This window comes from Mycobacterium sp. KBS0706 (assembly GCF_005938675.2).
Taxonomy (GTDB): domain Bacteria; phylum Pseudomonadota; class Alphaproteobacteria; order DSM-16000; family Inquilinaceae; genus Inquilinus.
The window spans coordinates 1-41565 of sequence record NZ_VCCH02000076.1 but is presented as its reverse complement, the minus strand read 5'-3'; the positions used below and the strand labels follow the sequence as shown (position 1 = coordinate 41565).

At 69.9% G+C, this 41565-nt stretch carries 42 protein-coding genes; 17 read left to right on the top strand and 25 right to left on the bottom strand.

Translation table 11 applies throughout. The annotated features are described in order from the left end of the window. The 3 genes from FFK22_RS30800 to FFK22_RS30790 all read right to left on the bottom strand — a co-directional run. A partial coding sequence (locus FFK22_RS30800) for an ABC transporter ATP-binding protein (protein WP_143956893.1) occupies positions 1-700 on the bottom strand: 700 nt, incomplete at its 3' end. Between the two features lie 2 nt (positions 701-702). Further along, the gene (locus FFK22_RS30795; RefSeq protein WP_138890262.1) at positions 703-1530 is read right to left on the bottom strand and encodes an ABC transporter permease; all 828 of its coding nucleotides are present in this window, start codon (positions 1528-1530) and stop codon (positions 703-705) included. A 2-nt stretch (positions 1531-1532) separates the two neighbouring features. Then, positions 1533-2510: an aliphatic sulfonate ABC transporter substrate-binding protein gene (locus FFK22_RS30790; protein ID WP_138890263.1), complete on the bottom strand. Its 978-nt coding sequence runs from the start codon at positions 2508-2510 to the stop codon at positions 1533-1535. Between the two features lie 180 nt (positions 2511-2690). On the opposite strand from FFK22_RS30790, the gene FFK22_RS30785 reads away from it, so the two are divergent. Next, a complete protein-coding gene (locus FFK22_RS30785) occupies positions 2691-3077 on the top strand; it encodes a nuclear transport factor 2 family protein (protein WP_138890264.1) in 387 nt (128 codons plus the stop codon). Between the two features lie 52 nt (positions 3078-3129). Here FFK22_RS30785 and FFK22_RS30780 read toward each other — a convergent pair whose 3' ends face one another. The 12 genes from FFK22_RS30780 to FFK22_RS30725 all read right to left on the bottom strand — a co-directional run bounded on the left by FFK22_RS30780 (position 3130) and on the right by FFK22_RS30725 (position 13272). Continuing rightward, positions 3130-3441, bottom strand: coding sequence for a hypothetical protein (locus tag FFK22_RS30780; RefSeq protein WP_138890265.1), 312 nt, complete (start codon positions 3439-3441; stop codon positions 3130-3132). Between the two features lie 41 nt (positions 3442-3482). Beyond that, positions 3483-4808 carry a chloride channel protein gene (locus FFK22_RS30775; RefSeq protein WP_138890266.1) on the bottom strand — a complete coding sequence of 442 codons (1326 nt, stop codon included), beginning with the start codon at positions 4806-4808 and terminating at the stop codon, positions 3483-3485. Positions 4809-4826: 18 nt separating this feature from the next. Continuing rightward, positions 4827-5207 carry an iron-sulfur cluster assembly accessory protein gene (locus FFK22_RS30770; protein WP_138890267.1) on the bottom strand — a complete coding sequence of 127 codons (381 nt, stop codon included), beginning with the start codon at positions 5205-5207 and terminating at the stop codon, positions 4827-4829. 105 nt (positions 5208-5312) lie between these two features. Beyond that, on the bottom strand, positions 5313-5591 hold the full coding sequence (locus FFK22_RS30765) for an iron-sulfur cluster assembly protein (RefSeq protein WP_373683766.1): 279 nt from the start codon (positions 5589-5591) through the stop codon (positions 5313-5315). A gap of 146 nt (positions 5592-5737) precedes the next feature. Further along, a complete protein-coding gene (locus FFK22_RS30760) occupies positions 5738-6181 on the bottom strand; it encodes a SufE family protein (RefSeq protein WP_221938975.1) in 444 nt (147 codons plus the stop codon). A 2-nt stretch (positions 6182-6183) separates the two neighbouring features. Then, complete coding sequence (locus FFK22_RS30755; RefSeq protein WP_138890269.1) at positions 6184-7437, bottom strand: cysteine desulfurase; 1254 nt, start codon at positions 7435-7437, stop codon at positions 6184-6186. Positions 7438-7442: 5 nt separating this feature from the next. Next, positions 7443-8774 carry a Fe-S cluster assembly protein SufD gene (gene sufD, locus FFK22_RS30750; RefSeq protein ID WP_138890270.1) on the bottom strand — a complete coding sequence of 444 codons (1332 nt, stop codon included), beginning with the start codon at positions 8772-8774 and terminating at the stop codon, positions 7443-7445. A gap of 7 nt (positions 8775-8781) precedes the next feature. Beyond that, positions 8782-9531 carry a Fe-S cluster assembly ATPase SufC gene (gene sufC, locus FFK22_RS30745; protein ID WP_138890271.1) on the bottom strand — a complete coding sequence of 250 codons (750 nt, stop codon included), beginning with the start codon at positions 9529-9531 and terminating at the stop codon, positions 8782-8784. Between the two features lie 66 nt (positions 9532-9597). Beyond that, positions 9598-11052, bottom strand: a complete 1455-nt coding sequence (gene sufB, locus FFK22_RS30740) for a Fe-S cluster assembly protein SufB (RefSeq protein ID WP_138890272.1) — start codon at positions 11050-11052, stop codon at positions 9598-9600. A gap of 234 nt (positions 11053-11286) precedes the next feature. After that, the gene (locus FFK22_RS30735) at positions 11287-11613 is read right to left on the bottom strand and encodes a ferredoxin family 2Fe-2S iron-sulfur cluster binding protein (RefSeq protein ID WP_138890273.1); all 327 of its coding nucleotides are present in this window, start codon (positions 11611-11613) and stop codon (positions 11287-11289) included. A gap of 83 nt (positions 11614-11696) precedes the next feature. Beyond that, a complete protein-coding gene (locus FFK22_RS30730; protein WP_138890274.1) occupies positions 11697-12794 on the bottom strand; it encodes a cysteine desulfurase family protein in 1098 nt (365 codons plus the stop codon). A 10-nt stretch (positions 12795-12804) separates the two neighbouring features. Beyond that, positions 12805-13272, bottom strand: a complete 468-nt coding sequence (locus FFK22_RS30725; RefSeq protein ID WP_138890275.1) for an Rrf2 family transcriptional regulator — start codon at positions 13270-13272, stop codon at positions 12805-12807. A gap of 346 nt (positions 13273-13618) precedes the next feature. Here FFK22_RS30725 and FFK22_RS30720 point away from each other — a divergent pair, with 346 nt between their 5' ends. The 3 genes from FFK22_RS30720 to tyrS all read left to right on the top strand — a co-directional run bounded on the left by FFK22_RS30720 (position 13619) and on the right by tyrS (position 16526). Then, the gene (locus FFK22_RS30720; RefSeq protein WP_138890276.1) at positions 13619-14281 is read left to right on the top strand and encodes an alpha/beta hydrolase; all 663 of its coding nucleotides are present in this window, start codon (positions 13619-13621) and stop codon (positions 14279-14281) included. Positions 14282-14320: 39 nt separating this feature from the next. Further along, positions 14321-15172: a class I SAM-dependent methyltransferase gene (locus FFK22_RS30715; protein WP_138890277.1), complete on the top strand. Its 852-nt coding sequence runs from the start codon at positions 14321-14323 to the stop codon at positions 15170-15172. Between the two features lie 109 nt (positions 15173-15281). Beyond that, positions 15282-16526, top strand: a complete 1245-nt coding sequence (gene tyrS, locus FFK22_RS30710) for a tyrosine--tRNA ligase (RefSeq protein ID WP_138890278.1) — start codon at positions 15282-15284, stop codon at positions 16524-16526. A 66-nt stretch (positions 16527-16592) separates the two neighbouring features. Here tyrS and FFK22_RS30705 read toward each other — a convergent pair whose 3' ends face one another. Next, positions 16593-16787 carry a hypothetical protein gene (locus FFK22_RS30705; RefSeq protein WP_138890279.1) on the bottom strand — a complete coding sequence of 65 codons (195 nt, stop codon included), beginning with the start codon at positions 16785-16787 and terminating at the stop codon, positions 16593-16595. 234 nt (positions 16788-17021) lie between these two features. Between FFK22_RS30705 and ggt the strand changes: the two genes are divergently transcribed. Beyond that, a complete protein-coding gene (gene ggt, locus FFK22_RS30700) occupies positions 17022-18791 on the top strand; it encodes a gamma-glutamyltransferase (RefSeq protein WP_138890280.1) in 1770 nt (589 codons plus the stop codon). Here ggt and FFK22_RS30695 read toward each other — a convergent pair whose 3' ends face one another. Next, on the bottom strand, positions 18792-21998 hold the full coding sequence (locus tag FFK22_RS30695; RefSeq protein WP_138890281.1) for an AsmA-like C-terminal domain-containing protein: 3207 nt from the start codon (positions 21996-21998) through the stop codon (positions 18792-18794). It lies immediately after the preceding gene. 44 nt (positions 21999-22042) lie between these two features. Here FFK22_RS30695 and FFK22_RS30690 point away from each other — a divergent pair, with 44 nt between their 5' ends. Further along, a complete protein-coding gene (locus FFK22_RS30690) occupies positions 22043-25075 on the top strand; it encodes a bifunctional [glutamine synthetase] adenylyltransferase/[glutamine synthetase]-adenylyl-L-tyrosine phosphorylase (protein WP_306770196.1) in 3033 nt (1010 codons plus the stop codon). A gap of 34 nt (positions 25076-25109) precedes the next feature. Further along, complete coding sequence (locus FFK22_RS30685) at positions 25110-25574, top strand: peroxiredoxin (RefSeq protein WP_138890283.1); 465 nt, start codon at positions 25110-25112, stop codon at positions 25572-25574. On the opposite strand, the gene FFK22_RS30680 is transcribed toward FFK22_RS30685, so the two are convergent. Continuing rightward, positions 25571-26449, bottom strand: coding sequence for a LysR substrate-binding domain-containing protein (locus tag FFK22_RS30680; protein ID WP_138890284.1), 879 nt, complete (start codon positions 26447-26449; stop codon positions 25571-25573). The genes FFK22_RS30685 and FFK22_RS30680 overlap by 4 nt on opposite strands. Positions 26450-26554: 105 nt before the next feature. Here FFK22_RS30680 and FFK22_RS30675 point away from each other — a divergent pair, with 105 nt between their 5' ends. Then, the gene (locus FFK22_RS30675) at positions 26555-27259 is read left to right on the top strand and encodes a glutathione S-transferase family protein (RefSeq protein WP_138890285.1); all 705 of its coding nucleotides are present in this window, start codon (positions 26555-26557) and stop codon (positions 27257-27259) included. A 21-nt stretch (positions 27260-27280) separates the two neighbouring features. On the opposite strand, the gene FFK22_RS30670 is transcribed toward FFK22_RS30675, so the two are convergent. Further along, the gene (locus FFK22_RS30670; protein WP_138890286.1) at positions 27281-28057 is read right to left on the bottom strand and encodes a dioxygenase; all 777 of its coding nucleotides are present in this window, start codon (positions 28055-28057) and stop codon (positions 27281-27283) included. Positions 28058-28187: 130 nt separating this feature from the next. On the opposite strand from FFK22_RS30670, the gene FFK22_RS30665 reads away from it, so the two are divergent. Then, positions 28188-29099: a LysR family transcriptional regulator gene (locus FFK22_RS30665; protein WP_138890287.1), complete on the top strand. Its 912-nt coding sequence runs from the start codon at positions 28188-28190 to the stop codon at positions 29097-29099. A 38-nt stretch (positions 29100-29137) separates the two neighbouring features. Then, positions 29138-29506 carry a cupin domain-containing protein gene (locus tag FFK22_RS30660; protein WP_138890288.1) on the top strand — a complete coding sequence of 123 codons (369 nt, stop codon included), beginning with the start codon at positions 29138-29140 and terminating at the stop codon, positions 29504-29506. 85 nt (positions 29507-29591) lie between these two features. Here the strand turns inward: FFK22_RS30660 and FFK22_RS30655 are convergent, their stop codons facing one another. Beyond that, positions 29592-30383, bottom strand: coding sequence for a ferritin-like domain-containing protein (locus FFK22_RS30655; RefSeq protein ID WP_138890289.1), 792 nt, complete (start codon positions 30381-30383; stop codon positions 29592-29594). Positions 30384-30443: 60 nt separating this feature from the next. On the opposite strand from FFK22_RS30655, the gene FFK22_RS30650 reads away from it, so the two are divergent. Both FFK22_RS30650 and FFK22_RS30645 read left to right on the top strand, forming a co-directional pair. Beyond that, complete coding sequence (locus FFK22_RS30650) at positions 30444-30743, top strand: hypothetical protein (protein ID WP_138890290.1); 300 nt, start codon at positions 30444-30446, stop codon at positions 30741-30743. A gap of 10 nt (positions 30744-30753) precedes the next feature. After that, complete coding sequence (locus FFK22_RS30645; RefSeq protein ID WP_138890291.1) at positions 30754-31155, top strand: hypothetical protein; 402 nt, start codon at positions 30754-30756, stop codon at positions 31153-31155. A gap of 18 nt (positions 31156-31173) precedes the next feature. Here the strand turns inward: FFK22_RS30645 and rocD are convergent, their stop codons facing one another. Together rocD and rocF are read right to left on the bottom strand one after the other, a co-directional pair. Further along, entirely contained in the window at positions 31174-32385 is a 1212-nt protein-coding gene (rocD, locus tag FFK22_RS30640) for an ornithine--oxo-acid transaminase (RefSeq protein WP_138890292.1), read from the bottom strand. Between the two features lie 21 nt (positions 32386-32406). Further along, complete coding sequence (rocF, locus tag FFK22_RS30635; protein ID WP_138890293.1) at positions 32407-33393, bottom strand: arginase; 987 nt, start codon at positions 33391-33393, stop codon at positions 32407-32409. 124 nt (positions 33394-33517) lie between these two features. Here rocF and FFK22_RS30630 point away from each other — a divergent pair, with 124 nt between their 5' ends. The 5 genes from FFK22_RS30630 (at position 33518) to FFK22_RS30610 (ending at position 36184) form a co-directional block, all read left to right on the top strand. Next, positions 33518-33958: an Lrp/AsnC family transcriptional regulator gene (locus FFK22_RS30630; RefSeq protein WP_138890294.1), complete on the top strand. Its 441-nt coding sequence runs from the start codon at positions 33518-33520 to the stop codon at positions 33956-33958. Positions 33959-34075: 117 nt separating this feature from the next. Further along, on the top strand, positions 34076-35005 hold the full coding sequence (locus FFK22_RS30625; RefSeq protein ID WP_138890295.1) for a class I fructose-bisphosphate aldolase: 930 nt from the start codon (positions 34076-34078) through the stop codon (positions 35003-35005). Positions 35006-35059: 54 nt separating this feature from the next. After that, on the top strand, positions 35060-35521 hold the full coding sequence (locus FFK22_RS30620; protein WP_138890296.1) for a thiamine phosphate synthase: 462 nt from the start codon (positions 35060-35062) through the stop codon (positions 35519-35521). Between the two features lie 73 nt (positions 35522-35594). Further along, complete coding sequence (locus FFK22_RS30615) at positions 35595-35897, top strand: antitoxin of toxin-antitoxin stability system (protein WP_306770195.1); 303 nt, start codon at positions 35595-35597, stop codon at positions 35895-35897. Next, entirely contained in the window at positions 35894-36184 is a 291-nt protein-coding gene (locus FFK22_RS30610) for a type II toxin-antitoxin system RelE/ParE family toxin (RefSeq protein ID WP_138890297.1), read from the top strand. Before FFK22_RS30615 ends, FFK22_RS30610 begins: the two co-directional genes overlap by 4 nt. Positions 36185-36455: 271 nt before the next feature. On the opposite strand, the gene FFK22_RS30605 is transcribed toward FFK22_RS30610, so the two are convergent. The 3 genes from FFK22_RS30605 to FFK22_RS30595 form a co-directional block, all read right to left on the bottom strand. Further along, entirely contained in the window at positions 36456-38681 is a 2226-nt protein-coding gene (locus FFK22_RS30605) for a DUF3141 domain-containing protein (protein ID WP_138890298.1), read from the bottom strand. A 126-nt stretch (positions 38682-38807) separates the two neighbouring features. After that, complete coding sequence (gene argS, locus FFK22_RS30600; protein ID WP_138890299.1) at positions 38808-40574, bottom strand: arginine--tRNA ligase; 1767 nt, start codon at positions 40572-40574, stop codon at positions 38808-38810. Between the two features lie 31 nt (positions 40575-40605). Next, a complete protein-coding gene (locus FFK22_RS30595) occupies positions 40606-41421 on the bottom strand; it encodes a mechanosensitive ion channel family protein (RefSeq protein WP_138890300.1) in 816 nt (271 codons plus the stop codon). Between the last annotated feature and the right edge of the window lie 144 nt (positions 41422-41565).

The window sequence follows — 41565 nt, the reverse complement described above, 5'->3', positions numbered from 1 at the left end:
CGGCCTCGCGCAGCCGCAGCAGCTCCGGCGCCCCGGCGCGTTCGGCCCGCGGCAGCAGCACGGCGATGTCGGCGGCGATCCGGCCCGGGCGGCCGGCCAGCACCACCACGCGGTCGGCCAGGGCCAGCGCCTCGTCGATGTCATGTGTCACCAGCACCAGCGTCGGCTGCAGCCAGTCGCGGATCTCCAGCAGGTGGCGATGCAGGTCGCGCCGGGTGAAGGTGTCGAGAGCGCTGAACGGCTCGTCCAGCAGCAGCACCTTGGGCCGGGCCACCAGGGCCCGGGCAATGGCGACGCGCTGGGCCATGCCGCCGGAGAGCTGGCGCGGCCAGGCACCGGCAAAGCCCGAGAGCCCGACGCGGGCGATCGCCTCCGCAGCCAGCCGTGCCGCCTCGGCCCTGGGCAGCCGGCCGAGGCCGAAGCGCACATTGGCCTCGACCGTCAGCCAGGGCATCAGCCGCGGCTCCTGGAACACCACGCCGACATCCTCGCCCGGCCCGTCCACCGGATGGCCGGCGACCGAGAGCGTGCCGGCCGTCGCCCGCTCCAGCCCGGCGATCAAGCGCAGCAGTGTGCTTTTGCCGCAGCCGCTGGCGCCGACCACGGCGACGATGGCGCCGGACTCGACGGCCAGATCGATGCCGGCCAGGGCGTCCAGCCCGGTCGGATAGCGCTTGGCGACGCCCTGCAGCGACAGCATGGTCACGCTCCCTCCGGCCTGAAGCCGTCCTGCCAGCGCACCAGCCGGGCGCCAAGCGACGCCAGGGCCATGTCGGTCAGCTTGCCCAGCACGGCGAACAGCAGGATCGCGGCCAGGATGGTGGCCGGGCGGCCGGTCATCTGGCCGTCGACCAGCAGATAGCCGAGCCCCTTGCTGGCGCCCATGAACTCCGCCGCCACCACGAACATCCAGCCGAGGCCGAGCCCACCGCGCAGGCCGGTGATGTAGGTCGGCAGCGCCGCCGGCAGCAGGATGCGGCGCACCAGGTCCCAGGTGCCGAAGCGGTAGATCCGCCCGACCTCGACCAGCTTGCGGTCGACCGAGGCGATGGCGCCGGCCAGGGTCAGGTAGACCGGGAAGAACACGCCGACCGCGATCAACAGCACCTTCGGCGTCTCGAAGATGCCGAACCACAGGATGAACAGCGGCACCCAGGCGATCGACGGGATGCTGCGCAGCGCCTGGATGGTGGGGTCCAGCAACCGGCGGGCCAGCGGCCAGACGCCGGTGGCGGCGCCCAGGGCGGTGCCGGCGGCGGCGCCGAGCAGGAAGCCCCACCACACCCGCCACAGCGTCGCCAGGACATGGTCGAGCAGCACGCCGCGGCTCGCCAGGTCGCCCAGCGTCTTCAGGATCTGCGACGGCGGCGGCAGCAGGCGGGTGGAGACCAGGCCGAGCGCGGCCAGCACCTCCCAGCCCAGGGCCAGCCCGACCGGCAGGATCAGCCCGACCACGACGGCGCCGAGCACGCCGGCGGCGCGCGGCTCGCGGATCTCGGCACCGGTCGCGGCGGGGTCCAGGCTGGCCATGGTCAGTTCGCCAGCGCCGTCTTGAAGCGGGCGTCGAGCAGCGCGTCGACCGTGGCCGCGACATCGACCCCGGAGTCGATCACGCCCGCCTTCTGCAGCGCCAGCCCGGCGTTCAGGATGGTGTCGTGCTTCGACGCGTCGATCGCCGGGCCCGACAGGTCGGTGCGCTCCAGCTGCCTGGCCGCCACCGCATCGGTCAGGCCGGCGGCCTGGACCAGGGCGGCGCGCAGCTCTTCCGGATGGGCCAGGGCGTAGGTCCGTGCCTGCTCATAGGCGCGGATCACAGTCTCGACGATCTCCGGGTGGTCGGCGGCGAACTGCTCGTTCACGTTCAGCACGCCATAGGTGTTCAGCTCGGGCTTGCGGTAGAACAGCCGTGCCCCCTGCTCCAGCTCCGCCTGCGCCATCATCGGGTCGAGCCCGGCCCAGGCGTCGACCTGGTGGCCGATCAGGGCGTTACGGCCGTCGGCATGCTGCAGCAGCACCACCTCGATGTCCTGCTCCGCCAGGCCGTGATCGGCCAGGGCGCGCAGCAAGAAGATATAGGGGTCGGTGCCGCGGGTGACGGCGACACGCTTGCCCTTGAGGTCCTCGACAGACTGGATCGGACTGTCGCCATTGGTCACCAGCGCCGTCCATTCCGGCCGGGAGTAGGAATAGACGGCCTTGATCGGGCTGCCGTTGATCCGCGCCAACAGGGCCGCGGCGCCGGCGGTGGAGCCGAACTGGACGCTGCCGGAGTTCAGGAACTCGATCGCCTTGTTGCTGCCGGCGCTCTGCACCCAGGTGACCGACACACCCTGCGGCTTCAGCGCCTCCTCCAGCCAGCCCTTGTCCTTCAGCACCAGGCTGACCGGGCTGTAATAGGCCCAGTCGAGAGTGATCGCGGACACCGGATCGGCGGCCCTGCCGGCCGCCGGAGCGAGGGCGGCAACGACGATCGAGCCTGCCAGCAGCAGGCGGCGCGACAGGGTGATCATGGTCGGTCCTCTCGGCCGGCTGGATCCACGATCCCGGCCCGTTGATTATCGAATAGCATACGATATTGTGGAAATAGATTTTATAAAATACAAAAATTAACCGTAACTCTATAGCGCTCTCGACAGACGGGCCTCTCTTCGGCATAATGAACAAATTGGGAACAAGTTGACCGAAATGCCATGGACGACCATGTCGTCACCGCTCTGTGGCGTGCTTTTGATGCGCGCGACTGGGCCAGAGCCCTCGGTTTGCTGTCCGACGACTTCGTGGCGGACTGGCCGCAGACCTGCGAGCGCGTCCGTGGTGCCGACGCCTTCATCGCCCTCAACGCCAACTTTCCCGGCCGCTGGCGCTGCCATCTGCGGGAGCTGATCGAGGCGGGCGAGCGGGCGGTCTCCTGGGTGCTGCTGACCGACGGCAACGACATCGTGCACACCGTCTCGCTGTACCGCCTGCGCGACGGCCAGATCACCGAGGCGGTGGAGGTCTTCGCCGATTCCGGCGAGCCGCCCTACGACCGCAGCCGCTGGACCGAGCGCTACGAGCTGAAGCTGCCGACCGGCTGAGGCCGTATTGGGTTCGCGGACGCGACCCCAAACCTGCTCGCAAGCGCTGCGTTCAGCAGGCGACCGTCAGCTCGACATACTCGGCCCGCATCGGATTGTCGCCCGGGGCGACGTTGGTGACCTTGCAGGCCGAGACCTGCTCGATCGCCTTGCGCTCGGCGGCGCGGACCTTGGCCGGGGACGGGCCGATCAGGCTCGGCCCCACCAGCCAGGCGCCCCAGACCGACTCCGACAGTCGGGTGACGCCGATATCGAGGCCGTCCACCGTCACCGTCCGCGACAGAACGGTTGAATGCTCACTCGGCGGTTCCTGTGCGCAGCCGAGGAGCACCAGCGCGGCCAGCGCCGGAAGACCGAATCTCACCTGAACCCCCGAAGGTGCTTTTTCCTTTGCGGCAGACGATATCAGGTTGTCGCCGAAGGATTCCAGCCGGCTCGTGCAAGAATTCGCTCGGCCAACAAATGATACAATCCATGCCGCAGCACCAGCCGCGACCCTGCCCAGGCCAGGCCGACGGCCGGGATCAGGATGGCAAGGCCGCGGGATTCGCCGGTCATCTCCGCCAGCAGCACCAGCGCGGTGACCGGCGAATGGGTGACGCCGGTCAGGTAGGCGGCCATACCCACCAGCATCAGCGACGGCACGAGGTCCGGGCCGACCAGCGGCGCGAAGATGGCGCCGAAGCCGGCGCCGACCGAGAGCGAAGGCGCGAACAGGCCGCCCGGGATGCCGGCCGAAGAGGCCAGGGCGGTGGCGGCGAACTTGGCCGGGAAGAACCACCAGGCGAGGCTGTGCCCGCCTTCCAGCGCCAGCCGCGTCGGCTCGTAGCCGGTGCCGAAGGTGACGCCGCCGGCGGCGAGCCCGATCAGCCCGGCGAGCAGGCCGCAGCTGGCGGCGGCGGCCAGCACCGACCAGCGGCCGAACCGGCGGAACAGCCGCGGCAGCAGCCGGGTCAGCGCCAGGACGCAGCGGCCGAACAGACCGCCGAGGATGCCGGCCAGCACCGCGACCAGCAGGAAGACCGGGATCGCCCCGGGCGTGAAATCCAGCGCATGCCGGCCGAAATAGGTGTAGTCGCCGAGCACGGCGATGGCGACGGCGGAGGACAGGAAGATCGCGGCCAGCACCGCCATGCGGTTGCGGATGTCGAAGCCGCCGACCAGCTCCTCCAGCGCGAAGACGATGCCGGCCAGCGGGGTGTTGAAGGCGCCGGCCAGCCCGGCCGCGCCGCCGGCGGTGATCACCCGGCGCAGCCGCGCCGGGGTGGCGTGCGGCGTGAGCCAGGCCAGGATCACCGCGCCGACCTGCACGGTCGGCCCCTCGCGCCCGATCGAGCCGCCGCAGGCCAGCCCGACCAGGCAGAGCAGAATCTTGCCGATGCCGGTGCGGGCATCCAGCTGGGTCGGCACCAGCTCCAGCGGCCGCCGCATCGCCGCGATGCATTGCGGGATGCCGCTGCCGGGCGCCGCCGGGAACCACCGCTGCGCTGCCAGGGCGGAAACGCCGAAGCCGACGGCGCCGAGGATCGGCGCCAGCCACAACCGGCCGTCGGTGATCCGGAAAAACAGGCTCTGCGCCTCGTCCGCGGCCCAGGCGAAGGCGACGGCCATGCAGCCGACCAGCAGGCCGCCGACGGCGAAACGCAGAAGCCGCCGCAAACGCGGCGGCGACAGCAGGCGGCGGAGGGTTCGCAGGGTCAGGTCCGGCGCGTCACCGGCTGGATGCGCCACGGCGACGGCCTGGCCGCGTTACGCGCCGACGGGGGCCGGTTCCTTGCCCTCGGGCTGGGCCACCCGGAAGCTCTCACCGCAGCCGCAGCGATCGACCTCGTTCGGGTTGTTGAACACGAAGCGGGCGCCGAACTCTTCCTGGACCCAGTCCATCTCGGTGCCGAGCAGGAACATGATCGCCGACGGGTCGATCAGGACGGTAACGCCCTTGCTCTCGACCACATCCTCGAACTTCTTCCGCTCCTCGGCATATTCCATGAAGTAGCTGAGGCCGGAGCAGCCGCGCGCCTTGACCCCGACCCGCAGGCCGAGAATCGGCTTCGGCGACTTCGCGATCAGCTCGCGCACGCGGTCGGCGGCGCGGTCGGTCAGGGAAATCGGCGGCGGTAGGGGGCGCATCAGGTCACCTCGTGTCCTCGACCCTCAAGATGGGCCGATTGCAGAAAGGATTCAACGGTCTGCGGCTGCAATGCAGGTCGTCACGGGCAAACCGGCCCGTCCCTCTCACATCCCCAGCGCCAGCCGGGCGTCCTCGCTGGCGCGCTCGATCGACCAGGGCGGATCCCAGGTCAGGGTCACCTTGGCCTCGGTCACGCCGGGAACCGACAGAGCCCCCCGCTCCACCATCACGGGCATCGAGCCGGCGACCGGGCAGTTCGGCGCGGTCAGCGTCATGTCGATCCCGACCTTGCCGTCCGGCGACACGTCGACGCGGTAGATCAGGCCGAGTTCGACGATGTTGACCGGCAGTTCCGGGTCGAACACCAGGGTCAGGTTGTCCATCACTGCCGAGCGGGTGGCCTCGACGTCGAGCGGGTATGAGACCTTCGACAGCGGCGTACGGACATGGATCCAGTCCGGCTCCGGCAGGTCGAGCGTGCCGGCGCGCATGAAGTCGTGCAGGCCAAGGCCGTCGTCGGGGAAACTGCTCATGATGTCGCCTCCCGCGCGGCCAGGTGGCGCCGCGCGATCTCCTTGATCCGTTCGACCATCGAGGCCAGCCCGTTGCGGCGGCCGCTGGTCAGATGGGTGTCGAGGCCGAGCCGGGTGAACAGGCCGCGCAAATCCATCGCCGCCACCTCCTCCGGCCGGCGGCCGGAGAACACGCCGGTGACGATGGCGATCAGCCCCTTGACGATGCGGGCGTCGCTGTCGCCCTGGAACACGATGTGGTCCGGCGCCTGGTCCTCGGGCCGGGCGATCAGCCAGACCTGGCTCTGGCAGCCATGCACCTTGTTGGCCTCGACCCGCTCGGCCTCCGGGAACGGCGACAGCGCGTCGCCCAGGCTGATGATGTAGGCGTAGCGCTCCTCCCAATCGTCGAGGAGGGCGAAGTTCTCCTCCAGCTCTTCCTGGGACAGCCTGGCCTGCATGGTCATTTCCCGAACAGCTTGACCACCTTGCCCAGCGCCTCGGCCATGACGTCGATCTCGGCCTTGGTGTTGTACAGGGCGAAGGAGGCGCGCGCCGTCGCCGGCAGCTGCAGCCGCTCCATCAGCGGCTGGGCGCAGTGGTGGCCGGCCCGGACCGCGACGCCGGCCTGGTCGACGATGGTGCCGATGTCGTGCGGATGGGCGCAGTCCATGGCGAAGGAGATGATCGAGGCGCGCTCCCGCGCCCGGCCGACGATGGTCAGGCCCGGCACATGCGACAGCCGCTCGACACCGTAGTCCAGCAGCTCGCGCTCATGCGCCGCGATGGTGTCGAGGCCGAGCGCGGTGACGTAGTCGATCGCCGCCTTCAGCGCGATGGTCTGGGCGATGGCCGGGGTGCCGGCCTCGAACTTGGCCGGCAGCTCGGCGAAGGTGGTGCCGGAGAAGCTGACGGTGCGTATCATCTCGCCGCCGCCCTGCCAGGGCGGCATCGCCTCCAGCAGCGCCTCGCGGCCGTACAGGATGCCGATGCCGGTTGGCCCGTACAGCTTGTGGCCGGAGAAGGCCAGGAAGTCGCAGCCCAGCGCCTGGACGTCGACCGGCATGTGGGTGATCGCCTGGGCGGCATCCAGCAGCACCTTGGCGCCGACCGCATGCGCCCGCTCGATCACCGCCTTGACCGGGACGATGGTGCCCAGCGCGTTCGACATGTAGGTGATCGAGACCAGCTTCGTGCGCGGCGACAGCAGCTTCTCGAACTCGTCGAGCAGGAAGTTGCCGTCGTCGTCGATCGGGGCGACCTTGAGGACCAGCCCCTTCTCCTGCGCCAGCAGCTGCCAGGGCACGATGTTGGAATGGTGCTCCAGCACCGAGACGATGATCTCGTCGCCTTCCTTCAGGAAGGCGCGGCCATAGCTCTGGGCCACCAGGTTGATCGCCTCGGTGGTGCCGCGGGTGTAGACGATCTCCTTGATCGAGGCGGCGTTGATGAAGCGCTTCACCGCCTCGCGCGTCGCCTCGAAGGCGTCGGTCGCGGCGCCGCTGAGATAGTGCAGGCCGCGATGAACGTTGGCGTATTCCTGCTCGTAGACGCGGCTCTCGGCGTCGATCACCGAGCGCGGCTTCTGCGCCGAGGCGGCGTTGTCGAGATAGACCAACGGCTTGCCGTAGACGGTGCGGGACAGGATCGGGAAATCCGCCCGCACGGCGTTCACGTCATAGGCGTTGATGCCGCTCGCATGCAGCCGCGTGTCCATCGGACCTAACCCTCCTGATGCCGCGCGGCGAGCCACAGCCCGACCGCGGCCTCGAATTCGTCGCGGACCGCCTCGTCGGCGACCTCCTCCAGCGCCTCGCGCAGGAAGGCCTCGACCAGCATGGCCCGGGCCGCGCGCTCGTCGATGCCGCGGCTGCGCAGGTAGAACAGCGCCTCGGCGTCGATCTCGCCGACCGTGGCGCCGTGGCTGCACTTAACGTCGTCGGCGTAGATCTCGAGCTCGGGCTTGCTGTCGATCTCGGCGGTGCGCGACAGCATCAGCGCGCGGTTCAGCTGGTAGCCGTCGGTGCGCTGGGCGTCGCGGCGGACGATGATCTTGCCCTGGAACACGCCCCTGCCCTTGCCGTCCAGCACGCCCTTGAACACCTCGCGCGACCGGCAGTCCGGCACGGCGTGGTCGATCAGGGTGGTGGTGTCGATATGGCGGGCGCCGTCGGCCAGATAGGCGCCGGTGACATGGCCGTTGCCGCCGCGGCCGGTGAAGGTCGCGACCACCTCGGTCCGCGCCAGGTCGGCGCCGAGGCTGAGGGTGAAGCTGTCATAGGTGGCATCGCGGCCGATGCGGGCGCTGCCGTTCAGCAGATGCACCGCGTTCAGCCCCTCGCTCTGCCGCCGGTAGTGGCGCAGCCGGGCTCCGTCGCCGATCTCGGCATCGACCACCGCATTGGTGAAATAGCCGGTGTCGTCGGTGCCGTGATAGGCCTCGATCAGCGTCGCCTGGCTGTTGGCGCCGGCCAGGACCAGGATCCGCGGGTGGCTGGCCACCGCCGCGTGGCCGGGCGCGGTCAGGAAGACCAGGCGGACCGGCGCCTCGATCACCGCGCCAGCGGCGATGCGCAGCACGGCGCCGTCCTCGACCAGGGCGGTGTTCAGCTCGACCAGCGAGGCCGCATCGGCGGCCGCGGCGAAGCGGGATTCGACCTCGGCGTCGCCGGTCTCCAGCGCCGCGGCGTAGCCGTCGAGGCGCAGCCCCTGCGGCAGGGAGTCGAGATGCGACAGCTCCGGACGCAGCCGGCCGTTGACGAAGACCATGGACGGGCCCTGCGCCGGCACGAAGGCTTGCAGCGCCTCCGGCAGCGCCGCATCGGCCGGCGCCGTGGCGCCGTTCAGGCCCAGCTTCTCAAGCCGCCGCAGGTCGGTGTACTTCCAGGCTTCCTGCTTGCGCGTCGGCAGGCCCAGGCTCTCGAACCGCGCCATGCCCGCCTCGCGGCGGCGGGCGACGGCGCCGTGGCCGACGCCGGGCAGCGCCGACCGGCTGGCCGAGAAACGCTCGCGCTGGGCGGCGACGACGGGCGAGGTGGCGATCCGTTCGCTCATCTCTGCCTCACGCGGCCGCCGGGACAACGCCGGCGTAGCCCTTCTCCTCCAGCTCCAGCGCCAGCTCCTTGCCGCCGGACCGGACGATCCGGCCGTCGGCCAGGATGTGGACATGGTCTGGGACGATATAGCTGAGCAGGCGTTGGTAGTGGGTGATCACCAGGAAGGCCCGGTCGGGCGAACGCAGCTTGTTGACGCTCTCGGCCACCACCTTCAGCGCGTCGATGTCGAGACCGCTGTCGGTCTCGTCCAGCACCGCGAGGGCGGGCTCCAGCAGCGCCATCTGCAGCGCCTCGTTGCGCTTCTTCTCGCCGCCGGAGAAGCCGACATTGACCGAGCGCTTCAGCATGTCGGTGTCGATACCGAGGCCCTTGGCCTTCTCGCGCAGCAGCTTGGTGAACTGCATCGGGTCCAGTTCGGCTTCGCCGCGATGCTTGCGGTGGGCGTTGTAGGCGGTGCGCAGGAAGGTGACGGTGCCGACGCCGGCGACCTCGAGCGGATACTGGAAGGCCAGGAACAGGCCGGCGCGCGACCGCTCCTCCGGCTCCATCGCCAGCAGGTCCTCGCCGTTGAAGGTGATCGACCCGCCGGTGACCTCGTAGCCGTCGCGGCCGGCGATGACGTAGCTCAGCGTCGACTTGCCGGAGCCGTTCGGTCCCATGATGGCGTGGATCTCGCCCTGGTTCAGGGAGAGCGACACGCCCTTCAGAATCTCCTTGCCGTCGACGGCGACGTGCAGGTCCTTGATCTCCAGCATTCCGCGTTCCCTCGCCGCTTCATCGCGGCCTGTCAAATTCGCAAAGCCGCACGGAGCGGCTGGTTCTCAACCGACCGAGCCTTCCAGGCTGATGCCGACCAGCTTCTGGGCCTCGACCGCGAACTCCATCGGCAGCGCCTGCAGCACCTCGCGGCAGAAGCCGTTGACGATCAGGCCCAGCGCCTCCTCGGTGCCGATGCCGCGCTGGCGGCAATAGAACAGCACGTCGTCGCTGACCTTGCTGGTGGTCGCCTCGTGCTCCACCTGCGCCGACGGGTTACGGCTCTCGATATAGGGCACGGTGTGGGCGCCGCACTGGTCGCCGATCAGCAGGCTGTCGCACTGGGTGAAGTTGCGCGCGCCCTCGGCGCCCGGCAGGATCCGCACCAGTCCGCGATAGGTGTTGTCCGACTTGCCGGCCGAGATGCCCTTGGAGATGATCCGGGAGGTCGTGTTCTTCCCGATATGGATCATCTTGGTGCCGGTGTCGGCCTGCTGGCGGTTGTTGGTGATCGCGACTGAGTAGAACTCGCCGACCGAATTGTCGCCCTGCAGGATGCAGCTCGGATACTTCCACGTGATCGCCGACCCGGTCTCGACCTGGGTCCAGCTGACCTTGGAGTTGCGGCCGCGGCAGGCGGCGCGCTTGGTGACGAAATTGTAGATGCCGCCCTTGCCCTCCTCGTCGCCCGGATACCAGTTCTGGACGGTGGAGTATTTGATCTCGGCGTCGTCGAGGGTCACCAGTTCGACCACCGCGGCGTGCAGTTGGTTCTCGTCACGCTGCGGCGCGGTGCAGCCCTCCAGGTAGGAGACGTAGCTGCTGTCGTCGGCGATGATCAGGGTGCGCTCGAACTGGCCCGTATTCTCCGCATTGATGCGGAAATAGGTCGACAGCTCCATCGGGCAGCGCACGCCCTTGGGGATGTAGACGAACGACCCGTCGGTGAAGACGGCCGAGTTCAGCGTGGCGAAGTAGTTGTCGGAATAGGGCACCACCGAGCCGAGGTACTGGCGCACCAGCTCGGGGTATTTCTGCACCGCCTCGGAGATCGAGCAGAAGATCACCCCGACCTTCTCGAGCTGGTCCTTGAAGGTGGTGGCGACGGAGACGCTGTCGAACACGGCGTCGACGGCGACGCCGGCCAGCTTCTCCTGCTCGCGCAGCGGGATGCCCAGCTTCTCGTAGACGGCCAGGATGTCGGGGTCGACCTCGTCCAGGCTGCCGAGCTTGGGCTTCTTCTTCGGCGCCGCGTAATAGTAGGCGTCCTGGTAGTCGATCGGCGGGTGGCTGATCCGCGCCCAGTGCGGCTCCTCCATGGTCTGCCACAGGCGGAAGGCGCGCAGCCGCCATTCCAGCAGCCATTCGGGCTCGTTCTTCTTGGCGGAGATGAAGCGGACGGTCTCCTCGGTCAGCCCCTTGGGCGCGGTCTCCATCTCGATGTCCGAGAAGAAGCCGTGCTTGTAGCGGCCGCTCGTGATCTCCTCGACCTGCCGGACCGTCTCCTGGACTGCCGCCATGCCTCGCTCCTCAACCCTGTGCCAGAACCGATTAACCGAGTGGGCTAGTCGGGTACTCCGATGCGGAAGGCCCCAAAGGATACCCCTTGGGAGGCCAGTGTTGCCGCCCCTCTCTCGCCAATAGATAGGCGTTTCGGCGGCGATTGCCAGCGAAAACCCGACTGCGAGAGTCGTTCTCAGCCGCGCTCCGCTGGACCCCGGCATGCGGATCGCTCATGCCGGAAGATCCTTGTATCACATCATGTTGTTGCTGCCGCCCGGCAGCCGGACGGTCAGCCCGTCGAGATCGTCGTTCATGATGATCTGGCAGCCGAGGCGAGAGGTCTTGGTCAGGCCCCAGGCGAGGTCGAGCATGTCCTCCTCGTCCTCCCGCGCCGGCAGCAGCTTCTCGTACCAGTCCGGCTCGACGATCACATGGCAGGTCGAGCAGGCCAGCGAGCCCTCGCAGGCGCCCTCCAGATCGACGTCGTATTTGTGCGCGATCTCCATGATCGACAGCCCGGCCGGGGCGTCGATCTCGCGCCGGTTCCCGTCCGGCTCGATGAAGATGATCCTGGGCATTCTGGCCCGTACTCCTGCTCGAAGACGTGGTGTTCTACGAAAGCCGGGGACAAGGGGCAACCGGCGAAACCTCATGCCCGCCCTCAGGCGACCGCACGGCTGCGCCTTCGCCGCGAGAGATCCGACCAGGCGGCGACGCAGCGGTCGATCGCCGCGGCGTCGGTCGCGGGTCCCAGGCTGATCCGGATCGCGCTCTCGGCCAGATCGGCCGGCAGGCCCATCGCCTCCAGCACATGGCTGCGGCGGACCTTGCCGGAGCTGCAGGCCGAGCCGGCGCTGACCGCGACCCCGGCGAGGTCGAGCGCCGCGACCTGGGTCTCGGCGGTGACGCCGGGCATGGCGACGCAGCTTGTGTTGGCGACGCGCGGCGCGCCGGCGCCCAGCACCACCGCGCCGTCGGCGGTGAGCCGCCGCTCCAGCTCGTCGCGCAGCGCCGCGATGCGCGGCATCTCGGCCCGGTCGGCCACGGCTGCCGCCGCGGCACCGAAGCCGGCGATGCCGGCGACATTCTCGGTGCCGGCGCGGCGCCGCCCCTCCTGCGCCCCGCCGCGCAGCAGCGGCGCCAGCGGCAGCCCGTGGCGCAGCACCAGGGCGCCGATGCCTTGCGGCCCGCCCAGCTTGTGGGCGGACAGGCTGAGGGCGTCAACCTCGGTCCCGACCGCAGGCAAGGCGATCCGCCCGACGGCCTGTACCGCATCGCAATGCACCAGCGCGCCGTGGCGGCGGGCGATCGCGGCGGCCTCCGCCACCGGCTGGATCACGCCGGTCTCGTTGTTCACCGCCATGACCGAGACGACCGCCGGCTCGGCACCGGCCGCCAGCATCCGGTCGAGGGCGTCGAGGTCGACCCGGCCATCGCTGCCGACCGGAACGCGGTCGGTGGCCCAGGCCAGGGCGCTGTCATGCTCGATCGCCGAGGTCAGGATCCGGCGGCGGCCGAGGCCGGTGAGCGCCAGGGCGTTGGCCTCGGTGGCGCTGCCGGTGAAGACGATCTGGGCCGGGACGACACCGGCCAAGGCGGCGACCTGTGCCCGCCCCGCCTCGACCAGCCGCCGGGCCTCGCGGCCGAAGCGGTGCACCGAGGACGGGTTGCCGACGGCACCGAGCGCCGCGAGCATGGCCTCGCGCGCCTCCGGCCGCAGCGGCGCGGTGGCGTTGTGATCGAGATAGACGGAGGTCACGGCGTGCGCCTCACTCGGCGGCGACGGTCACGCCCTGCCCGTGGGAGAACAGATGGCTGGAACCGAGCACGCGGCGGTTGACCACGTCCTCGATCGTCACCGAGGACAGGTACATATGGATCTGGTTGCCCAACTCCTCCCACAGATCGTGGGTCAGGCAGCGGCTCTTGTCGCTGTGGCAGCCGAGCGGGCTGTGCTTCTCGCAGCGTGTGGCCTGGATCGGCTCGTCCACCGCGAAGATGATGTCGGAGATGCGCACCGTGCCGCAAGGCCGGGCCATCAGGTAACCGCCGCCGGGCCCGCGCACGCTGCGGACCAGGCCGCCGCGGCGCAGCTTGGCGAACAGCTGCTCCAGATACGGCAACGAGATTTCCTGGCGGAGCGCGATGTCGGCGAGCGCCACCGGGCCGTCGGCCCCGTGCCGCGCCAGGTCGACCATCGCCATCACGGCGTAGCGTCCCTTGGTGCTCAAACGCATCTTCTGCGCCCCCAACGGCCCGGCCTGCCCGCCGGACCGAAATTGCGACTGCTGCCCGAGCCGCGGACCGGCTGCCGATCGTGTCCGGCGGCCCGATCTGCGGCGCAATCCGCGTTCCTCAGCCCCAGCCAGTCCCGCATGCCTCGATCAAGACGCTTGAACATCAAGGCCGTCCCGATGGTATACGAACATTTCGCGTGGATCGTGTTGACGGCGGGTGGCCGGCACGGTCCGCGTCGTGGCAGGGTGAGTGACCGCTTAGATATAGATATCCGAGCGTAATGGTCAAGAAAGCCGCCCCACCGCGTCGGTCCGCCCGCCGCCACCTCGAGGAGCTTAACGGCCGATGCCGGACGTCATCTTCAACGGGTCCGAGGGACGCCTCGAAGGCCGCTACACCCCGAGCAAGCGCACCAATGCGCCCATCGCCCTGTTGCTGCATCCGGACCCGCTGGGCGGCGGGACGATGTTCAACAAGATCGTGCACACGCTGTACCAGGCGTTCAAGAAGCACGAATTCACCGTGCTGCGCTTCAACTTCCGCGGCGTCGGCCGCAGCCAGGGCATCCATGACCGCGGCGAGGGCGAGCTGTCCGACGCCGCCTCGGCGCTGGACTGGATGCAGGCGCTGAACCCGAACGCCGAGGCCTGCTGGGTCGGCGGCTTCTCCTTCGGCGCCTGGATCGGCATGCAGTTGCTGATGCGGCGGCCGGAGATCGACGGCTTCATCTCGATCGCGCCGCCGGCGAACAAATACGACTTCACCTTCCTGGCGCCCTGCCCCTCCTCCGGCCTGATCGTCCAGGGCGACAAGGACGACACCGTGCCGCATGACTCGGTGCAGAAGCTGGTCAACAAGCTGTCGCAGCAGAAGGACATCAAGATCGACTACCGGGTGATCCCGGGGGCGAACCATTTCTTCACGCTGCACAACGACCAGCTGCTGGCCCATATCGACGACTACCTGACCAAGTCGGTCAAGCTGGCGCCGCAGCAGGCCGCGGACTGAACCGCGCGGCTTCGGGCCGCGCCAAGGGGGGGATCGACCATGGCGACGAACGAAGCCGAGAGGCCGAACGGCGACCAGATCGCCTATTGGAACGAGGCCGGCGGGTCGGTGTGGGTGGAGATGCAGGCGCAGCTCGACCGCATGACCGCCCCGTTCAGCCGGCAGGTGGTCGAGGTGCTGGCGCCCGCGGCGGGCGAACGGCTGCTCGACATCGGCTGCGGCAGCGGCGGCAGCACGCTGGATCTGGCGTGCCACGTCGGGCCCGGCGGTCAGGTGCTCGGCCTCGACATCTCCGCCCCCATGCTCGGCCTGGCCAGGCGCCGCGCCGCCGAGGCCGGCCTGGACAATGTCCGCTTCATCGAGGCCGACGCGCAAACCGCCCGCATCGAGCCGGGCGGCTTCGACGGGCTGTTCTCGCGCTTCGGCGTGATGTTCTTCGACGACCCCGTCGGCGCCTTCGCCAACCTGCACGGCGCGCTGCGGCCGGGCGCCCGCCTCGCCTTCGTGTGCTGGCGCACCCTGGCCGAGAACGGTTGGGCGACCGTGTCCCTGACGGCTGCGCTGCGCCACCTGCCGGCACCGCCGCCCCCGATCCCGGGCGCGCCGGGCGCCTTCGCCTTCGCCGACCCTGACCGGATCCGTGACATCCTCGGCCGCGCCGGCTTCTCCGGGATCGGCGTCACGGCCTTCGACACCAAGGCCGGCGTGGGAGACCTGGAGCAGACCCTCGCCCTGGTGCTGCGAAGCGGCCCGGTCGGCGCCCTGCTGCGCGAGCACGAGGCCAAGCGCGACGCCGTCGCCGCCGCGGTGCGCGAGGCGCTGGCACCGCACCAGACCGCTGAGGGCGTTCTGCTGGATGCCGCCGCCTGGGTCGTCACCGCCACGGCGTGATCCGCCGCGTCCGGGGAAGTTCGGTTTGAGGCACGGGCGGCGCTCGTGCTACAGCCCTTCCCTGTCAGCCCGCTGACAGACAGCCATCTCCGACAAGCAGTCGACGATCATGACCGGATTCCGCTCCGACTTCCTGCGCACCCTCGAGGCGCGCGGCTTCATCCATCAGGCGACGGATGCCGAGGGCCTGGATGCCCTGGCGGCCAAGGGAGCGGTCACGGCCTATATCGGCTACGACGCCACGGCGGACAGCCTGCATGTCGGGCATCTGGTGCAGATCATGATGCTGCGCTGGCTGCAGAAGACCGGCGGGCGGCCGATCGCGCTGATGGGCGGCGGCACCACCAAGATCGGCGACCCGTCCTTCCGCGACGATGCCCGGCCGCTGCTCGACGATGCCACGATCGACAGCAACATCGCCTCGATCCGTCGGGTGTTTGCGCGATTTCTCGATTTCGAGGGCGGCGCGATCATGGCCAACAACGCCGACTGGCTGGACGGGCTGGCCTACATCCCGTTCCTGCGCGAGGTCGGGCGGCACTTCACCATCAACCGCATGCTGAGCTTCGATTCGGTGAAGCTGCGGCTGGATCGCGAGCAGCCGCTGACCTTCCTCGAATTCAACTACATGATCCTGCAGGGCTACGACTTCCTGGAGCTGGCGCGCCGCCATGACTGCGTGCTGCAGATGGGCGGGTCGGACCAGTGGGGCAACATCGTCAACGGCATCGACCTGGCGCGCCGCATCGCCGGGCGCGAGCTGTATGGCCTGACCTCGCCGCTGCTGACCACCTCTTCCGGCGCCAAGATGGGCAAGACCGCGGCCGGCGCTGTCTGGCTGAACGAGGAGCGGCTGCCGGTCTATGATTACTGGCAGTACTGGCGGAACACCGAGGACGCCGATGTCGGCCGCTTCCTCAAGCTGTTCACCGAGCTGCCGCTGGACGAGATCGACCGACTGGCGGCGCTGGGCGGGGCCGAGATCAACGACGCCAAGAAGATCCTGGCGACCGAGGCCACCGCGCTGGTGCATGGCCGCGACAAGGCCAAGGCGGCGGCCGAGACCGCCCGCCAAGCCTTCGAGCAAGGCGTGTCGGCCGAGGGCCTGCCCTCGATCGAGGTGCCGCGGGCCGAGCTGGCGGCCGGCATCCAGGCCTTCCGCCTGTTCGCCCGGGCCGGACTGGCGGCCTCGAACGGCGAGGCCCGACGGCTGATCCAGGGCGGCGGCGGTCGCGTCAACGATGCCGCGATCGCCGATCCGGAGCAGGCGATCGGCGACCGCGACATCGGCGCCGACGGGGTGATCAAGCTCTCCGCCGGGCGCAAGAAGCACGCGCTGGTGCGGCCGGCCTGAGGGGCCGGGCGCACCAGGCGGACGAGAGTTCGGCGGCCGGCCATAGGGAGGCCGGCCGCCGGGCCATCACAGCACGAAGTCGCCGGCGACGAGGGCCGGGGTACCGGTCAGGACGATGTTGAAATCGGCCGTCGAGTCCCCGTTGATGTCGCCGCCGACGCCCCCGCCCAGCGGGTCGTTGCCGCCCAGCCCGTGCACCAGGTCGTTCTCGTCACCGGCGAAGATCACATTGTCGCCGGCATCTCCAAAATAGACCGCCATGGTCGTTCTCCGTCACAGCCGCGCGCCCGATGGCGCCCCGTGCATGCGAGAGAATGACGCAAGTCCTGTATCAGGCAGATGTCGCGCGCCCCGCCGAGATGTATCGTCCGTATGCGAAGGATGGCCAGATGGCGGCATCGCGCCGGCATTGCGGCGGAGGGACGGCCAAGGCAGCATACGGTCCGAGGCTGGTGCCCAAATCCGGCACGGCCAAGCGACGACAGGAGGGGCATGATGATCCGGCATGCGATGGCATCGTTGGCGCTGGTGGCCTGTGCGCTGGGCGCGGCCGCAGCCTGGGCCGCCTCCCCGCCCGCGGTCGAGGCGCCGGACGGCATGGTGGTGTCGTCGCAGCACCTCGCCTCCGACGCCGGGGCCGAGATCCTGCGGGCCGGGGGCAACGCCGTCGACGCCGCGGTCGCCACTGGCTACGCCCAGGCGGTCACCAACCCCTGCTGCGCCAATATCGGCGGCGGCGGCTTCATGGTCATCCACCTGGCGAAGGACGACCGCGACACCTTCCTGAACTTCCGCGAGACCGCGCCGGCGGCCGCGACCAAGGCGATGTATCTCGACGCCGCCGGCAACCCGGTCAAGGGCGCCAGCCTGTACGGCTATCTCGCCGTCGGCGTGCCGGGCAGCGTGCTGGGGCTGGATACCGCGCTGCAGCGCTACGGCACCCTGCCGCGCGAGCAGGTGATGGCGCCGGCCATCAAGTTGGCGCGCGAGGGCTTCACCCTGACCCGCGGCGACACCGACATCCTCGACGCCGGCGCCAAGCTGCTGAAGCAGGACCCGGTGGCGGCGAAGATCTTCTTCCGCCCCGACGGTTCGGCCTTCAAGCCCGGCGACCGGCTGGTGCAGGCGGACCTGGCCGACACGCTGGAGGCCATCGCCAAGGGTGGGCCGGACGCCTTCTACAAGGGCGCGGTCGCGCAGAAGGTCGAGGCGGCGATGAAGGCCGGCGGCGGGATCATGACCGCGCAGGATTTCGCCGCCTACACCGTCACCGAGACGGCGCCGGTGACCTGCAGCTATCGCGGCTACGAGTTCGTATCGTCGCCGCCGCCCTCCTCCGGCGGTACGACGATGTGCGAGATCCTGAACATCCTCGAAGGCTACGACCTGAAGGCGCTGGGCTGGCATTCCGCCGCCGGGGTGCATCTGATGGTCGAGGCGATGCGCCACGCCTATATGGACCGCAACACCTATCTCGGCGACCCGGCCTTCGTGAACAACCCGTTGGACCGGCTGCTGAGCAAGGATTACGCGGCCCAGATCCGCACCAGGATCCTGCCGGACAAGGCGACCCCGTCGAAGGAGGTGCAGCCCGGCGCCACGCCGCATGAGAAGACCGAGACCACCCACTATTCGGTGGTCGACAAGGACGGCAACGCGGTGTCGGTGACCTACACCATCAACGGGCTGTTCGGCGCCGGGGTGATCGCGCCCGGCACCGGCTTCCTGCTGAACGACGAGATGGACGATTTCACGATCAAGCCCGGCGTGCCGAACCTGTTCGGGCTGGTACAGGGCGAGGCCAACGCCATCTCGCCGGGCAAGCGGCCGCTGTCGTCGATGGCGCCGACGCTGGTGACCAAGGATGGCGAGATCGTGCTGGTGCTGGGCAGCCCGGGCGGGGCGCGCATCATCACCATCACGCTGCAGGCGGCGCTGAACATGATCGATTTCGGCATGGCGCCGCAGGAGGCGGTGGACGCGCCGCGCATCCACCATCAGTGGTTGCCGGACGAAGTCTTCGCCGAGCCCTACGCCCTGTCGCCCGACACGGTGAAGCTGCTGGAGCAGATGGGCCACAAGGTGACGGTGCAGTCGCCCTGGGGCGCCACCGAGCTGATCGCGCTGCAGCCCTCCGCGGCGGCGGCCGGGTCCACAACCGCCTCCTCCGGCAACGACCGGGCCTTCGGCGGCAAGATGCTGCCCGGCTTCGTCTACGGCGCCAACGACAACCGCCGCCCGGCCGGGCTGGCGGTGGGCGAATAGCTATCGACTGTTGGCGCGGTCGCGCGGCGGCCGCGGCGGCGGCTGTGGCGAGGGCGGCCGCGGTGCGCCATCCGACGCGGAAGGCGTCTCCTCGAAGAACAGGCGCCGCAGGAAGCCGGGGGCCAGCACCGACAGCGGATTCACCGAGACCGAGGGGTCGGCGAAGGAGCCGCGGATCGTGTAGGTGAAGGCGAACAGCCCGCCGCCCTCGCCGCCGGTCAGGATGTCGCCGATCAGCGGGATCGAGCTGATCACGCTGTTGATGTGGTAGATCGGCACGATGGTGCCGGCGAGATCGATGGTCTCGGCCCTGAGATCGATCAGCCCGTCGAAGGCCAGGCCGAGGTCGCCGCCGGCCCCCCGCCCCTGCTTCAGCGTGACCCGGCGCTGCGCCGCGGCGTAGGTGAAGTCGGCGTCGAGCCGGTTGAAGGTCAGGCCGCTGGTGCCGAACAGGTCCTGCAGGCCGGAGGGCGAGGTGGCGGCCAGGAGCCGCGCCATGCCCGGCGCGTCGTGCAGCACGAAGTTGCGGGCGTCGAACTGCCCTTCGATCGCGCCGGTGACGCCGTTGCGGGTGCCGGTGGCCAGCAGACTGCCGCCGGTGATGTTGTCCGCGATGTCGAAGACCTGCAGCGTCTCGCCGGCATCCTCGCTGCGCACGGTCAGGATCTGGTGGTCCGGCTGGCCCTGCTGCGGCGTCAGGCGCAGGTCCATCGGCGCCCCCCCGGGCAGTTGCGCCGCCAGGGTCACGTCCTGCAGGTTGGTGGTGCGGCCGATCGCCCGCCCGTGCACCGCCCGCAGCGACCGTCTTTCGCCGAAGGACAGCTCCCCGACATCGAAGGTGGCGTCGATCCGCGGACCGGGGGCCGGGCTGGTGGTGGAGCTGGAGTCGGCGGCCTTGCCCTGCGCTGCGCGACGCTGCTCCAGGATGCCGGAGACGTCGAGACGCGAGCCGGTGAGCGCCAGTCGGTAGCTGTCCGGGCCCAGCACCTCGACCTGGCCCTTGACGTCGTTCGGGCCCTGCCGGAACGAGGCGATGCTGAGCTGCGCCAGCGACCCGTCGCGGGCGAAGTCGGCGCTGCCGGAGGCGCTGATGTCGCCGCCCGAGACGCTGAACTGCGAGACCTTGGCGACGCGCTCGCCGGCCAGGGCCAGGCTGACCGTCCCATTCGCCTTGTCGCCGGTGGGCTTGACCCAGCCGATCGGGTCGATCGCGATCCGCGCGTCGGTGAGATCCAGCTTGGCGTCGAGCGTCGCCGCCCCACCGGACCGTTTGGCGTAGTCGACGTCGATGCCGACGGTGCCGTCGACCGGCTCGAACTCCGGCAGGCGCAGCGCTGCCCGTGCCGCGGCGGTCAGGGTGGTCTGCGCCGACACCCTGGTCTGCACGGCCGAGTCGTCGAACGCCTCCTGCCAGGAGAAGGCGACCGGCACGGTGTTGATCTGGCCCTTGCCCGCCAGCGTCATGCCCGCCTTGTCGAGCGTCAGCTTGGCATCGGCGCCGGCCAGGTCGTAGCCGGGCTTGGCGGCGGCGATGCCGACATCGCTGAGCGTGCCCTCCACGCCCATGCGGATCGCCTCGAACGGCAGGTCGGCCAGCAGCGAGAAGCCGAAATGCAGCCGCGCCGCCGCCCGGCCGGACATGCGGTCGGGCACCAGCCCGACCTTCTTGGCGTAGCCCAGCCGCGGCTGGTCGAGCACCGACATGATCGTCTTCACCGGCCCCTCGACCCGGGCGTCGATGTCGATCACCTGGTCGTGCAGGTCGAGCCCGGTGATGGTGATGTCGGAGGGCTGCAGCGCGATGTCCTGCAGGCGCCCCCCGGCCGTGACGATGCGCATCGTTGACTGGTTGAAGCTGGCCGCGGCGTTGAGGCCCGTGATCGGCGGCAGCCCCTTGAAATAGGTCACCGTCATGTCGCGCGCCTGCAGCGTGCCGTCGGCCGCGACCAGCGTCACCGCCTCGGGGTTGGACAGCGGCGCCCGGGCGTGCAGGCTGAACTCGGTGCGGTCCAGCACGCCGTCACGCAGGTTGGCTGTGATCCAGTCGCGCAGCCCACTCGGCACACCCGGCGGCCAAAGGCTGTCCAGCAGGTCGACCGGCAGGTTGGTGACGGCCCCGGCCGTGATCGCCTCGAGCGTGTCGCCGACCGCGTCGACCTGACCGGACAGGGAGATCCTCGGCCCGCCGAGATCGATGCTGAAATCGTCGAGTGTCAGGCGCCGCTTTGGCAGGTCGACCGAGCCCGACAGGCTGGTCCGGGCGGCGTCGAACGACTGGCTCCACAGGAGCGGCAGCTTGAGCCGGGTCTCGATGCTGGTCAGCGAGAACCGTCCGGTCGTCGGCTGGAAGTGGGAGTCGAAATCGGCCTCGAGCCGGCCGGACACCGGGCTCTCGATCGCCTCCAGCGGCGCCAGCACCGGCGAGATCCGGGTCAGGGCCGCGGGGACGACATTGGCGAAGGTGATCGTCGCCTGCCCGCTGCGGCTGGCCCGCTGATACCGGATCTCGCCATCGAACTGGGCCGTCCGATCGCCGGACACGACAGACAGCGACGCCAGGCCCTCGACGCCACTCGTGCTGCGACGCAGGTCGGCCGAGGCCCTGGGCGCGATCCAGCTGCGTCCCAGCATGCGGTCGTCGATGCGGACGCTGCCGTCGACCAGCGTCAGGCGGGTCAGCGACGCGATCGGGCTGCCCTCGCTGCCGAGTTGGGCGTCGAGCGCCGCCAGCAGATCCTTGACCACGTCGCGGGTCGGCGCCCCTTGCGCCGGCGTCGATGCCCCGCCCTCTCCGGCCTCGCTGCCGCCGAGCCCGAAGCTGAACTCCCCGGTCTCGGTCCGGGTCACCCGCAGATGCGGCCGGATCAGGTCGATCCGCAACGGCGCCACCACCCCGCGCAGCAGCTTCGGCATGCTGACATCGGCCGTAGCCTCCGGGGTGAACGCGATCAGCGTCCCGTCCTTCTGGCGCACCCGCACGTCGCGCGCGGCCAGCGCCGCCGGCCGGTCGAACCCCTCCCAGCGCAGGGACAGCGCGCCGATCTCGACCGTGGCGTCGCGGTCGGCGAGGGCCTGCTCGACATAGGGAGTGAGGAAATCGATCTCCAGCGGCCCGGAGGACAGCCGCCATGCCAGCACGACGACGATGAGGGCAAAGCCCGCGACCGCCAGCCCGACGATCTCGGCCAGGATCTTCAGCGCCCTCATCCCGAACGTTTCACCCTCGCTTGACCCATCCCCGCGGGACCCCGATGCTGCGCCCGCACCTTAGGCACATGGACAGCGCGATGCCACGTTACGAAGCTGCATTGGCTGATGCCGTCTGGCCCCGCGCGGGCGATCCGGACCGTGCCCGGCGCGGCGTCGAACGGTGGCTTGAACGCGCGACCGAGCAATCCGATCCCGAGCTTCGCGATTTTGCCGTGGCGCTGCCAGACGACCCGCAGGGACGAGCGCTGCTGGAGGCGGTGTTCGGCGGCAGCCCCTATCTGACTGAGCTGGCGCTGCGGACCCCGGCGACAGTCCGGCGCTTCCTCGCCGACGGCCCCGATGCCGCCGTCGCTGCGGAGCTGGCGGCCCTGCGCGCCGACACCGCCGCCGAGGCCGACACCACCCGGCTGATGCAGGCATTCCGCCTGGCCAAGCGCCGCGTCGCCCTGCTGATCGCGCTGGCCGATATCGGCGGGCTGTGGCCGCTGCAGCAGGTGACCGGCGCCCTGTCCGACCTCGCCGAGACCACCCTCGACCTCGCCGTCGCCCATCTCCTGGCCCGCGCCACGGCCCGCGGCCTGCTGCGCCCCGAGGCGGTAGCGGCGCCTGACGCCTCCGGCCTGATCGTGCTGGGCATGGGCAAGCTGGGGGCGCGGGAGTTGAACTATTCCAGCGATGTCGACCTGATCATCCTCTACGACGCCGAGAAGGTGCCGACCGACCGGCAGGACGACCTCGGCCAGACCTTCACCCGGATGGCCCGCGACCTGGTGCGGATCATGGAGGAGCGGACGATCGACGGCTATGTGTTCCGCACCGATCTGCGGCTGCGGCCCGACCCCGGCGCGACGCCACCGGCGGTGTCGCTGGCGGCGGCCGAGGGCTACTACACGACCCTGGCGCAGAGCTGGGAGCGCGCGGCGATGATCAAGGCCCGGCCGGTGGCGGGCGACCGCGCCGCCGGCGACGCCTTCCTCGACTTCCTGATGCCCTTCATCTGGCGCCGCAACCTCGACTTCGCGGCGATCCAGGACATCCACGCGATCAAGCGGCAGATCCACCACCATCACGGCCATGGCTCGGTCGCCATCGAGGGCCACGACCTGAAGCTCGGCCGCGGCGGCATCCGCGAGATCGAGTTCTTCGTGCAGATGCAGCAGCTGATCTTCGGCGGCCGCGAGCCGAAGCTGCGCCTGCGCGGCACGGTCGCCGGGCTGGACAGGCTGGCCGAGGCCGGCCGGATCGACCGCGGCACCGCCGCCAGCCTGGCCGAATGCTACCGCTTCCTGCGCCGGGTCGAGCACCGCATCCAGATGCTGGAGGACCACCAGACCCATGCGCTGCCGGAGGACCCGCGCGAGGTCGACGCGCTGGGCACCTTCCTCGGCTTCCCGGATCCGGCGTCGTTCCGCACCACGTTGACCGACACGCTGCGGCTGGTCGAGAGCCGCTATGCCGAGCTGTTCCAGGAGGACCGGCCGCCCGAGGGCAGCGTCACCCTGGTCTTCGCCGGCGTCGACGACCATCCCGGCACGGTCGAGACGCTGCAGCGGCTGGGCTTCGCCCGGCCGCCGGAGGCGATCGCCGTGGTGCGCGGCTGGCTGCACGGCCGCTATCGGGCGCTGCGCAGCGAGCGGGCGCGCGGCCTGATCACCGGGCTGGTGCCCCGGCTGCTGTCGATCGTCGGCGGCACCGCCGACCCGGACGCCACGCTGCAGCGGCTGGACGGGTTCCTGGCCCGGCTGCCGGCCGGCGTCCAGCTCTTCGCTTTGTTTAACGTCAACCCCGATCTCCTTGATCTCCTTATCGATATACTCGGTTTCGGCGGTCGGATCGCGGATTATCTGACGGCCCATGCCGGCCAGCTGGAAGCGGTGCTGGCGCCGGGCTTCTTCAGCACCCTGCCGGGGCGGGAGCGGCTGCAGGAGCGGCTGGCGGCGGAGCTGGCGACGGCGCGCGACTTCGAGGACATGCTCGACGTGCTGCGCCGCTGGACCAACGACCAGCGCTTCCGCGCCGCGGTGCACATCCTGCGCCGCCTGACCGAGACGCCGACCTGCGCCGCCTTCCTGTCCGACGTCACCGAGGTCGCGCTGCAGGCCCTGGTGCCGCGGGTCGAGGCGGAGTTTGCGCGGCGGCACGGCCGCTTCCCCGAAGGCGGGATCGCCCTCCTCGCCATGGGCAAGCTCGGCGGCCGCGAGATGACCATCCGCTCCGACCTCGACCTGATCATGATCCACGACGCCGGCGCCGACCAGATGTCGGACGGCGACAAGCCGATCGGGCCGATGGTCTACTACACCCGGCTGATCCAGCGCCTGGTCTCGGCGATCACCGCACCGACGGCGCAGGGCGCCTTGTTCGAGGTCGACATGCGGCTCAGGCCCTCCGGCAATGCCGGCCCGCTGGCGACCAGCCTGGAGGCCTTCACCGCCTATCAGCGCGGCGACGCCTGGACCTGGGAGCACATGGCCCTGACCCGGGCTCGGGTGATCCACGCCGACGGTCCGCTGCGCGGCCGGATCGAGGCCGAGATCCGGTCGCTGCTGGCCCTGCCCCGCGACCTGGACAAGCTGCGCCGCGACATCGCCGAGATGCGCGGCCGGATGGCGCGCCAGCGCGACAGCGGCGACATCTGGAACATCAAGCATTTCCGCGGCGGCCTGGTCGATGTCGAGTTCATCGCCCAGTACCTCCAGCTGCGGCACGCCGCCGACTATCCGGAGATCCTGCACCAGGCCACGGCCGAGGTGCTGCGCCGCGCCGCGGCGGCCGGCGTCCTGCCCGAGGCGGAGGCGGAGACGCTGCTGCGGGCACTCGCGACCTGGCAGCGGGTGCAGGCCTTCCTGCGCTTCGCCGTCGAGGACAGGTTCGACCCAGCCGAAGCCTCCGACGCCATGATCCGCGGCCTGCTGCGCGCCGTGGCCGAGGATGCCGCCGCCGACCCGCCGGAGGATCTCGACGCCGCCGCAGCCGGGATGCGGCGGTGGGCGGCCAAGGTCATGGCCGTGTTCGACCGCCTGATCGGGCCGCCGCCGACGGACGAGCTTGCCACCAAGCCTGCGGCATCCTAGTCAAACGCAGCGAATCCCGCCTGGAGAGATCCGAATGAGCGTCGAGATCGGCAAGCCCGCCCCGGACTTCACCCTGCCCAAGGCCGGCGGCGGGACGATCTCGCTTTCGGCCCTGCGCGGCCGCAAGGCAATCGTCTACTTCTATCCGAAGGCCGACACCTCAGGCTGCACCAAGGAGGCTTGCGGCTTCAACGACGCGCTGCCGGAGTTCGAGGGCGTCGACGCGGAGATCATCGGCATCTCCAAGGACCCGGTGCCCGCGCTGAACAAGTTCGCGGCGAAATACGGCCTGACCTTCACCCTGGCCTCGGCCAAGGACGACGACACGGTCGAGCGCTACGGCGCCTGGGTCGAGAAGTCGATGTACGGCCGGAAGTATATGGGCATCGACCGGTCGACGGTGCTGGTCGACGAGCAGGGCATCGTCCGTGGCCTGTGGCGCGGCGTGCGGGTGCCCGGCCATGTCGAGGCGGTGCTGGCCGCGGCGCAGAAGGGCTAAGCTGCCTCCCTCGCCAGGAAGTCGATGACGGCACGGACGGCCGGCAGCTGGCCGCGTCGGTGCGGCGTCAGCAGCGTCGTCCACACCGTGCCGGCCTCCCACTCCGCCAGGACCGGCGCCAGCGTGCCGGCGGCCCGCGCCTCCGCGGTCATGGTCTCGGGCCCGCAGGCGATGCCCAGCCCGGCAGCAGCCGCCTTCAGCAGCACGACGGATTCATCGGCCATGAAGCTGGACGCCGGCGCGACCTGCGCCTCGCGGCCGTCGCGGTGGCGCAGCCGCCAGATCGTAGGGCCGGTCAGCAGCCCGTCATGGTCCTTGAGATCCGCGGGCTCCTGCGGCACGCCGCGGCGCGCCAGATAGTCCGGCGCCGCCACCAGCGTGATCCGCTCGACCGCCATCCGCCGCTGCACCAGATCGGAATCCGGCAGCGGCGCGAAATGGCTGCGCACCGCGATGTCGAAGCCCTCCTGCACCAGATCGACGAAGCGGTCGGTGACGTGCAGTTGCAGCCGGATCTTCGGGTAGGCCCGGGCCAGCGCCGGCAGCAGGCCGGACAGCCGGGACTGCGCAGTCGGCACGGAGGCGGTGATCCGGACGGTGCCGCTGGGCTCCGTCAGACGGCGGAGGACCACGCCCTCAGCCGCTTCCGCCTCGATCATCGCGCCGCGGGCATGGTCATAAAAGTCGCGCCCGAGCTCGGTCAGCACGAAGCTGCGCGAGGTGCGATGGATCAGGCGGGCGCCGAGCGCCGCCTCCAGCTCCGCGACGCGCTTGCTGATGGTCGATTTCGGCAAGCCCAGCCGCCGTGCCGCCGCGGCGAAGCCGCCGCTGTCCACGGCCTGGACGAATAGGCCGAGGTCATTGAGGTTGAGCATATCCGTCGTCCATATGTGTGGACCTCAAGTCCATATCAGCACGGCTACAGGCCCAAAGTCCACATAGGCATATTCCCCGGGTGACCGAAACAAGGAAACCCCAACATGGAACCGATCCTCTTCTACGGCGTGCCCTCGGGCTGCTCCTTCGGCTCGATCGTGGCGCTGGAATGGCTCGGCGAGCCATACCGGCTGAGCCGCGTCGAGATGCCGGAGGTGGTGCAAAGCGAGGCCTATCGCCGCCTCAACCCGGTCGGCGAGACGCCGACGCTGATGACGGCGGACGGCCGGCTGATCAGCGAGAGCATGGCGATCCTGAACCATCTCGGCGCGCGCGGCGTCGACAAAGGCCTGTCCTTCGTCCAGGGCAAGGCCGGCTTCGACCGGCTGAACCAGGCGCTGGGCTTCCTCAACACCGCCTTTTTCAACGCCTTCAGCCCGCTGTGGTACGCGCTGGAGCACGGCGTCGAGGGCGTGGAGCGCGACGCGCTCCGGGCCTTCGGCGCAGCCAAGGTGGCGAAGGCGCATGCCGATCTGGAGGCGATGCTGGGCGGACGGGACTGGCTGCTGGGCGACCGGACGCTGGCCGACGCCTATTTCATCGGCATCGCCCGCTGGACCAAATATCACGACGTGGTCGACCGCCGGGACTACCCGGGGCTGCAGCGCCTGTTCGAGCGGCTGGAGGCCGACCCGGCGGTGCAGTTCGCCCATGCGATCGAGCACGGCGACCCGGCCCGCAGCAGCGGCGGCTTCCGCGGCGAGATCGGCCTGGAGGAGGCTCTGGGCCGGGTGCGGCAGGCGGCCTGACGACCGCCTGCGACACCCATCTCAGAAGGAATAGGCGTCCATCGCCAGCGCCCCCATGGTGACGCTGGCATGGAGCCGGCGGCCGGGCAGGTCGCCGGCGCCGAGGGCAACGAAGAACGGCAGGAAATGCTCGTCCGCCGGATGGTTCTTCACTGCCTCGGGCGCCAGGCGGCGGTAGTTCAGCAGGTCCTCGGTGCGGCCCTCGTCCACCGCCGCCGCCACCCAGTCGATGAACGCCCGGGCCCAGCCGGAGACCGGCGCATCCGGTCCGCCGCGCCAGTCCAGCGCCCGCAGATTGTGGGTCAGCGACCCCGAGGCCAGGACCATCACTCCCTCGTCCCGCAGCCCGCGCAGCGCCTGGCCCACCGCGTAGTGGTGCGCCGGGTCGCGGTGCGGCTGGATCGACAGGGTCGCGACCGGGATGTCGGCCGCCGGATACATCCGGCGCAGCGGCACCCAGGCGCCGTGGTCCAGGCCGCGCTTGTCGTCGATCTCCACCGGCAGCCCGGCCGCGGCAATCCGCTCGGCGGCGAGGCGCGCCAGGCCGGGCGCGCCGGTGGCCGGGTAGCGGACCTGGTACAGCGGCTCGGGGAAGCCGTGGAAATCGTGGATCGTCTCCGGCTGCTGCGCCGCGCCGAGCGTCGGCACCTCGGTCTCGAAATGGGCGGAGGCCAGCAGGATCGCGTCCGGACGCGGCAGCGACGGCCCGAGCGCGTCGAAGAACCGCCCCGCCGGCTCGTCCGACAGCGCCAGCATCGGCGAGCCATGGGAGACGAAGAGCGCGGGCATCGTGGACATGATTGATCTCCAGGGCGGGGCGGCACGGGACGGCCGGCCGCGACCTCCGCCGTCTCGCCATATTGCGCCTCTCGGGGGTTTTGATAATCCGGCGTGACATCAAAAGATTGTTGATCCATTTTTGACAATCATGGATCGCCTGACCACGCTGGACCTGTTCGTGCGGATCGTCGATGCCGGCAGCTTCGCCGCGGGGGCGGAGCAGCTGGGCCTGTCGCGGGCACTGGCCAGCCGGGCGATCCTGGATCTGGAGACCCGGCTCGGCACCCGCCTGCTGAACCGCACCACCCGCCGGCTGAGCCTGACCGAGGCCGGCGCCGCCTTCTACCGTCGGGCGCAGCGCATCACAGCCGATGTCGTCGAGGCCGAGGAGGAGGCCGCGGCGCTGCACGCCCGGCCGCGCGGCCTGCTGCGGGTCAATGCGCCGATGAGCTTCGGCGTGCTGCATGTCGCCCCGGCAATGGCCGGCTATCTCGAGCGCTACCCCGAAGTCTCGGTCGACCTGACCCTGAACGACCGGGTCGTCGACCTGCTGGAGGACGGCACCGACCTGGCGATCCGCATCGGCCGGCTGGCCGATTCCTCGCTGATCGCCCGCCGCCTGGCCCCCTGCCGCATCCTGCTCTGCGCCGCGCCGTCCTATCTCGCGGCGCACGGCACTCCGGCGCATCCATCCGAGCTCATCCGGCACCGCTGCATCGCCTATGCCTATGGCGGCGACCGGGGCGAATGGGTGCTGACCGGGCCGGAGGGCGAGGTGCGAATCCGCATCGGCGCCCGGCTGCAGATCAACAATGGCGACGCCATCCAGGCCGCGATCCGCGAGGGCTACGGCATCGCCCGGCAGCCGGACTTCATCGCCGCGCCGGACCTCGCCGCCGGCCGGATGGTCCAGATCCTCCCGGAGTGGCGGCTGCCGGAGCTCGGCATCCACGCCGTCTACCCGCCGGCCCGCACCCTGTCGGCCAAGGTCCGCAGCTTCGTCGACTTCCTGGCCGAACGCTTCGCCCGCCCGTCCTGGAGCCTCGACAGCCGCAGCTGAAGCCGGCAGTCTCGCCGCATCCCGCCAGCGAGGCCCGCATGAGCAAGACCGCCGCCGACATCGTCGACTTCGCCACTGCCCGGTCCGAGGACGCGACCTGGCGGCCGGACCCGGCCAAGGTGCTGAACGGCGATCCGCTGCAGACGGCGCGGAACTTCTACAGCGATCCGACCGGCCAGTTCTCGGCCGGGATCTGGGAGGCCGCGGTCGGCGCCTGGCGCGTGAACTATACCGAAGAGGAGTTCTGCCACCTGCTGTCCGGCACGGTGGAACTGGCCGACGAGACCGGGGACACCCGCCGCTTCGAGGCCGGGGCCAGCTTCGTCATCCCCGCCGGCTTCGCCGGGACCTGGGCAAACGTGACCCCGGCCCGCAAGCTGTACGTGATCTACGAACGGAAGGACTGAGGGCTCCACTTCCCAGCGGCTTGCGGAGTGACAGCGAACTGACAGTCTCGCTGCGTTCCCGAACGAAGTCGGCATGGGATAAGCCCTACTCCGCCAGCGGCTCGTAGAAGGCGGCGGCGAAGCCGGCGAGGTCGCGGGCCGGCACGTTGAAGGGCCGCTTCAGCCTGGCCCGGAAATACCGCCGCACCAGCTCGTGATAAGTCGGGATCGGCGCCCTGCCCTGGCGGCCGCATTCCCATTCGAACCAGCGCCGGCCGGCTGCGACATGGCCGATCTCGTCGGTGTAGATCCGGTGCAGGATGCGGGCGCTGTCGGCGTCGCCGGCGCGCTCCAGCCGCTCCACCGTCTCCGGCGTCACGTCGAGGCCGCGCGCCTCCAGCACCAGCGGCACCACCGAGAGCCGGCCGAGCAGATCCGCCGCCGTTTCCTCCGCCGCCTGCCACAGCCCGTCATGCGCCGGCAGGGCGCCGTAGCCGGAGCCGAGCTCATTCAGCCGCACCGACAGCAGCCCGTGATGCGTCGCCTCCTCGTCGGCGACCTTGACCCAGTCGTCGAAGAACCCCTCCGGCGTCTCCGCCGTGGCGAAGCGGGCGATCAGGTCCCAGCTCAGGTCGATCGCGTTCAGCTCGATATGGGCCAAAGCGTGCAGCAGGGCGATCCGTCCCGCCTCCCCGCCCAGGCGCCGCTTCGGCATGTCGCCCGGGCGCCGCAGCTCCGGCCGCGCCGGCCGGGCCGGGCGCGGCGGCGGGCGGCGCGTGCCCAGCACCGGGATCGCGCGCTGCCGCCAGGCCGCGGCGGCCTTATGGCTCAGCTCGATCTTGCGCAGCGGATCCGCCGTGTCCAGCACGGCGACGGCGAGGTCGGTCAGGGCGTCCATGGCTCCTCTTACACCAGGACGGCGCTGCGCCGGAATAAGGGCCTGTCCGGACCGAACGGCATGTTCATCGTCCGCAACGGCGACGACTTCATCCGCGCGCTGCAGGGCGCGCCGGCGACACCGCTGACATCGCTGTTCTCCGCCATCGGCGGGGTCGAGTTCATCCGGCCGAAGGAGACGCCGGAGGTGATCACGGGTGCGCCGACGCTCGACCCGAAGACGATCAACAACGCCTGGGGCTACTGGTTCGCCGGCAACGCTTGGAAGACCTGGAAGGTGGCGCTGGGCAAGCCGACCCCGATCATGGGGCCGATCCTCGACAAGAGCCTGATGCCGCTGACCCTGCCCACCACCGCCTAGGCCCTGGTCCATGGCCGCCCGCTCGACGCCGTGTAACCACTATGAGCCGATGCTGGGCGTCTGGCTGAAGTCGGCCTATCCCGACGTCGACAAGCCCGAGAGCCTGGCCAATTGCGACGAGGAGGGCCGGCCGTTCCTGGCCATGCTGCCGACGCTGGGCAAGCGGCTGGGCTTCAAGGAGGACGAGCTGCCGCAGCTGGTCGACTGGTTCTACACGCTGCCGGTCCGCAAGCGCGACTTCTTCATCGACAACGCCCTGCAGGTCGAGTCGAACGACAAAGGCGACTACCCGATGGGCACATACGACGCCAATGCCCGCAACGGCCCGAACATCCAGCGCCACCAGATCCACACCATCGAGGATCTGGTGCTGTTCGCCGAGCAGTACGGCTTCGGGCTGCCGAAGCCGTAGCGCGGCGGCGGGCCTCTGTCAGGCCGTCCCGGTCATCACCGCGGCGAACTGCTCCATCGCCCAGTCGACCTGGTCGCGGGTGATCACCAGCGGCGGCGCGATCCGGATCGTGTCGCCATGGGTGTCCTTCGCCAGAACGCCGCGCTTCTGCAGCGCCTCGCAGTAGCGGCGGGCGCCGCCGGCCTCCGGATGCAGCTCGACCGCCAGCATCAGGCCGCGGCCCCGCACCTCGCGGATCAGGTTGCTGCGCAGCCCGGCCAGCTGGGCCTGGAAATACGCACCCTGGCGCTCGGCATTCTCGATCATCTCCTCCTCGACCAGCACCTTCAGCGCGGCCCGGGCGACGGCGCAGGCCAACGGGTTGCCGCCGAAGGTGCTGCCGTGCTGGCCGGGCTTGAGCACGCCGAGCACCTCGGAGTTCGAGAGCACGGCCGAGACCGGGTAGAAGCCGCCGGACAGCGCCTTGCCGACCAGGGTGACATCGGCCTCGATGCCCTCATGCGCCTCGGCCAGCAGCTTGCCGGTGCGGCCGAGCCCGGTCTGGATCTCGTCCAGGATCAGCGTGACGTTGTGCCGGGTGCACAGCTCGCGCACGGTCTTGAAGTAGCCGGCCGGCGGGATCATCACCCCGGCCTCGCCCTGGATCGGCTCGACCAGGAAGGCCACGGTGTTCGGGGTGATCGCGGCCTCGAAGGCAGCGGCGTCGCCGAACGGCACGACCTTGAAGCCGGGCGCGAAGGGCCCGAAGCCGCCGCGCGCATCAGGGTCGGTCGAGAAGCCGACGATGCCGAGCGTGCGGCCATGGAAGTTGTTCTCGCAGACGATGATCTCGGCCTGGCCGTCGGGCACGCCCTTGACCTCGTAGCCCCATTTCCGCACCGCCTTGACCGCGGATTCCACCGCCTCGGCGCCGCTGTTCATCGGCAGCACCTTGTGCGAGCCGGTGAGCGCCGCGATCTCGTCGTAGAACAGCGCCAGCTGGTCGTTGCGGAAGGCGCGCGAGGTCAAGGTCAGCTTCTGCGCCTGCTCGACCATCGCCGCCAGGATCTTCGGGTGGCAATGACCCTGGTTGACCGCGGAATAGGCCGAAAGGCAGTCAAGGTAGCGGTTGCCGTCGACATCCCAGACCCAGACGCCCTCGCCGCGCGACAGCACGACGTCGAGCGGCTTGTAGTTGTGGGCGCCGAGGCGGGCTTCGGTCTCGATGAGAGTGGTCGCCGATGTGGCCATGGTCCTGCTCCTGTTCCCGTCCTATAGCGCGCCTGAGGCCGCGCGCTCGACCGCCCCGACCCGCTCGATGATCTGCCGCCCGAACAGGCTGGAGACCAGGTCGACCAGCAGCAGGGCGCTCTTGCCGCGGTCGTCGAGGAAGGGGTTCAGCTCGACCACGTCGAGCGACCCGACCAGGCCGCTGTCGTACAGCATCTCCATGATCAGATGCGCCTCGCGATAGGTCGCCCCGCCCGGCACAGTGGTGCCGACGCCCGGTGCGATCGACGGGTCGAGGAAGTCGACGTCGAGGCTGACATGCAGCACGCCGTTGCGCGCCGCGACCTTGTCGAGGACCCGCCGCATCAGCACCGAGACGCCGTATTCGTCGACCAGGCGCATGTCGAACACCTCGACGCCGCGGCGGCGCAGCAGCGCCCGCTCCTCGCGGTCGATCGAGCGGGCGCCGAGGATGGTCAGGTTCTGCGGGTCCAGCCGCTCGCGCGGCTCAGCGCCGAACACGTCGTCCAGCCCGGGCTCGCCGCACAGCAGGGCCGCCGACATGCCGTGCATGTTGCCGGACGGCGTGGTCGCCGGGGTGTTGAAGTCGGCATGGGCGTCGAGCCACAGCACGAACAGCTCGCGCCCGGCCTCGCGGCAGTGGCGCAGCACGCCGTTGACCGTGCCCATCGACAGGCTGTGGTCGCCGCCTAGGAAGATCGGCAGGACGCCCTGGTTTATCAGGGCGTAGGCGCGGTCGCTGAGGATCCGGGACCAGCCCGCGATCTCCGGCAGGAACCGCATCTGCGGCGTCTCGACGACGGCGGGCAGAGGCCGGGCCGGGGCGAGGTCGCCCTGGTCCTCGACCTCGAAGCCGAGGCCCTGCAGGCTGGGCAGCAGGCCGGCAGTGCGCAGCCCGGCCGGGCCCATCACCGCGCCGCGATGGCCGGCCCCGACCTCGACCGGCGCGCCCACCAGGGCGATGCGCGAGGGGCGATCCTGTCCGCGATCGGTCTGCGTTCCGTCCATCTCTGCCATCCCTGTCGGCGGGGTGTGAGACCTGATTATCCCCTCACGAGGGGGTGACATAAAGCCGGCATCTTGGCTATTTTGCTCAATGGATCTAGCAAATTGGCAAGGCGTACTGATCAGAATGGACGATCTCGACCACAAGCTGCTGTCGCTGCTGCGGGCCGATGCCCGCACCCCGGTCTCCACCCTCGCGCCGGCGCTCGGCGTCTCCCGCGCCACGGTGCGGGCGCGGATCGACCGGCTGGTCGACACCGGCGTGATCCAGGGCTTCACCATCGTGGTCAAGGCCGGCAGCCAGCCGAACCCGATCCGCGCCATCACCATGGTCGAGGTCGAGGGCCAGGCCGCCGACCGGGTGATGCAGCGGCTGCGCGGCTTCCCGGAGGTGCGGGCGCTGCATTCGACCAATGGCCGCTGGGACATATTGGCCGAGATCGAGACGGCGACGCTGGAGGAATTCGACCAGACGCTGCGCCGGATCCGGCAGGTCCAGGGCATCTCGCAGACCGAGACCAGCCTGATGCTGTCCTCGATCCGGACCCGGACCGAGGCCGCCGCCTGACGCCGGCGAATTCGTCGTACATTTATAACGAAACATTTGTGCGCCGGCGGCGTTGAACAAGCCGACCCGGTCGGCTAGGGATTGCAGCCGACCGCCCCCACCGCCTCGAGGAAGACGATGAGAATCAGCCCGCGCGTGCAGAAGATCCTGTCGAACTACGACAGCGAGAACCCGGCGGTGAAGGCCAAGCTCGCGCAGCTCCTGATGAACGGCCGCCTCGGCGGCACCGGCAAGATGATCATCCTGCCGGTCGACCAGGGGATCGAGCACGGGCCCGCCCGCAGCTTCGCCGTCAACCCCGGCGGCTACGACCCGTTCTACCACCACCAGCTGGCGATCGATGCCGGGCTGAACGCCTATGCCGCGCCGCTGGGCCAGCTCGAGGTGTCGACCGGCAAGCTGTACGGCCAGGTGCCGACCATCCTGAAGCTGAACCATTCGAACAGCCTGTCCCGCCTGAGGGAAGACGCCGACCAGGCGATCTTCGGGTCGGTCGAGGACGCGCTGCGGCTGGGCTGCACCGCCATCGGCTTCACCATCTATCCCGGCTCCGACCAGGGGCTGGAGCAGATGGAGGAGATCGCCGAGCTGATCCGCGAGGCCAAGGCGGTCGGCCTGCCGACCGTGCTGTGGTCCTATCCGCGCGGCGGCAACATCACCAAGGACGGCGAGACCGCGATCGACGTGGTGGCCTATGCCGCCCATCTGGCCAGCCAGCTCGGCGCCCATGTCATCAAGGTCAAGCTGCCGACCGACTTCATCGAGCAGAAGGAGGCGAAGAAGGAGTTCGACGGCGCCAGGATCGCGATCGGCACCCAGGCGGAGCGCGTCGCCGAGGTCATGCGCTCCTGCTTCGCCGGCCGCCGCATCGTCGTGTTCTCCGGCGGCGCCGCCAAGGACACCGCCTCGGTGCTGGACGACGCCCGCGCCATCCGCGATGGTGGCGGCAACGGCTCGATCATCGGCCGCAACTGCTTCCGCCGGCCGCGGGACGAGGCGCTGGAGCTGCTGGACACCCTGGTCCGCATCTTCCAGGGCAAGGAATAGACCCTGAGCGACTCCCGCATCTATATCGCGATCCCGCCGGAGCTCGATCCGGCGGTGTTCGCGGCCGCCCTCGGCGCCGGCGACGTCGCCTGCGTCGAGATGGCGGTGCCGGCCGATCCGGCCGCGGCGAAGGCGGCGGTCGAGCGGCTGCGCGGCATCGCGCAGGAGCGCGGCGTCGCCTTCCTGTTGCGCGACGACGCGGCGCTGGCGGCCCGGTCGGGCTGCGACGGCGTCGTGGTCGGCCCCGGCGCCTACGGCGCGGCGCGCAAGGCCGTCGGCACCCAGGCGATCGTCGGCGTCACGGTCGGCACCAGCCGGCACGAGGCGATGGAGGCCGGCGAGGCCGGCGCCGATTTCGTCGGCTTCGACGCCGATACCGAGATCGTGTCCTGGTGGACCGAAATGATGGAAGTGCCCTGCGTCGCAGCCCTCCCCGAGGCCGATTTCCGGCGCGTGGCGGCAGAAGGCTGGACCGATCCGCAGGCGGCGGTCGCGGCAATCCACGGCCTGGGCTGACCAGCCGGCGGGCGCCTGTTTTGCGCCTGGTAATGAGGTCGTATATACTTCCTCAGTATCCGCCGGATGCGAGATGACGACCATGCCGAAAGAAGCCGTCTTCACGATGAAGCTCGAGGCGGAGCTCCGCGACGCCTTCATGGCTGAGGCCGAGGCAACCCACCGGCCAGCCTCGCAGGTAATGCGGGAGCTGATGCGCGAATTCGTCCAGCGCCGGCGCGAGGAGCGCGAATACGACGACTTCCTGCGCCGCAAGGTCGAGATCGCGCGTGCGTCGATGCGGGCCGGCCGTGGTCGGTCGAATGAAGAGGTCGAGGCCGAGTTCGCGGCCCGGCGGGCGGAACTGTTGCGCGAGGCTGACGAGACCGATTCGTGAAGGTCATCTGGACGCCGGAAGCCGAGCAGGATCGTAGCGATATTCAGGATCGTATAGCCGCCGACAACCGCTCGGCGGCGAGCCGGATGGATCGGCGTTTCGGGGAGACAGCGGCAAAGCTGGCCGACTTCCCGATGCTCGGCCGCGCTGGGAAAATTACTGGTACACGCGAGTTGATCCCGCATGAGAACTATCGCCTCGTATATGAGATCGAAGGCGACACAGTGTGGGTCCTGGCACTGGTCCACACCGCCCGCCAATGGCCGCCGACACCGACAATGGACTGATGCCTGGCCCTTGAGATCGGCTCTCCGGCCAGACCATCATCGCAAGGATTCCGGCCGCACCCTTTGGAGCGCCGTGACATGCCTGGAGCGAAGTCTTGTTACCTTTTGTGGGCAATCTCCATCCCACAATCAGAACATAACAAGAACATTTAGGTCAAGAGAAATACTCCGGGACCGATACTGCGAGGGCAGCGAGGCCATCCATGGCACAGCGCAAACGCAGGCATGGATGGCTTCGCCTCGCAAATGACGGCGAAAGGGGCCTATGCCCCTACTCCACCACCTTCAGCGGCCGGCCGGTGCGGCCGCGGCGGACGGGCTTGGCGGGGGCCGGCGCCACGGCGGCGAAGACCTCGCGCATCCGATCGAGGCGCAGCTTGACCTCGCCCGTCACCGGGCCAGCGGCGGAGGCGGCCGACTCGATCACGGCGAAGGCGCCGTCGCGGGTCGCGGCGTCGTTCGGCAGCAGGCCCGGCAGGGCGGTCATCGCCTCCTCCGGCAGCCAGCGCAGGATCAGGTATTGCTGGCGCATCGCCGCCTTGAATTCGGCCAGCGAGGCCCAGTGCCCCGGCAGCCGGTCGGCATAGAGCTGGCGCAACGTGGCGAAGCCGCGCTCGTCCACCGCCCGCATCGGCCAGATCACATAGAGGATGGCGCGCAGCACGGCGGCGTGGATGTCGCCCTCGGCGACCTCGGCCCGCAGCGCCTCGCGCTCCTCCTCCGGCTCGCTGCGGCGTGGCGGGCGGCGGTCGGCCAGGGTGCCGTCGCCGACGCCGAGCATGGCCTGCAGCACCGGGTTGCCATAAATCGTGTAGAAGCTGCTCTCGATCCAGCGGTCGCGCAGGTCGCGCCAGCCGTCCAGCGCGGTGACGATCTGGCTCGACACCAGGTCCTGGAAGGCCAGGAACGGGTTGTCCGGCGCCGCCGGGCGGCGGTTCGCCCGCACTTGCTCGGCCGCCATCGCCACCGGCAGCATCGCCGGGTTGCGGTTCGAGAACAGCGAGTATTGCAGCCGCGCCGGGCTCAGCCGCCGCCCCATCTCCGCCGCCGGCTCATTGGCCATGGCCTGGACCAGCGGGCGGGCCGTCGAGGTGTAGAGGGAGCGATTGATCTCCGACACCCGCGCGGCGGTGGCGAAGGCCTTGTCCTCGTCGGCGGTGTTGATGCCGAGCGCTCGCAGGTCGTTGATGCTGCGCGCCTCGAACCGCACCACATGGTCGCCGCGGATCAGCCCGGCATTCGGGTCGTCGGCCTGCTTTTCGATGATCACCGCCTCGTAGAGGCCGGGCGCCAGCGTGTCGATCAGGTCGATGTTCTGGATGAACTCGTTGTGCTCCTTCGCCGCGACGCGGCCGGAGACGAAGATGCCGAGATGGCCGATGTCGTCATGGATGGCGTAGATGATGGTCTGGCCGTTGGCGACGATGTCGTCGGTCGAGTCGTACAGGTCGAGGATCCAACCCAGCGCCTGCTGCGGCGGGGTGATGTTGTCGCCCTGCGAGCAGAACACCACGATCGGCGAGGTGATGTTGCGCAGGTCGATCGGCTTGCCGCTCGAGGTTTCGAGCTGCCCGGCCGTCAACTTGTCGCCGACGAACAGGTCCTCGGTGATGGTCTCGATCTCGTTGGCATTGAGCTGGACGTAACCGCCCCACCACTTCTCGAAGCTGAGATAGCGCGCCACCTCGGTGTCGACCTTGCTGTACAGGTTGTACTGCTTGGACCACAGCGTGTTGGCGGGGTTCAGGCTCTCGAAGTTCTGCACCAGATGGGCGCCGTCGTAGCGGCCGTTGCCGAGGTCGGCACTGAACGCCGCCGGCCAGCCGCCGCCGGCGAGGCCGCCGAGATAGCGCATCGGGTTTTTGCCGCGCGGCCCGTCCCAGTAGGACAAGGGCGCGCCGGCCAGGATCATCGGCCCGACGATGCCGGGCTTGACCGCGGCCAGCATCGCCAGCGCCCAGCCGGCCTGGCAGTTGCCCATGACGCAGGGCTTACCCTCGGCCTTCGGGTGGCGCTCGGCGACGATGCGCAGGAATTCGGCCTGGGCCCGGCCGATATCCTCCAGCGTCTGGCCGGCCACCGGTACCGGCAGGAAGCCGATGAAGTAGCAGGGATGGCCGGCGCGCAGGGCCCGGCCGATCTGGCTTTCCGGCTTCATGCCGCCGATGCCCGGGCCGTGGCCGGCGCGCGGGTCGACGACGACGAAGGGGCGCTTGTCCGGGTCGACCGTCACGCCCTCGGGCGGCACGATCCGGACCAGCATGTAGTTGCAGGGCCGCTCCAGGGTGCGGCCGTCGAGGATCAGCTCGAACTGGTAGGACAGCACATGCGGCGTCGGGTCGGCCGCATGTGCGAGATACTGGTTGCCGCGCTGGCGCATCACGTCCCAGAACAGCACGCTGCGCTGCGCCGCATCGACCCAGTATTCGACGGCAGACGCCCAAGGCTCGGCCCAGGCGGCGCTGAGCGCGGCGCTCTGGTCGGCAGTACCCGTCATATCACCCGTCCTCTTCCTTCGACCGCGGACGACGGTCCGCAGCGGGGCTTTCTGCCCTCACGGTAGAACGAATGGGCATACCCCGTCGTTCCGCCTTTGGTCGGATGATATACGAAATTCGTTGGTTTACATACGGTCCGGGATCTGGATTCCGAGCAGGTCCAGCACCTGCTCCAGCTGCCGTAGCGTCAAGGCCGTGAGGCCGAGCCAGGAGGCGCGGCGTGCCGGATCCGGCTCGCTCAGAACATGGCAGGCGTCGTAGAAGCGGCTGAATTCCCGCGCCAGGGCATAGGCGAAGTCGCACAGCTCGTTCGGCGCCCGCTTGTCATAGGCGTTGCGCACCGCGTCGGGCAGCTGCCCGAGTTGCAGCATCAGCGCCCGGTCGGCCTCGTTCGCCGCCGGCAGGATGGCGCCGGGCGCGTCGCCCTGCCCGTCCGCGCGGCGCAGCAGCGACTTGGCGCGCACCGCGGCATATTGCAGATAGGGGCCGGTCTTGCCCTCGAAGCGCAGCATGCGGTCGAGGTCGAAGACATAGTCCGAGGACGGGTTGTTCGACAGGTCGGCGAACTTGACCGCGGCGATGCCGACCCGGCGGGCGATCTCGCGCCGCTCCTCCTCCGGATAGCCCTCGGCCAGATGCGCCTCCTCCAGCCGCTTCAGCGCGATCTCGGTGGCGGTGTCGAGCAGGTCGTACAGCTTCATGACGCCGCCGGCGCGGGTCCGGAACGGCTTGCCGTCCGGCCCGTTCATCGTGCCGTAGCCGAGATGCTCAAGCGCCGATTTGTGGTTCAGCCCGGCCTTGCGGGCGGCGCGGAACACCTGCTCGAAATGCAGCGACTGGCGCCGGTCGACGACGTAGAGGCCGAGGTCGGGGTCGAGCGACTGGCGCCGGTCGACGATGGTGGCGAGGTCGGTGGTGCCGTAGGTGAAGGCCCCGTCCGACTTGACCAGGATCAGCGGCGGCACCTCCTTCTTGTCGCCCTCCTCGGCGACCCGGACGATGACGGCGCCGTCATCGGTCTCGGCCAGGCCCCGCGCCTTCAGGTCGTCGACCATCGGCTCGATCAGGTCGTGGACGGCGGCCTCGCCCTTCCACAGGTCGAACCGCACGCCCAGCGCGCCGAATTCGCGCTGCATGCCGGCGACCGAGACGTCGATGAAATGCTGCCACAGCGCGCGGTAGCCGGGCCGGCCGGCCTGCAGTTCCGCCGTCGCCTGCCGGCTCTCCTCCATCCGCGCCGGATCGGCCTTGGAGGCCTGGGACGCGGCGGGGTAAAGGACTTCGAGGTCCTCCATCGTCACCGGGCTCTCGGCCGGATAGGGGCCGGTGAAGCCGGGATCGAAATACGGCAGGTCCGGCTGGCGGCGGGCGATCTCGCTGATCACCATGCCCATCGGCGTGCCCCAGTCGCCCATATGCACGTCGCCGATCGCCTCGTCGCCGGCGAACAAGACCAGCCGGCGCAGGCTGTCGCCGATGATCGACGCGCGCAGGTGACCGACATGCATCGGCTTGGCGATGTTCGGCCCGCCATAGTCCAGCACCACCCGGCGCTGCGGGTTGGTCTTCGGCACGCCCAGCCGCTCGTCCCGGGCCTGGGCATCGACATGGGTGGCGATGGCCATATCGGTCAGCGACAGGTTGATGAAGCCGGGGCCGGCCAGCGACACGGCGCTGAACTGCGGGTCCGCCTTCAGCCTCTCGGCCACCTTCTCCGCGATCTCGCGCGGATTGGCGCCGACGCGCTTGGCCGCCGGCAGCGCGCCGTTGCACTGGAAATGGCCGAGATCCGGCCGGTTCGAGACGATGACGTGGCCGAGCTCGGGCGGCAGCCCCTCCGCGGCGAAGGCGGCGGCGACAGTTTCGGTCAGCTTCGAGGCGAGCGAGGACATGCGGGCAGATCTTCCGGGTTGCCCGCGGTTTTTAGGAGGCGGGCGCGTCCGAGGCAAGGCCGCCCGCGGTCAGGCGTCCCATGCCGGAATTGATCCGCTGCATCAGCGCCGTCTTCACGGCGCCGACATTGGCGGTGGCGAGGGGCGCGCTGACCGTCAGCTCGACCACCCCGGCGCCCGGCTTGGACAGGTCGACGAGCTTCGACACGGCGACCGCGGGCTCCGCCCCCGGCGCCAGACGCGGATCGGCCTTCAGCGCCGCGACGATGTCGCGGGCCAGGTCCTCGCCCGCCGGGCCGGCCGGCGCCGGGAAGGTCAGCTCCATCTTCGCCAGGCCGGGATAGGTCGAATTGTTGACGATGGCGGCGCCCCAGACCGCGCCGTTCGGCAGCAGGATCTGGACATTGGCCGGGGTCACCAGCTCGGTCATGAACAGCGACAGCGACCGGACGGTGCCGGCCTTGCCCGCGACCTCGACTGCGTCGCCGATCTTGAACGGCCGGAAGATCAGCAGCATCACGCCGGCCGCCAGGTTCGACAGCGTACCCTGCAGCGCCAGGCCGATGGCCAGGGAGGCGGCGCCCAGCACCGCCACCAGGCTGGTGGTCTGGATGCCGAAGATCTGCAGCACGGCGATGACGACGACGGCGAGCACCAGATAGCGCATCAGCGACGCCAGGAAGTCGGCGATCGTCGGGTCGACATGGCGGGTGCGGCCGGCGAGGCGCAGCAGCCAGCGCTCGATGAATCGCGCCAGCCACCAGCCGAGGCCGAGCAGCACGATCGCATAGAGTGCGTTGAGGCCGTAGAAGGCGAACAGCGCCCACAGGTTGTCGAAATTGATCATCGGCGGTCCGGATGCGGTGTCGGCGAGGCCGCCCGCGGCGGCGGACGTCACTTCGCTAACACACCGCGGCGGGGATCGATCCCGGGCCGGCGCCAGCCCGTCGGCCGTCACCCGGTGTCGGCGGCCTCCAGGTCGTCGGCGGCC

Excerpts from the sequence above, each read along its gene's own strand:
- FFK22_RS30685 (WP_138890283.1), top strand. The coding sequence starts at position 25,110 with ATGAGCGTCGAGATCGGCAAGCCCGCCCCGGACTTCACCCTGCCCAAG.
- rocF (WP_138890293.1), bottom strand. The coding sequence starts at position 33,393 with ATGGACGGAACGCAGACCGATCGCGGACAGGATCGCCCCTCGCGCATC.
- FFK22_RS30655 (WP_138890289.1), bottom strand. The coding sequence starts at position 30,383 with ATGGACGCCCTGACCGACCTCGCCGTCGCCGTGCTGGACACGGCGGAT.
- FFK22_RS30615 (WP_306770195.1), top strand. The coding sequence starts at position 35,595 with ATGACGACCATGCCGAAAGAAGCCGTCTTCACGATGAAGCTCGAGGCG.
- FFK22_RS30765 (WP_373683766.1), bottom strand. The coding sequence starts at position 5,591 with ATGGACAACCTGACCCTGGTGTTCGACCCGGAACTGCCGGTCAACATC.
- FFK22_RS30735 (WP_138890273.1), bottom strand. The coding sequence starts at position 11,613 with ATGCCCAGGATCATCTTCATCGAGCCGGACGGGAACCGGCGCGAGATC.
- sufC (WP_138890271.1), bottom strand. The coding sequence starts at position 9,531 with ATGCTGGAGATCAAGGACCTGCACGTCGCCGTCGACGGCAAGGAGATT.
- FFK22_RS30690 (WP_306770196.1), top strand. The coding sequence starts at position 22,043 with ATGCTGCGCCCGCACCTTAGGCACATGGACAGCGCGATGCCACGTTAC.
- FFK22_RS30770 (WP_138890267.1), bottom strand. The coding sequence starts at position 5,207 with ATGCGCCCCCTACCGCCGCCGATTTCCCTGACCGACCGCGCCGCCGAC.
- argS (WP_138890299.1), bottom strand. The coding sequence starts at position 40,574 with ATGTCCTCGCTCGCCTCGAAGCTGACCGAAACTGTCGCCGCCGCCTTC.
- FFK22_RS30670 (WP_138890286.1), bottom strand. The coding sequence starts at position 28,057 with ATGTCCACGATGCCCGCGCTCTTCGTCTCCCATGGCTCGCCGATGCTG.
- rocD (WP_138890292.1), bottom strand. The coding sequence starts at position 32,385 with ATGGCCACATCGGCGACCACTCTCATCGAGACCGAAGCCCGCCTCGGC.
- sufD (WP_138890270.1), bottom strand. The coding sequence starts at position 8,774 with ATGAGCGAACGGATCGCCACCTCGCCCGTCGTCGCCGCCCAGCGCGAG.
- FFK22_RS30695 (WP_138890281.1), bottom strand. The coding sequence starts at position 21,998 with ATGAGGGCGCTGAAGATCCTGGCCGAGATCGTCGGGCTGGCGGTCGCG.
- FFK22_RS30785 (WP_138890264.1), top strand. The coding sequence starts at position 2,691 with ATGGACGACCATGTCGTCACCGCTCTGTGGCGTGCTTTTGATGCGCGC.
- FFK22_RS30790 (WP_138890263.1), bottom strand. The coding sequence starts at position 2,510 with ATGATCACCCTGTCGCGCCGCCTGCTGCTGGCAGGCTCGATCGTCGTT.
- FFK22_RS30725 (WP_138890275.1), bottom strand. The coding sequence starts at position 13,272 with ATGCGTTTGAGCACCAAGGGACGCTACGCCGTGATGGCGATGGTCGAC.
- FFK22_RS30625 (WP_138890295.1), top strand. The coding sequence starts at position 34,076 with ATGAGAATCAGCCCGCGCGTGCAGAAGATCCTGTCGAACTACGACAGC.
- FFK22_RS30795 (WP_138890262.1), bottom strand. The coding sequence starts at position 1,530 with ATGGCCAGCCTGGACCCCGCCGCGACCGGTGCCGAGATCCGCGAGCCG.
- FFK22_RS30630 (WP_138890294.1), top strand. The coding sequence starts at position 33,518 with ATGGACGATCTCGACCACAAGCTGCTGTCGCTGCTGCGGGCCGATGCC.
- sufB (WP_138890272.1), bottom strand. The coding sequence starts at position 11,052 with ATGGCGGCAGTCCAGGAGACGGTCCGGCAGGTCGAGGAGATCACGAGC.
- FFK22_RS30755 (WP_138890269.1), bottom strand. The coding sequence starts at position 7,437 with ATGGACACGCGGCTGCATGCGAGCGGCATCAACGCCTATGACGTGAAC.
- FFK22_RS30705 (WP_138890279.1), bottom strand. The coding sequence starts at position 16,787 with ATGGCGGTCTATTTTGGAGATGCCGGCGACAATGTGATCTTCGCCGGT.
- FFK22_RS30675 (WP_138890285.1), top strand. The coding sequence starts at position 26,555 with ATGGAACCGATCCTCTTCTACGGCGTGCCCTCGGGCTGCTCCTTCGGC.
- ggt (WP_138890280.1), top strand. The coding sequence starts at position 17,022 with ATGATCCGGCATGCGATGGCATCGTTGGCGCTGGTGGCCTGTGCGCTG.
- FFK22_RS30680 (WP_138890284.1), bottom strand. The coding sequence starts at position 26,449 with ATGCTCAACCTCAATGACCTCGGCCTATTCGTCCAGGCCGTGGACAGC.
- FFK22_RS30715 (WP_138890277.1), top strand. The coding sequence starts at position 14,321 with ATGGCGACGAACGAAGCCGAGAGGCCGAACGGCGACCAGATCGCCTAT.
- FFK22_RS30720 (WP_138890276.1), top strand. The coding sequence starts at position 13,619 with ATGCCGGACGTCATCTTCAACGGGTCCGAGGGACGCCTCGAAGGCCGC.
- FFK22_RS30650 (WP_138890290.1), top strand. The coding sequence starts at position 30,444 with ATGTTCATCGTCCGCAACGGCGACGACTTCATCCGCGCGCTGCAGGGC.
- FFK22_RS30660 (WP_138890288.1), top strand. The coding sequence starts at position 29,138 with ATGAGCAAGACCGCCGCCGACATCGTCGACTTCGCCACTGCCCGGTCC.
- FFK22_RS30595 (WP_138890300.1), bottom strand. The coding sequence starts at position 41,421 with ATGATCAATTTCGACAACCTGTGGGCGCTGTTCGCCTTCTACGGCCTC.
- FFK22_RS30605 (WP_138890298.1), bottom strand. The coding sequence starts at position 38,681 with ATGACGGGTACTGCCGACCAGAGCGCCGCGCTCAGCGCCGCCTGGGCC.
- FFK22_RS30645 (WP_138890291.1), top strand. The coding sequence starts at position 30,754 with ATGGCCGCCCGCTCGACGCCGTGTAACCACTATGAGCCGATGCTGGGC.
- tyrS (WP_138890278.1), top strand. The coding sequence starts at position 15,282 with ATGACCGGATTCCGCTCCGACTTCCTGCGCACCCTCGAGGCGCGCGGC.
- FFK22_RS30760 (WP_221938975.1), bottom strand. The coding sequence starts at position 6,181 with ATGCAGGCCAGGCTGTCCCAGGAAGAGCTGGAGGAGAACTTCGCCCTC.
- FFK22_RS30665 (WP_138890287.1), top strand. The coding sequence starts at position 28,188 with ATGGATCGCCTGACCACGCTGGACCTGTTCGTGCGGATCGTCGATGCC.